Origin of the sequence: Leptolyngbya sp. FACHB-671 (assembly GCF_014695745.1) — a bacterium.
GTDB lineage: Bacteria > Cyanobacteriota > Cyanobacteriia > Elainellales > Elainellaceae > JAAUTN01.
Genome location: NZ_JACJOV010000134.1, coordinates 1 through 57,009 on the forward strand (window position 1 = coordinate 1; position 57,009 = coordinate 57,009).

The 57,009-nt window shown below is 48.5% G+C and carries 58 protein-coding genes, 1 riboswitch and 1 other annotated feature (1 of these 60 only partly in view); of the genes, 31 read left to right on the forward strand and 27 right to left on the reverse strand.

What is annotated here, in order from left to right; all coding sequences use genetic code 11:
- Positions 1–307 precede the first annotated feature (307 nt).
- The 9 genes from rplL to gloB all read right to left on the reverse strand — a co-directional run bounded on the left by rplL (position 308) and on the right by gloB (position 6,868).
- On the reverse strand, positions 308–697 hold the full coding sequence (gene rplL / locus H6F93_RS20455) for a 50S ribosomal protein L7/L12 (RefSeq protein ID WP_190641743.1): 390 nt from the start codon (positions 695–697) through the stop codon (positions 308–310).
- Between the two features lie 97 nt (positions 698–794).
- Positions 795–1,340, reverse strand: a complete 546-nt coding sequence (gene rplJ / locus H6F93_RS20460; RefSeq protein ID WP_190641744.1) for a 50S ribosomal protein L10 — start codon at positions 1,338–1,340, stop codon at positions 795–797.
- Positions 1,341–1,492: 152 nt separating this feature from the next.
- Positions 1,493–1,577 (reverse strand) — a sequence feature (ribosomal protein L10 leader region).
- An 82-nt stretch (positions 1,578–1,659) separates the two neighbouring features.
- Positions 1,660–2,376, reverse strand: a complete 717-nt coding sequence (gene rplA / locus H6F93_RS20465; protein WP_190684617.1) for a 50S ribosomal protein L1 — start codon at positions 2,374–2,376, stop codon at positions 1,660–1,662.
- Between the two features lie 81 nt (positions 2,377–2,457).
- Positions 2,458–2,883 (reverse strand): 50S ribosomal protein L11, encoded by a 426-nt coding sequence (gene rplK, locus H6F93_RS20470; RefSeq protein ID WP_190641746.1) that lies wholly within the window; start codon positions 2,881–2,883, stop codon positions 2,458–2,460.
- Between the two features lie 7 nt (positions 2,884–2,890).
- Entirely contained in the window at positions 2,891–3,526 is a 636-nt protein-coding gene (gene nusG / locus H6F93_RS20475) for a transcription termination/antitermination protein NusG (RefSeq protein WP_190641747.1), read from the reverse strand.
- Positions 3,526–3,747, reverse strand: coding sequence for a preprotein translocase subunit SecE (secE, locus tag H6F93_RS20480; protein WP_190641748.1), 222 nt, complete (start codon positions 3,745–3,747; stop codon positions 3,526–3,528). The genes nusG and secE overlap by 1 nt, the downstream gene beginning before the upstream one ends.
- A 136-nt stretch (positions 3,748–3,883) precedes the next feature.
- Positions 3,884–5,239, reverse strand: coding sequence for a replicative DNA helicase (gene dnaB / locus H6F93_RS20485; protein ID WP_190684620.1), 1,356 nt, complete (start codon positions 5,237–5,239; stop codon positions 3,884–3,886).
- 37 nt (positions 5,240–5,276) lie between these two features.
- Complete coding sequence (gene rplI / locus H6F93_RS20490) at positions 5,277–5,735, reverse strand: 50S ribosomal protein L9 (protein ID WP_190684623.1); 459 nt, start codon at positions 5,733–5,735, stop codon at positions 5,277–5,279.
- Between the two features lie 359 nt (positions 5,736–6,094).
- Entirely contained in the window at positions 6,095–6,868 is a 774-nt protein-coding gene (gene gloB, locus H6F93_RS20495; RefSeq protein WP_190684627.1) for a hydroxyacylglutathione hydrolase, read from the reverse strand.
- Positions 6,869–7,171: 303 nt separating this feature from the next.
- Here gloB and H6F93_RS20500 point away from each other — a divergent pair, with 303 nt between their 5' ends.
- From H6F93_RS20500 to sipA, 5 genes are all read left to right on the forward strand, one after another.
- Positions 7,172–7,378: a hypothetical protein gene (locus H6F93_RS20500; protein ID WP_190641752.1), complete on the forward strand. Its 207-nt coding sequence runs from the start codon at positions 7,172–7,174 to the stop codon at positions 7,376–7,378.
- Between the two features lie 448 nt (positions 7,379–7,826).
- Positions 7,827–9,008 carry a glycosyltransferase gene (locus H6F93_RS20505; RefSeq protein WP_190641753.1) on the forward strand — a complete coding sequence of 394 codons (1,182 nt, stop codon included), beginning with the start codon at positions 7,827–7,829 and terminating at the stop codon, positions 9,006–9,008.
- Between the two features lie 143 nt (positions 9,009–9,151).
- Positions 9,152–11,197, forward strand: coding sequence for an ABC transporter ATP-binding protein (locus H6F93_RS20510; protein WP_190641754.1), 2,046 nt, complete (start codon positions 9,152–9,154; stop codon positions 11,195–11,197).
- Between the two features lie 39 nt (positions 11,198–11,236).
- Positions 11,237–11,399: riboswitch (adenosylcobalamin (AdoCbl) riboswitch) on the forward strand.
- Between the two features lie 3 nt (positions 11,400–11,402).
- Complete coding sequence (locus H6F93_RS20515; RefSeq protein ID WP_190684631.1) at positions 11,403–12,476, forward strand: sirohydrochlorin chelatase; 1,074 nt, start codon at positions 11,403–11,405, stop codon at positions 12,474–12,476.
- A gap of 17 nt (positions 12,477–12,493) precedes the next feature.
- Positions 12,494–12,772, forward strand: a complete 279-nt coding sequence (gene sipA / locus H6F93_RS20520; RefSeq protein ID WP_190684634.1) for a regulatory protein SipA — start codon at positions 12,494–12,496, stop codon at positions 12,770–12,772.
- On the opposite strand, the gene H6F93_RS35870 is transcribed toward sipA, so the two are convergent.
- The 4 genes from H6F93_RS35870 to H6F93_RS20535 all read right to left on the reverse strand — a co-directional run bounded on the left by H6F93_RS35870 (position 12,769) and on the right by H6F93_RS20535 (position 16,809).
- Positions 12,769–12,975 (reverse strand): hypothetical protein, encoded by a 207-nt coding sequence (locus H6F93_RS35870; RefSeq protein ID WP_199313858.1) that lies wholly within the window; start codon positions 12,973–12,975, stop codon positions 12,769–12,771. The two genes, sipA and H6F93_RS35870, sit on opposite strands and share 4 nt — an antisense overlap.
- A 255-nt stretch (positions 12,976–13,230) precedes the next feature.
- On the reverse strand, positions 13,231–13,617 hold the full coding sequence (locus H6F93_RS35875) for a hypothetical protein (protein WP_199313859.1): 387 nt from the start codon (positions 13,615–13,617) through the stop codon (positions 13,231–13,233).
- 489 nt (positions 13,618–14,106) lie between these two features.
- Entirely contained in the window at positions 14,107–15,423 is a 1,317-nt protein-coding gene (locus H6F93_RS20530) for a M16 family metallopeptidase (protein WP_190684637.1), read from the reverse strand.
- A gap of 120 nt (positions 15,424–15,543) precedes the next feature.
- Positions 15,544–16,809, reverse strand: coding sequence for a M16 family metallopeptidase (locus tag H6F93_RS20535; protein WP_190684640.1), 1,266 nt, complete (start codon positions 16,807–16,809; stop codon positions 15,544–15,546).
- Between the two features lie 176 nt (positions 16,810–16,985).
- Here H6F93_RS20535 and H6F93_RS20540 point away from each other — a divergent pair, with 176 nt between their 5' ends.
- The 3 genes from H6F93_RS20540 (at position 16,986) to H6F93_RS20550 (ending at position 21,397) form a co-directional block, all read left to right on the forward strand.
- Positions 16,986–18,323, forward strand: a complete 1,338-nt coding sequence (locus H6F93_RS20540; RefSeq protein ID WP_190684643.1) for a class I SAM-dependent methyltransferase — start codon at positions 16,986–16,988, stop codon at positions 18,321–18,323.
- Between the two features lie 122 nt (positions 18,324–18,445).
- Positions 18,446–19,027, forward strand: a complete 582-nt coding sequence (locus H6F93_RS20545) for a type IV pilin-like G/H family protein (protein ID WP_190684648.1) — start codon at positions 18,446–18,448, stop codon at positions 19,025–19,027.
- A gap of 141 nt (positions 19,028–19,168) precedes the next feature.
- Complete coding sequence (locus H6F93_RS20550) at positions 19,169–21,397, forward strand: O-linked N-acetylglucosamine transferase, SPINDLY family protein (RefSeq protein WP_190684651.1); 2,229 nt, start codon at positions 19,169–19,171, stop codon at positions 21,395–21,397.
- Positions 21,398–21,406: 9 nt separating this feature from the next.
- Here the strand turns inward: H6F93_RS20550 and H6F93_RS20555 are convergent, their stop codons facing one another.
- Positions 21,407–22,993, reverse strand: a complete 1,587-nt coding sequence (locus H6F93_RS20555) for an FkbM family methyltransferase (protein ID WP_190684654.1) — start codon at positions 22,991–22,993, stop codon at positions 21,407–21,409.
- An 81-nt stretch (positions 22,994–23,074) separates the two neighbouring features.
- Here H6F93_RS20555 and H6F93_RS20560 point away from each other — a divergent pair, with 81 nt between their 5' ends.
- On the forward strand, positions 23,075–23,875 hold the full coding sequence (locus H6F93_RS20560; RefSeq protein ID WP_190684657.1) for a hypothetical protein: 801 nt from the start codon (positions 23,075–23,077) through the stop codon (positions 23,873–23,875).
- 15 nt (positions 23,876–23,890) lie between these two features.
- On the opposite strand, the gene H6F93_RS20565 is transcribed toward H6F93_RS20560, so the two are convergent.
- From H6F93_RS20565 to H6F93_RS20575, 3 genes are all read right to left on the reverse strand, one after another.
- The gene (locus H6F93_RS20565) at positions 23,891–24,547 is read right to left on the reverse strand and encodes a nucleotide exchange factor GrpE (RefSeq protein ID WP_190684660.1); all 657 of its coding nucleotides are present in this window, start codon (positions 24,545–24,547) and stop codon (positions 23,891–23,893) included.
- Between the two features lie 326 nt (positions 24,548–24,873).
- Positions 24,874–25,362, reverse strand: coding sequence for a Dps family protein (locus tag H6F93_RS20570; protein WP_190641766.1), 489 nt, complete (start codon positions 25,360–25,362; stop codon positions 24,874–24,876).
- 110 nt (positions 25,363–25,472) lie between these two features.
- Complete coding sequence (locus tag H6F93_RS20575; protein WP_190684663.1) at positions 25,473–25,736, reverse strand: ParB N-terminal domain-containing protein; 264 nt, start codon at positions 25,734–25,736, stop codon at positions 25,473–25,475.
- 479 nt (positions 25,737–26,215) lie between these two features.
- Here H6F93_RS20575 and H6F93_RS20580 point away from each other — a divergent pair, with 479 nt between their 5' ends.
- The 3 genes from H6F93_RS20580 to H6F93_RS20590 all read left to right on the forward strand — a co-directional run bounded on the left by H6F93_RS20580 (position 26,216) and on the right by H6F93_RS20590 (position 29,892).
- Positions 26,216–26,812: a hypothetical protein gene (locus H6F93_RS20580; RefSeq protein WP_190684666.1), complete on the forward strand. Its 597-nt coding sequence runs from the start codon at positions 26,216–26,218 to the stop codon at positions 26,810–26,812.
- Positions 26,813–26,870: 58 nt separating this feature from the next.
- Complete coding sequence (bchD, locus tag H6F93_RS20585; protein WP_190684670.1) at positions 26,871–29,030, forward strand: magnesium chelatase ATPase subunit D; 2,160 nt, start codon at positions 26,871–26,873, stop codon at positions 29,028–29,030.
- Positions 29,031–29,103: 73 nt separating this feature from the next.
- Positions 29,104–29,892: an SDR family oxidoreductase gene (locus tag H6F93_RS20590; RefSeq protein ID WP_190684673.1), complete on the forward strand. Its 789-nt coding sequence runs from the start codon at positions 29,104–29,106 to the stop codon at positions 29,890–29,892.
- A 14-nt stretch (positions 29,893–29,906) separates the two neighbouring features.
- On the opposite strand, the gene H6F93_RS20595 is transcribed toward H6F93_RS20590, so the two are convergent.
- Positions 29,907–30,665 (reverse strand): helix-turn-helix domain-containing protein, encoded by a 759-nt coding sequence (locus tag H6F93_RS20595; RefSeq protein ID WP_190684675.1) that lies wholly within the window; start codon positions 30,663–30,665, stop codon positions 29,907–29,909.
- Positions 30,666–30,976: 311 nt separating this feature from the next.
- Entirely contained in the window at positions 30,977–31,372 is a 396-nt protein-coding gene (locus tag H6F93_RS20600; protein WP_190684678.1) for a CsbD family protein, read from the reverse strand.
- Positions 31,373–31,708: 336 nt separating this feature from the next.
- Here H6F93_RS20600 and acsF point away from each other — a divergent pair, with 336 nt between their 5' ends.
- The 3 genes from acsF (at position 31,709) to trpD (ending at position 36,064) form a co-directional block, all read left to right on the forward strand.
- Positions 31,709–32,785, forward strand: a complete 1,077-nt coding sequence (gene acsF / locus H6F93_RS20605; RefSeq protein WP_190684681.1) for a magnesium-protoporphyrin IX monomethyl ester (oxidative) cyclase — start codon at positions 31,709–31,711, stop codon at positions 32,783–32,785.
- 398 nt (positions 32,786–33,183) lie between these two features.
- The gene (locus H6F93_RS20610) at positions 33,184–34,818 is read left to right on the forward strand and encodes an alpha-amylase family protein (protein ID WP_190684684.1); all 1,635 of its coding nucleotides are present in this window, start codon (positions 33,184–33,186) and stop codon (positions 34,816–34,818) included.
- 136 nt (positions 34,819–34,954) lie between these two features.
- Positions 34,955–36,064, forward strand: a complete 1,110-nt coding sequence (gene trpD, locus H6F93_RS20615; protein ID WP_190684687.1) for an anthranilate phosphoribosyltransferase — start codon at positions 34,955–34,957, stop codon at positions 36,062–36,064.
- Here trpD and H6F93_RS20620 read toward each other — a convergent pair.
- The gene (locus tag H6F93_RS20620) at positions 36,061–36,978 is read right to left on the reverse strand and encodes a retropepsin-like aspartic protease family protein (RefSeq protein ID WP_190641776.1); all 918 of its coding nucleotides are present in this window, start codon (positions 36,976–36,978) and stop codon (positions 36,061–36,063) included. The two genes, trpD and H6F93_RS20620, sit on opposite strands and share 4 nt — an antisense overlap.
- Positions 36,979–37,224: 246 nt before the next feature.
- Between H6F93_RS20620 and carA the strand changes: the two genes are divergently transcribed.
- From carA to H6F93_RS20650, 6 genes are all read left to right on the forward strand, one after another.
- A complete protein-coding gene (gene carA, locus H6F93_RS20625) occupies positions 37,225–38,385 on the forward strand; it encodes a glutamine-hydrolyzing carbamoyl-phosphate synthase small subunit (protein ID WP_190684690.1) in 1,161 nt (386 codons plus the stop codon).
- A gap of 17 nt (positions 38,386–38,402) precedes the next feature.
- Positions 38,403–39,212 carry an inositol monophosphatase family protein gene (locus H6F93_RS20630; protein WP_190684693.1) on the forward strand — a complete coding sequence of 270 codons (810 nt, stop codon included), beginning with the start codon at positions 38,403–38,405 and terminating at the stop codon, positions 39,210–39,212.
- A gap of 10 nt (positions 39,213–39,222) precedes the next feature.
- Positions 39,223–39,360, forward strand: coding sequence for a hypothetical protein (locus tag H6F93_RS20635; protein ID WP_190684696.1), 138 nt, complete (start codon positions 39,223–39,225; stop codon positions 39,358–39,360).
- A gap of 26 nt (positions 39,361–39,386) precedes the next feature.
- Positions 39,387–39,575, forward strand: a complete 189-nt coding sequence (locus H6F93_RS20640; protein WP_190684699.1) for a hypothetical protein — start codon at positions 39,387–39,389, stop codon at positions 39,573–39,575.
- Positions 39,576–40,074: 499 nt separating this feature from the next.
- Positions 40,075–40,299, forward strand: a complete 225-nt coding sequence (locus H6F93_RS20645) for a hypothetical protein (protein ID WP_190684702.1) — start codon at positions 40,075–40,077, stop codon at positions 40,297–40,299.
- A 166-nt stretch (positions 40,300–40,465) separates the two neighbouring features.
- On the forward strand, positions 40,466–41,908 hold the full coding sequence (locus H6F93_RS20650; protein WP_190684705.1) for an FAD-binding domain-containing protein: 1,443 nt from the start codon (positions 40,466–40,468) through the stop codon (positions 41,906–41,908).
- A gap of 62 nt (positions 41,909–41,970) precedes the next feature.
- Here the strand turns inward: H6F93_RS20650 and groL are convergent, their stop codons facing one another.
- Together groL and groES are read right to left on the reverse strand one after the other, a co-directional pair.
- A complete protein-coding gene (groL, locus tag H6F93_RS20655; protein ID WP_190641782.1) occupies positions 41,971–43,605 on the reverse strand; it encodes a chaperonin GroEL in 1,635 nt (544 codons plus the stop codon).
- 131 nt (positions 43,606–43,736) lie between these two features.
- Entirely contained in the window at positions 43,737–44,048 is a 312-nt protein-coding gene (groES, locus tag H6F93_RS20660) for a co-chaperone GroES (RefSeq protein ID WP_190641783.1), read from the reverse strand.
- Between the two features lie 673 nt (positions 44,049–44,721).
- On the opposite strand from groES, the gene H6F93_RS35880 reads away from it, so the two are divergent.
- Complete coding sequence (locus H6F93_RS35880; RefSeq protein WP_190684903.1) at positions 44,722–44,898, forward strand: PEP-CTERM sorting domain-containing protein; 177 nt, start codon at positions 44,722–44,724, stop codon at positions 44,896–44,898.
- 88 nt (positions 44,899–44,986) lie between these two features.
- On the opposite strand, the gene H6F93_RS20670 is transcribed toward H6F93_RS35880, so the two are convergent.
- Positions 44,987–45,883: an alpha/beta fold hydrolase gene (locus H6F93_RS20670; protein ID WP_190684709.1), complete on the reverse strand. Its 897-nt coding sequence runs from the start codon at positions 45,881–45,883 to the stop codon at positions 44,987–44,989.
- A gap of 73 nt (positions 45,884–45,956) precedes the next feature.
- Between H6F93_RS20670 and H6F93_RS20675 the strand changes: the two genes are divergently transcribed.
- A complete protein-coding gene (locus H6F93_RS20675) occupies positions 45,957–46,160 on the forward strand; it encodes an RNA-binding S4 domain-containing protein (protein ID WP_190641786.1) in 204 nt (67 codons plus the stop codon).
- Here H6F93_RS20675 and H6F93_RS20680 read toward each other — a convergent pair.
- Complete coding sequence (locus tag H6F93_RS20680) at positions 46,141–46,449, reverse strand: hypothetical protein (RefSeq protein WP_190684713.1); 309 nt, start codon at positions 46,447–46,449, stop codon at positions 46,141–46,143. The genes H6F93_RS20675 and H6F93_RS20680 overlap by 20 nt on opposite strands.
- A 358-nt stretch (positions 46,450–46,807) precedes the next feature.
- On the opposite strand from H6F93_RS20680, the gene H6F93_RS20685 reads away from it, so the two are divergent.
- From H6F93_RS20685 to crtB, 3 genes are all read left to right on the forward strand, one after another.
- Positions 46,808–47,044, forward strand: a complete 237-nt coding sequence (locus tag H6F93_RS20685; protein WP_190641788.1) for a hypothetical protein — start codon at positions 46,808–46,810, stop codon at positions 47,042–47,044.
- A gap of 146 nt (positions 47,045–47,190) precedes the next feature.
- On the forward strand, positions 47,191–48,621 hold the full coding sequence (pds, locus tag H6F93_RS20690; protein ID WP_190684717.1) for a 15-cis-phytoene desaturase: 1,431 nt from the start codon (positions 47,191–47,193) through the stop codon (positions 48,619–48,621).
- Positions 48,622–48,691: 70 nt separating this feature from the next.
- Positions 48,692–49,663 carry a 15-cis-phytoene synthase CrtB gene (gene crtB / locus H6F93_RS20695; protein WP_524537982.1) on the forward strand — a complete coding sequence of 324 codons (972 nt, stop codon included), beginning with the start codon at positions 48,692–48,694 and terminating at the stop codon, positions 49,661–49,663.
- A 221-nt stretch (positions 49,664–49,884) separates the two neighbouring features.
- On the opposite strand, the gene H6F93_RS20700 is transcribed toward crtB, so the two are convergent.
- The 3 genes from H6F93_RS20700 to H6F93_RS20710 all read right to left on the reverse strand — a co-directional run bounded on the left by H6F93_RS20700 (position 49,885) and on the right by H6F93_RS20710 (position 52,189).
- Positions 49,885–50,361 carry a tellurite resistance TerB family protein gene (locus tag H6F93_RS20700; protein WP_190684721.1) on the reverse strand — a complete coding sequence of 159 codons (477 nt, stop codon included), beginning with the start codon at positions 50,359–50,361 and terminating at the stop codon, positions 49,885–49,887.
- 113 nt (positions 50,362–50,474) lie between these two features.
- Entirely contained in the window at positions 50,475–51,368 is an 894-nt protein-coding gene (locus H6F93_RS20705) for a metal ABC transporter permease (RefSeq protein WP_190641791.1), read from the reverse strand.
- Positions 51,368–52,189: a metal ABC transporter ATP-binding protein gene (locus tag H6F93_RS20710; protein WP_524537983.1), complete on the reverse strand. Its 822-nt coding sequence runs from the start codon at positions 52,187–52,189 to the stop codon at positions 51,368–51,370. Before H6F93_RS20710 ends, H6F93_RS20705 begins: the two co-directional genes overlap by 1 nt.
- 236 nt (positions 52,190–52,425) lie before the next feature.
- Here H6F93_RS20710 and H6F93_RS20715 point away from each other — a divergent pair, with 236 nt between their 5' ends.
- The 5 genes from H6F93_RS20715 to H6F93_RS20735 all read left to right on the forward strand — a co-directional run.
- Positions 52,426–53,415, forward strand: a complete 990-nt coding sequence (locus H6F93_RS20715; protein WP_190684725.1) for a metal ABC transporter solute-binding protein, Zn/Mn family — start codon at positions 52,426–52,428, stop codon at positions 53,413–53,415.
- 68 nt (positions 53,416–53,483) lie between these two features.
- Entirely contained in the window at positions 53,484–53,867 is a 384-nt protein-coding gene (locus H6F93_RS20720; RefSeq protein ID WP_190684729.1) for a hypothetical protein, read from the forward strand.
- A gap of 41 nt (positions 53,868–53,908) precedes the next feature.
- Complete coding sequence (gene deoC / locus H6F93_RS20725; RefSeq protein WP_190684733.1) at positions 53,909–54,607, forward strand: deoxyribose-phosphate aldolase; 699 nt, start codon at positions 53,909–53,911, stop codon at positions 54,605–54,607.
- A 73-nt stretch (positions 54,608–54,680) separates the two neighbouring features.
- Positions 54,681–55,685 carry a DNA repair protein RecO gene (recO, locus tag H6F93_RS20730; protein ID WP_190684736.1) on the forward strand — a complete coding sequence of 335 codons (1,005 nt, stop codon included), beginning with the start codon at positions 54,681–54,683 and terminating at the stop codon, positions 55,683–55,685.
- 3 nt (positions 55,686–55,688) lie between these two features.
- Positions 55,689–57,009: the 5' portion of an MFS transporter gene (locus H6F93_RS20735; RefSeq protein ID WP_190684739.1), read on the forward strand. 293 nt of this gene lie beyond the right edge of the window; only the first 1,321 of its 1,614 coding nucleotides appear in the window; its start codon is at positions 55,689–55,691; the stop codon falls past the right edge of the window.

Here is a 57,009-nt window from a genome sequence, read left to right on the forward strand (position 1 = left end):
ACTCAAGAGCAGACTGTTATCCCACTATTTGATTGGGCAACTCAAATCACCCACTCTTGCTATGAAATTGGGCTAAGCTGACCACCACATTTAGTACATCTGCGTAAGTCCTGTAAGAGATCAACAGTCAAATTCGTCGCCTAATAGCGGTAGGGGCATAGCATTCGGGCAAAAATCTTTGGACTATTCCAGGGTCTACCTGCCGAATGCCACGCCCTTACAGATACTCGCTAAAGAAATTAAGGGCGTTATTCTCTCATCAAGAATAACGCCCTTAATTAGTGGACAGCAGATTGTTCTAACAAGCTTACTTGATAGAAACTTTGCCGCCTGCTTCTTCGATCTGCTTCTTAGCGTCTTCCGCTGCTTCTTTAGCGATCGCTTCCTTCACAGGCTTGGGTGCAGCCTCGACTAGATCCTTGGCTTCTTTCAAGCCTAGACCTGTTAAAGTCCGTACCACCTTAAGAATTGCAATCTTCTTATCCGCAGGGACTTCTTCCAAAATTACATCGAATTCGGTCTTTTCTTCGACCTCTTCAGCCGGAGCTGCAGCAGCCGGAGCTGCCATTGCAAAACCACCCATAGGGGCAGCAGCCGTGACACCAAAGGCTTCTTCAATTTGCTTCACTAGATCAGCCGCTTCTAGCAAGGTTAGCGACTTAAGCTTCTCAAGAATCTCATCAGTCGTAGCAGACATAGAATTACTCCAATGTTTAGTTTCTATCTTGGTCTAAAGGTTTAGCTTGAGCTCTTACAGTCTGAATTTTGAAGAATATTCAGAACCTAAAGGATGACTAAGCCGCTTCTTGGTCTTGGTCTTTGTCCTTGTCTGCAACCGCTTGCAAAACGCGAGCCAAAGACGCAGGAACTTCGTTGATACCTGTAGCAAGCTTGGTTGCAACCGCGTTGATCGCACCAGCCACTTGACCCATCAGTTGTTCCTTCGATGGCAGATCTCCGATCGCCTTCACATCGGCTTCGCTGAGGGCGCGTCCCTCCATCACTCCACCACGGATGGTGGTCTTCTTAGAGGCTTTTTGGAAATCCTGGTAAGCTTTAATCGCTCCACCAATATCATCCTTAACCAGCAGGAACGCAGAGGATTCTTTACAGAACTCCGTAATCGGCTCCCAGCTCGCATCACCATCTACAGCGAATCGCATCAGCGTATTTTTGGTGACCGTACAGGATGTCCCTGTCGGACGCAGTCGGTTCCGCAAATCCGTGATTTCAGCAACAGACAACCCTTTGTAGTCAATGACGAGCGCCAGTTGAGACTGGCTCAACTCATCTTTGAGTTCGGCTACAATTGCCTGCTTATTCTCCAGTGTTCTACCCATACATCTCTCACCTCCTGAATCGGGTACAAACGACCAAACCTGCTGCCCTTTCCAATTTCCTAGATAAAGCCTTACAAGCCAAAAACCCCGGACATTTAGCCGGGGCTCTCTCAGCTTTTCGATTTCTGCAACCCCCTCTCTACAAAAAGGTTTCAGAAACCGAAAAACTGGGAAAAACCTCGGCAGGACAATTAAGCTTCTAGCACCTGCTGTCTCTGGCTTTAACTATTCAATTGAAGAATTGGGCAATAAACCTTTGCTTTTCTAGAATAATCAATTCTAGAAGATACAGCCTAGCTTCCAGAATAGCGTGAATTGCCTAAGCCACATCCCCTAATTTTAGATCGCGCAAAGCGTTCACATCAATCTGAATGGATGGTCCCATTGTGGCAGACACATACACAGATCTCCAGTAGCGACCTTTAGCACCAGATGGACGGTTGCGGTCGATCGTCTCTTGCAGCGCTTTTAGGTTGGTTAGCAGGTCTTCTGGTGTAAAGGTGGCTTTGCCAAACATGACATGGACAATTCCAGTGCGGTCGGCGCGGAACTCTAGTTTTCCGGCTTTGAATTCGGCGATCGCTTGCGTCACATCAAACGTTACCGTACCACCCTTTGGAGAAGGCATTAAACCGCGAGGACCTAACAATCTACCCAACTTGGCGACTTGAGGCATCATGTCTGGCGTTGCCACCAGTACGTCAAAATCCATCATGCCCTTCTGGATCTCATCAATCAGTTCCTCAGAGCCAGACAAATCAGCACCAGAATTTGTTGCCTCTGTTACCTTTTCACCTCTAGCAATCACCGCCACCCGAATCGTTTGTCCGGTTCCTTTGGGCAGCGCTACAGTAGTCCGCAATTGCTGGTCGGTGTACTTTGGGTCAATCCCCAAGCGAATGTGGGCCTCAGCCGACTCAGGAAACTTAGCAGTCGCCGTCTCCTTGAGCAATGTCAAAGCTTCTAGAGGCTCATAAGGACGATCTTCAACCTTCTTTTGAAGTTCCTGCAACCGACGCGATAACTTCTTTGCCATTCTTTCCATCCTTGGGGTGCTAACGAGTTTAACTCTCCCCCACTAAACGTTTACATTCGACAAGTTCACCGAGATGAACTCTTATTCCTTAATCGTTACACCCATATTTCGAGCAGTGCCTTCGACGATCTTCATTGCCGCCTCAATGTCATTTGCATTCAGGTCAGGCATCTTGGCTTGAGCAATTTCTTGCAATTGTGCTCGGGTTAGAGAACCTACTTTCTTCTTATTGGGCTCACCTGAACCTCGCTCGATTCCCGCTGCCTTACGAATCAGTACAGACGCAGGAGGAGTCTTCAGAATGAACGTGAAACTGCGATCTTCGAAGACAGAAATTTCTACGGGAACAACCAAACCCACCTGATCAGCAGTGCGGGCGTTGTATTCCTTACAAAACATCATGATATTGACCCCATGCTGACCCAGCGCGGGACCAATCGGAGGAGCAGGGTTTGCCTTCCCTGCCGTAATCGCTAACTTAATGACCGCAACAACCTTTTTTGCCATTGACCTGCTAACTCTGTTTTTGAACCTGATTGAATTCCAACTCTACGGGCGTATCTCGACCAAAGATTGAGAGCAAAGCTTTGAGCTTACTACGCTCTGGGCTAACTTCAATCACTTCCCCTTCAAAATCTTTGAAAGGACCAGACAGCACCAAGATCTTGTCTCCCGCTGCCATGTCAATTTTGACAATTGGCTTTTGCTCTTGAGCCTGCTTAAAGATTCGCTCTACTTCTGAAGCACCCAAAGGCATCGGTTTGACATGCCCTCTTCCTCTTCCATAGCGGCGCTTCTGTTCAGCCCCAACAAAGTTAATCACATTGGGTGTGTTCTTAACGACCTGCCAGGTATCATCATCCATCACCATACGGATCAAGACATAGCCTGGAAACACTTTTTCCGCCGTTTCCTTTGGCTTGCCGCCTTTCTGCGGTTTCAGAATCGGCGTTTGAGGAATTTCGATCTGGACGATGCGGTTTGCCACATCCAGGGTTTCGATCCGTTGTTCCAGGTTCATCTTTACTCGCTTTTCACAGCCAGAAGCAACCTGAACGGCATACCAACGAGCCGATCGCTCAAGCTCAATGGCACCTTCCTCTTCTTCGGGTGAAAACACGTTGTCTGATTCGTCTGATGCAAAAGTCATTAAAATACCTTTCCAGCAGCCCAACTGAAGAAATTGTCAACAAAGTAAATGAGGCTGGCAGAGAGCGTCACCATAAGGATGACTGCCAAAGATTCACTGATTAGCTGCTGGCGACTAGGCCAAACAACTTTATCTAGCTCCTCCTTAGTCCCTTGTAAAAAACTATTGACACTAAAGCCAGCAGATGTCTCCTGCGCTTCTGTCTCGTCTTTCTTTGCCACAGTCCTGATTCCCTCTTGGTGCGAGTCGGAATAGCTAAGTCAAAACTGCGAAGCAACCCAAACTGGATGCCGCAGTTCGCTACAAACCACCCAAACAATTAGTCTACTCGAAAACTACAACTTTTGCAGGCTTTGTCTAAGAACGGTTCGGCGCTGCCAAATTCCGAAATCGCGTGAATTGAGGTTCAAATAACAGTTTGACAGTGCCAACCGGCCCATTTCGATGTTTGGTAATAATAATTTCAGCAACTCCCCGATCAGGCGTATCAGGATTGTAGTACTCGTCGCGGTAAAGCATGATGATCAGGTCAGCATCCTGCTCGATTGAGCCACTTTCCCGCAGGTCCGACATCATTGGGCGCTTATTTGTACGGGATTCAACCCCACGACTAAGCTGAGACAGCGCGATGACCGGAACACTTAGCTCACGGGCCAATCCTTTTAACGCGCGTGTGACCCTAGACAACTCCTGCACCCGGTTCTCGCTGCCGCTGCCTTCCATAAGCTGCAAGTAGTCAATCAGAATCAAGCCCAATGCTCCACCTTGCTCCGCCTGAAGCCGTCGAGCCTTTGAGCGCATTTCCGTGACCGAAATGTTAGGCGTATCGTCAATGAACACGGGAAGCTGGGACAAGGCACTGATGGCGTGTCCCAAAGGTTCCCATTCGTTTTGACTAATTCGACCTGCCCGCAGTCTGCCGCTTTCGATTTCTACCTCACTTGAAAGCAGACGATAGACTAGCTGCTCTTTTGACATCTCCAAACTGAAGACGGCTACAGGCATTTTGTGAAAAGCAGCAATATTCCGCGCAATATTGAGAACAAAAGAGGTTTTTCCCATTGAGGGACGACCAGCAGCAATGATTAAATCAGAACGCTGGAACCCCTGAGTCATAGCATCTAGATCGTAAAAGCCACATGGAATTCCCGGCAGCACCATGCCAAGGGAGCGACTTTCAATATCTGAGAAGGTCGAGGTCAGGATGTCGGCAGTTGCAACGAGGCTTTGTTGCGGACGCGACTGGGTAATACCAAAGATCTTTTGCTCTGACTGGTCTAGAACTTTCTCTAGTGGCGTATCAGTTTCGTAGCCTAATTGAGCAACTTCGCCACCGACCTGAATCAATTTGCGTCTCAGGTACTTATCAGTAACCAGTTGAGCATATTGGTCGATATTAACTGCACTAATCGTCCGGTCTACAAGCTGTGCCAGCCTGCTTTGTCCACCAATTTTATCTAGTACGCCGTGATCGTACAGCCAACTCGTAACACTCATTAGATCAGTAGGCCTGCCCTGCCCATGAAGAGCTAGAGCAGACCGATAAATTTCTTGATGAGCGCTGATGTAGAAGGCTTCAGGGCGGAGAAGCTCTGCGACTCGTCCGATCGCCTCTGGATCTAGCAGCACCCCTCCCAGGATTGCCTCCTCTGCATCAATATTTTGAGGCGGTAGGCGATCGCTATAAGCCTGAAAATTAAGCTCTTGAACCATAACGATAACGAACCTGGGAAGGAGAGCAAGTTACAAGTCACTGAGGCGAAACCTGAATTTCAACGACTGCTGTAACTTCAGGATGCAGCTTGATATCTACTTTATAAGAACCAGTTTTGTGAATGTCTGGAACAGTAATTCCACGCCGATCGATCTCTTGACCCGTCGTTTCCTGGATGACTTCCGCTAATTCCCGATCAGTCACGGTGCCAAAAATAGCATCCTTTTCACCGACCTGCTTGAGAATCGTGAAGCGCCCGACCTTTTCCAACGCTGTCTTTTGAGTTTCGGCTTCACTCTTCAATTCTAAAAGCCTTTGCCGCTCTGCCTCGCGTCGCCGCTCTACTTGCTTAAGGATGCCCGGAGTTGTGCGAACTGCAGCTCCAGTGGGGATCAAGTAATTCCGAGCATATCCAGGTGCCACCTCTACGAGGTCGCCAGCCCTACCGAGTTTACTGACATCCTGATTTAGGACTAGTTGAATGCGTTTCGCCATGATCTTTTTTATTTTTAACTTGTGCGTGCCAGGCTGAGAGTTTCAGTTGATTAGCGACCAAAAGCCAGAATGCCACTATTACAGACTGTCTAAGAAATTGCTCTGTGCAAATCACTTAGACGCATTCGACAGCAGCCTATCACCTATCGCCCAGAATTTCCTTCAAGCTCATTCCTGAAGAAGTACATTCTGAAAGGAAGCAGCCTTGCGAATTATATCGATTCTAGCCAGACACATTATCCTAACGAAACGAGTGGAGCGATCGCAAGCTACTAGCTCCACTAAAATTCCGCGAAAGTTTGCGACAAATCCCTCAAGCTAGGCTTCAGCAAGGATAATTAGCCCTCAAGGTTGAGTCTTTAGAACTGATCTTTCATGCCTCTCAATCGAGCAAAGGTTTTTACAGCATCTTGACTCTTCACGGCGGACTGTAAAGCAGGCTGATCCCAGCGTAGGAAGGGATTTGTTAGCTTTTCTACCCCTAACGTAGAGGGAACTGTTGCCTCTGAACGACTACGCATCTTTTCAACCTGCTCAATTCGCTGTCGCAGACCTAGATTTTGTCCATCTACAGTCAAAGCAAACTGTAGATTCTTCAGAGTGTACTCGTGAGCACACCAAACACGAGTGTTGTCAGGCAGCGATCGCAACTTCTCAAGGGAATTCAGCATTTGACTCGGTGTTCCCTCAAATAGCCTGCCACAGCCTCCAGCAAACAGCGTATCTCCACAAAATAGCTCCCCAGGGGCTTCTGGTGTCTCTGGTGGGAAATAGTAGGCGATATGCGCTCTCGTGTGTCCAGGAACGAAGAAAATCTCAGCCTGTTGCTCTGCGAAGGAAATGCGATCGCCCTCCTGCAAAAACACCTGCTGTCCAGGAATTCTGCCTCGATCATGCGCTCCTCCATAAACGACAGCATCAGGGAATTGGTTGAGAAGCTGCACATTTCCACCGACGTGATCCTTGTGATGGTGGGTGTTTAGAATAGCCACCAACTCTGACTTCAAATTGTTTAAACAATCCAGTACTGGCTGAGCTTCTGCTGGATCTACCACAGCAGCTATCCGACTATTAGGGTCATGTAGCAAAAACGTGTAGTTGTCCTGCAACATAGCCAGTTGATGAATGTGCATATCTACTCTCCTAGAATCAAAAGCTTTTAAGCCCTACCTCTGAGCTTAGAGATTTTGTGCAAAATCAAGACTCTGAACGGCAGAAAACGCAAAACTCAACTGAACGCTTCTAGTAGCTACTACTTTTACTAGTTGATTGAAAAAGTGGCTGCGAAGCTGGCTTGGCTTTCATCAACTCTTCATTAATTTCTCATCGGAGCTTTGCCCAACTGCTAACTGTTTGAAAAGAGAATGATTCTAGACCCACTTAAAAGTCTAGTCAGGGAAAAACTGACTCATCTACTAAATTAGGGCACAAACTCCATGATGTGGACCGTTCAGATCAGATCAAACTTAACCATTAGGCAACTTGTTGACAGCATTACTACATCGGGCAAGATGAGTCGCCAAGATCATCTTCGTCTTACCTCCGCCATCTTGTCAGACAATGAAATCACAGAAGAGGAACGCCGTCAGATTAACCGGACGTTTGATTACATTCAGACGGGGCGTCTGAAATTGGTTGACTAACAATACTTACAGGATTATGATCCGGTGGGTGCCTAAAATAGGCTTCTGAGTTGAATAAATTCTGAGAAGGAGTGTGATAGCTTCAATCGAGTTTGTCGCCACTCAATCTACAGTCCATCACTTCTATAAGGTCAGTTTTTTTTAGTTTTTTTTAGAGTCCAAGATTAGCCCTCTAAAAACGGCAAGTGAATGGTCGAACCTCAGAAGCAAGCTTGAATTTTACTTTACTCGCAATCTGCTAGTAGTCAACAGTTCTAAGAGAGGAAGGGTTCTTGCGCTAGCGACAATAGACTTACGCAAGCATCAGCTTTACGTATTGAACTTGGACTTGGAGAAACTAGCTATTTTACGACCGATTCTTCAGCTTCAAGGAATTTATACAGGCTGTTCTTTACTTAAATAGCTATCTCATTCAATCCGAATCTAAGAGTAGTGAATTCTCAACGTAATGAAGCAGTCGAAAGTTTCACTGGTTGTTAGTGACTTATCTCAAAGTGGAGCCGGTAGATGGGGTGGAGCTGTTCGCACTTTTCTACTGGCTCAAGCCCTCCAAAAACTTGGATATGAGGTCGAGATTGTAGGCTTCGTTTTTGGAGATGTCTCCGACACTGTTGTTTCCACTGAGTTTTCAATTACTACGGTCTGTGGCAAAAACTATCCTGGATTTGTCACTTCAATGGAACAAGTTTTATCAAAAATCAGTGGAGATATTGTTTACGCTATCAAACCAAAGCCAACTAGTTTTGGTACAGCCTTGCTAAAAAAGTTACGCTCTCGCTGCCCAGTTATTCTTGATATCGATGACTGGGAGTTGAGCTGGTACGGGGGTGAACAGTGGAGATATCGACCACAACCAAAACAATTTTTTAGGGACATCCTCAAATCTGATGGGGCACTCAGACAACCCGATCATCCCCTCTACTTGAAGTGGATAGAAAACTTTGTCAACTATGCAGATGCTGTGACAATCCACACTCAGTTCCTTCAAAAGCGCTTTGGCGGTACATACGTTCCTAACGGGAAAGATACTTCACTATTTGACCCTCAACAGCACAACCCCGAAAACAGCCGAATTCGCTTAAATCTTGCAGACTATCGTGTCTTGATGTTTCCTGGGGCACCTCGTCCGTACAAAGGACTTGAAGATGTCTTAATGGCACTTGATTACTTGAATGAGCCAGACTTAAGGCTAGTTATTGTAGGCGGTAGTCCCTATGATGACTACGATGATAAGCTGATCCAAAAATGGGGACGTTGGATTATTAAGTTACCTAAGATTCCTCACCAAGCAATGCCTGAAGTAATTGCTGCAGCTCATGTTGTGGTTGTTCCACAACGTGACACACCTGCGGCTCAGGCTCAATTTCCACTGAAGTTAACGGATGGAATGGCAATGGCAAAACCCGTACTAGCTACTCGAGTTGGGGACATTGCTGAAATTCTAGGAGGCACGGGCTATCTAGTTGAACCTGACTCTCCCAAGCAGATTGCTGAGCAGATTCAGTACATTTTCCAAAATATGGAGGAGGCAAACAATCGAGGACACCAAGCAAGAGCAAGATGCGTAGAACATTACAGTATTGATTCAATGTCCACCATACTCTCAGATGTCATTAAATCTATAGCTTAATAAAGGTATCGGCCCATATTTTACTCTGGCAAATTAATACTTAGTTAGCATGAAAAGTTTAGAAGCTGATGAATTAGAAAGTGTTAATTTTAGGAATTGTAGTAATCAGGTTACGAAGTGTTTGTTCGACAGGAAGTGTGTAAATGTCCTCCCATAAATTACTTCTGAAATTTGCAAAGCGGCACCCTGGCTGGATCATCATAAGTATAGCGTTAGGTTTCTCCGGCGCGCTTTTTAATGGAATTAGTACCATTTTAATCGTGCCGATTCTGCTGAATTTCTTGGGCTTAAACCTCCCTGAAGAGGAATTAACTGGAGGAGGCTCTCCTGGGCTTGTTGAGGGGCTTCTAGCGCCATTTAATAACCTTCCAGAAGAATCTCGTATATACGCTATGACCGGGGCTATTCTGCTAACTCTTCTCTTAAAAAACTTAGCAAGCTATTTGAGTACGTTATCAAACGGTCACCTATCAAGACTATTAACGAATAGCTTAAGAAGAGAAGGATTACGAATACTTTTAGAGGTCAACTTAGATTTTTATGCTCAGATGAGAATTGGGGATTTGATTAATCGTATAGGACAAGAGATTAATCGAACGGCTCAATCCATTAAGATTTCAATTAATATTTTAACTATCGTATTAACAATTCTAGTTTTTATCGGATTGCTAATACGGATATCCTGGCAACTTACTTTAGCCTCGACTGGTCTATTGCTTCTAGTCGGTCTGGCAAATCAATTTTCTATTGTTCGCGCTAAGTTTTTTGGAAAAGCACTGGCACAGAATTCAAGAGATTACTCCAACGCACTGCTAGATGTCTTAACTGGCATCAGGTTAATTAAAGCCACTTCCAATGAAGAGCAAGAATATCAAAGAGTAGAGCATCTAATTCTTGAAAGAGAGAGAGCTGAGTTTAAATCTCAAGCAAACAATGCTGCTGTTCCACCCATCAATGAAATGAGCGGAATTGTAGCTGTACTCTCCATCGTCTTATTAAGTCGTGTTTTTTTTGCAGAGCAAGTTGGCTCTTTCTCGGTTTACACGATGTCAACTTATCTTTTTGTTTTATTTCGGTTAATGCCGATTATTGGACAATTAAATGGTGCTCGCAATTCTTACGCAAACGCAATTGCTAGTGTCGATCTAGTTGATGATTTTTTAAGGCGTGACAATAAAAACTTTATTATTAATGGAGTCATCCCTTATTCACATTTAGTGAAGGGAATAAGTTTTGAGAATGTTTCGTTCAAATATCCTGAACATGAAAATTTAGTTCTTAATGGTATTAACCTTTGGATTCCTAAGGGAACAACTCTCGCCTTAGTTGGTGCGTCAGGTGCCGGTAAATCAACTGTCGCAGATCTACTGCCGAGGTTTTACGATACAGTTGAAGGCTCTATTAAAATAGATGGTACAGACATAAGAGATTATGATGTCCGCACACTAAGAAGGGCGATGGGCATTGTCAGCCAAGATACTTTTCTCTTTAATGATTCTGTTCGTAACAATATCGCTTACGCGCGATCAAACGTGACAGAAGATGAAATTATTGAGGCTGCCAAGCGGGCAAATGCTTATGAATTTATTTTGCGCCTACCTCAAGGCTTAGATACTCAGCTTGGCGATCGTGGCGTACTACTCTCAGGTGGGCAACGCCAGCGACTTGCGATCGCTAGGGCTCTACTTCAAAACCCAGAGATCTTGATTTTAGATGAAGCAACAAGCGCGTTGGATTCAGTTTCAGAGCGTTTAGTTCAAGAAGCAATCGATGATTTAAGTCGCGATCGCACAACCCTAGTCATCGCTCACCGCCTCTCTACAGTTCGTAAGGCAGATCAAATTGCGGTGATGGAGAAGGGGCAAGTTGTGGAATTGGGCAATCACGAAGAATTGATGCAGACAAGCGGTTATTACGCGAGGCTCTGTGCCATGCAGTTTGCTGAGAAATCTCAAATGTCAGGGCTCTCTGATCGAAAAGCGATCGCCAAAACATCCTACGAAATTCGGACCCGCCTGAACACAATGATTGGTTCTCTAAGGCTACTGGTTGACGGCATGTTAGATACTCCGGAAGAAGAAACCGAATTGACCGAAGAAGCGTATTACTCAGCTCTCAACCTTCTGAAGAGCTTAGAATCCTTCGAGACAGGGATTCAAAGCCCAGAAGAGCTTGAAGTCGCCCGATAAATATAAACAAATGTCGGCACTTGGGATAAGATGACGAGGCACACGTGAAACAGCAACCTGATTGGGAAAGTCCGGTGCGAGTCCGGCGCTGTGCCGCAACTGTAAACTAAAGGATAAAAAGCACTTTTATTCTTTAGAAGCCAGAACGCCAATCCGCTGCTTATTCACTCTATTTCCTGCGCTGCACAGGAAAGGGAGTTTAACGATGACTATTTCGACAGACAACACTCTGTCTCCAACAAGCGCTGCAAATTCTAAAATAGGCACACCCTTCGATGCCGATGTGGACCTCGATCAGTCAATCGTGCTGCCTCCGTTACCCCTCAACCGCCCACTATTACTAGTTGGACATGGCAGTCGCGATGCAGATGGAAGGAAAAGCCTATTGGATTTTGCCACTGCTTATCAAGCGCTTGATGTTTCTCGACCAGTCTTTCCTTGTTTCCTGGAACTCACTGAACCCTCGATTCAACAAAGCTTAGACCAATGCGTGGAGCAGGGCTATACCGATCTTTCGGTGCTGCCTGTGCTGCTGTTTGCAGCTCGACACAACAAATTTGACGTTACCAACGAACTGGATCGCGCTCGACAGCGACATCCTCAACTTAACTTCCATTACGGTCGCCATTTTGGGATTACCCCTGGAATTTTAGAGCTATGGCGATCGCGTCTAGAGCAGCTTGATCAAGCCGACCAAAACCCCCAAGAAATCTCTCGCGCTGATACAGTACTGCTGTTTGTAGGACGTGGCTCCAGCGATCCTGATGCAAATGGCGATGTTGCGAAACTAGCGCGAATAGTGTGGGAGGGGAGCGGATATCAAACGGTTGAGACCTGTTTTATTGGAATTACTCACCCCCGCTTAGAAGAAGGTTTTCGCCGTGCGCTACTGTATCAACCTAAGCGAATTATTGTGCTGCCTTACTTTCTGTTTACTGGTTTATTAGTCAAAAAGATCTTTGACACCACCATACAGCAGCAAGAGCAGCATCCTGAAGTTTCGATGGTTTGTCTACCAGAAATGGGGTTGCATCCTCAGTTATTTTCGGTATTGAGAGAACGAGAAATCGAAACTCAGTTAGGGCAAGTACAGATGAACTGCGAAATGTGCAAGTTTCGCCTAGCCGCGACCGCGCAAATGGGAGAACATGAGCTACCTCATCAGCATGAGCATGATCACCATCACCATCACGGTCATGAGCATGGACATAGTCACCCCGATGTAGATCCTTACGCCGACCCAGAGCAGTATCATCAAAGGATTTGGCAAGCCCCTTAGAATTGCGTCTGAATATTATGTCTGAATCCCAAGAATTTACAGTGGGCGATCGCGTTCGAGTGGTTGCCCTTCCGCCTTACGTTAAAACTGCTGAACCCATGCCGATGCTGCGTCCTCCCAACGTCATCAGCCTAGGTGAAGAAGGAATTGTTATTAACCGGCGTCCTGGAGGGTTTTGGAGCGTTCGCTTTTCTCAAGGAATGTTTCTAATGGATACCCAGTATCTTGAATTAGCGTCTGCTTCGTCTAATTCCTCCACTCCAGACGAACACATTCTTGAGCATCCTTCAGATTAAAGCCAGGATTTAAGAATCAAATCATAATGTCCACCCTGCTCTGAGGGATACCAGCCCGACTCAATCTTCTGGATGATATCAGGTAGGGCTTTGATGAATTTGGGCTGGCGGTCGATGGGATGAAGTGTCCATGCCTTAGGAGAGCCGAGTACAGCACGAATGTAACTGTCTCTTCTAAACGGCGTGACACCATGACTTCCCAAGAACCTAGTGCTCCTTTGTTAAAGATATAATTTACAAACGTTTGAATATCTGTTGGCAAGCTATCCATAAATTTGCACTTGTAAGTCTTCCATAGAACTTTTAGCGGAAGAAGCTGGTCAAAGCGATTGCGGCTAATTAAGTAGGCTCGACTACTAAAGAATTTGACTTGATAAAAGCCATTAGGATCTGAGCTGAAGGGCACTCTTTAGTAAAGGGAGCCATCTTTTGCAGGCGGACCAGTCAAAGGTCTAATTCTACAACTTGCGGATTTTTTGCAGCAGTTTAATACCTTCTTCAATCCAGTTGTAATAAGGTTCTTGATGAAACAGCATATCATTGTCTATACGAAGCAAATAATCACTTTCAACTACTTCAATAGCAAAAAGAGAACCTAAGATTGGATAGCCTTTGTAGTTATGAGTCTGCCTAATTTGCCGACCAAAATGCTTTTGATAAACTTTTCTATGAAGGTTTTCTGAATAATCAATGTCAACAACTTTATCAACAACATCTGAATCTAACAGTTGATTACAATAGTTGCATAATTGCTCCATTGTGCCGAGGTCTGAACGATTTACTTTGTCACCCGATAAGGGCGCAGTATCAACCGCTAGCAACCGTTGGTAAACGGGAAATTGCATACTCTTACTTGATGTGGAATAGTATGCATCATAAACGGAACATCAGTCCGAGCGACCATGATTGATAGTGAACAGTTGGAAGATGTCATTACACCTTTCTCAACTTTCGAGGTATTAGGTCTAGATTTTGCAAACCAATAAGCTGTAGAAGTCCCTAAGGTAATGTTCCGAACTTTAGGCTTTTCAATTGCTGTAGCTTTTGACTGTCATACGGATGGCTCTAAGTTAGCACTCACAACCAGTTCAGAATGTGAGTTGTAAAGGGAGATTAAAATTAAGTTGCGAATTCAAAGGAATCCCTTAAAGTTAGCTGTTTGGTATTTTGCATCAGATACCCGCAAAAGCCTGGATATCTAACTTATTCCCATGTTTGGGTCGTTAATAAAACGGCTACAAGTATAAAACCCGCTTTCGCGGGTTTCTAAACCTTGATAAATTGCAGAGTTCATTAGGCAGACCTGGCTATTAGGCGCGATGTCAAATCTATGCTCAAGAAGCAGCGGGAGTTGCAACTTGATCAATGGCGATCACCGGACCCACCAGCGAGACATAAGGTTCTGCAAAATGTTGACGAGCTACCGCTTGCAACGTTTCAGCCGTAACGTTAGCTGCTTCAATCTGAAACTGCTGATCAAACTCAACGCCCAAGCCCAAGATTTCGTACCAGCCAAATATTTGAGCAATTTGGGCATTGGTCTGTTTGCCTAAGGCATATTGACCGAGCAGTTTGTTCTTAGCTGACTGCAACTCTTCTGGAGTTAGCTGGGTAATGCAAAGTCGCTCAACTTCTTGGCGCAAACCATCCAAGGCGATCGCCGCATTGTCAGGAGCCGTACCCATATATACAACAAACTGAGATGCATCCAGTCGAGTAGGGTAAAAGGCAGATACCTCGTAGGCTAGACCTCGCTTTTCACGCAATTCCACAAATAGTCGGCTGGACAACCCATTACCTAAGTAAGTGTTCAGCAACTTTAAAGCGACATATTCAGGACTATGCACTGCAGCAGCAAGATAGCCCAGCATGACAATCGCTTGCTGCGTATCTTGAGTAGAGATAACTTGTTTAGGATGGGAAGTAATGGCAGGTAACGTTAGAGCCGGAAGCAGAATTTTTCCTTCGGGCGTTGTAGGTACCTGCCAATCGCCAAATATCTGATCTACTAGAGCGATCGCATCTTCGGGCGCAATTCGCCCAGCAATGCTGACTACAAAATTATCAGGACGGAAATAGGTTTGGTGATACCGCTGCAAATCTTCTCGGCTGATCTGGGCAACAGTTTCTTCAGTTCCCAGGCTAGGCAGCGCATAAGGATGCTGCTGATACATCGCCTGCCGCAGTTGCTTTTGGGCGATTGAGAAAGGCTGCTCTTGCATCGAACGGATGCCCTGTAGGGTGAGACGGCGCTCAAGTTCGACTTCAGCTTCAGGCAGGCTGGGCGATCGCAGCAGTTGAGCCGCCAGTTCTAGCATTTCAGCAAAGTCAGCTGAGACGGTTTTGAGGCTAAGCAGGCAATAATCTGCAGTAGCATCTGCCCCCAACCCTGCACCAACTGACTCAACCCGTTCAGCGATTTCTAGTGAGGAAAGGTTGCCTGTCCCTTTCGTTAAAACTGATGTTAGCAGATGGGATAGTCCTGCTTGCTCCAGTGGTTCATATCGACCGCCAGCCTGGACAAAAATGCGGGCAGAGACAATATCGGCAGCCGAGTTTTCTACTGCTAGCACAACCAGCCCATTGTCCAGGACAGCACGGTGAACCTGGCGATTTTCTAGCAGTTGGGCAGCACTCAAATTTACAGACATGCATATCCTCAAATAAGGTTAAATAAATCCAACGTTGGTGCAAGTGACAGAGAAATGGGCAAATAAACCTGACTGACGTACGAGCAACAGCTTACTCTACGTCGGGATTTACTGAGATAGCTACAGCGGCTTGAGTATCGTTGCGGCGTAGTGATAAGGCGAAAGGTATTGACTAGCAAGCTGCTGCAACTCTTCAGCCTGAAGGGTTTGAATCTGGTTAGGGTAGTTCACTGCTATTTCCGCTTGGGCGATGGTGTTGTAGTACCCGTATAGACCTGCCAACTGAATTGCTGTCTCGGTCGAGAAGGCGTAATCGTTGCACAGCAACCGTTTGTATCGGGTCAATTCAGCCTCAGAAATGGGAGTGGTAGTCAGCTCAGAGAGGCGATCGCCAATCAGCGCTTCTACGCGATCGACATCTCCCGGCGCTAACCAGGCGCTAATCGTAAATAGGCTCGAATCCCGCTGGAGCGAAAATTCGCTACCGATCGCTTGCACCAACTGCCGCTCTTCACGCAATTCTCTAACTAACCGAGAAGACCTGCTACCAGCCAGCAACACTGAAAGCAAATCTAGCCCATAGGCATCTCTCAACTGATCCACACCGGGGCCAATCCATGCCATCATCAGCCTCGCTTGCTCTAGTCGAGGCAGATAAAGCTCTTGTCGGCGAATTTCAGTAATCGGTGGCTCTGCATCGGCGATCGCCACAGGACAATTTGGACGAGACGGAAACTGGCTAAATGCTTGATTCACCAAGTCCAAAGCTTGCGCTTCAGCAACGTTGCCCACCACTACTACCGTCATATTTTCAGGTTGGTAGTGGGCGCGATGAAAACAGCGCATTTCCTCGGGCGATCGCTGCATTAACCCCGCCTCATCTCCCAGCACTGGACGACCGTAAGGATGCGACTGATAGACACTCTCAATCAAGGCTTGAAACGCTAACCAGTCAGGATCATCATTCGCCTGACGAATTTCTTCTAAAACAACGTCACGCTCCCGCACAAACTCGTCTTCAGGAATCGCCGCATTCAGCAGCAGTTCCGCTAAACAGGGCAGCGTTTCTTCCAGATGGGGCGCAGTCGTGTTAATGAAATAATGGGCATAATCGTGACTGGTCGCAGCATTTGTCATCCCACCACGATCTTCAATCACTTGATCAAACTGCCCTGGCAGCAGGCGATCGGTGCCCTTAAAGACCATGTGTTCGAGGAAATGTGCCATCCCAGTCCAGGGTTCTGGCTCAGCGATCGCCCCCGCCCTCACCCACACATCAACCGCAACCACCGATGTCGTGGGAATATTTTGATGAATCACCGTCAAGCCATTGTCCAACCTGGAGAGATGCGCTGGAAAATGCGGCGGAACGCTGTTAGTTGTCAATAGTGCAGACCAGTCCTCTCAACTCAAATCCTGACCAAAAGTTTAGTATTTGACCTATCCTAGCGTTTTCTCCCATCCCTTTTAGAGTAAAAGGTGTTATGCATTACTTCCAGATGTGGGCACCTTAGAGAAGACTTTGCAGTTTAGCCGCTTTCTCCTTGACTTAAGCCAAGATTATGAATACCCAAAGCTCAGAGACACTTGAAAAAATCCGCCAGCAGTTTGAGAACTCTCCCTATCCCAGAACCCCCCTAGATCACTCTCCCAAGAATGACAAAAACTTTAACCAGCTTTTTCTGCACAACCTAGCAACACCCTACTATCTTCGCAATCAGCAGGTCATTCAAACAGAGGGTAAAGTCATTCTGGATGCAGGCTGCGGCAGTGGTTACAAGAGTCTAGTTTTGGCCGAAGCAAACCCAGGAGCAAAAATTGTCGGTATTGATCTGTCTGAACAGTCTGTCAAACTTGCCCAGGAGCGCTTGCATCATCACGGCTTTGGTGACAACACTGAATTTCATACCCTCTTGATCGAAGACCTGCCAAAGCTGGGACTAGAGTTTGACTATATTAGTTGCGATGAAGTGCTTTATCTTTTACCTGACCCGGCAGCGGGTTTGGCAAGTCTAAAATCTGTGCTGAAACCCACAGGAATCATTCGCTCTAACCTTCACAACTACTTGCAGCGGCAAGGATATTTTCGGGCGCAGGAAGTATTCAGGCTAATGGGTCTCACCGAAGATAACCCCGGTGAACTGGAAGTCGGGCTGGTCGTAGAAACGATGAAAGCACTCAAGGATCAGGTGCAGTTGAGGACAATCGCTTGGCGACCTGATTATGAAGAACGCGAACAGACCATTCTGATGAATTTCCTCTTGCAGAGTGACAAAGGCTATGGCATTCCTGAGCTATTTGAAGCGTTGAGAACAGCAGATTTAGAGTTCATTTCAATGCTCAACTGGCGGCAATGGGAGTTAAACGACCTATTTAAGAATCCTGATGACTTACCCGCATTTTTAGCGATGAGCTTACCCGAAGCCTCAGTCGAAGAGCGACTGCATCTGTTTAACCTGATTCACCCCGTCCATCGGCTGATCGACTTCTGGTGTGGTCATCCTGAGCAAGCTACCTCTGCCCAACCTGTCGCCACTTGGAGCCAGAAGGATTGGCTTAACGCTCGTGTACATCTACATCCTCAACTGAAACAGCCAAAAGTAAAGGAAACCCTAATTCGCTGTGCCAATGAGCAGAAACCGTTTGAAATTAGTCAATACATTCCAATCCCAACGGTAAGTCCCGTATTTGCAGAGAGTGACATTGCTGCCTGCTGTTTGCTGCCACTCTGGGAGGACTCACAGCCCATCGGGGCTCTGGTAGAACGCTGGCTCAAATTGCGTCCCTATGACCTAATTACGTTAGAGCTGACCAGTAAAGCAACTGCCTTTGAGCAGGTCAGGCAACTGCTGAGTAAGCTGGAGGTTTTCCTTTATATCCTGGTTGAGCAGATAAGTTAAACGGTTAGGAATGTAACGAAAAAAATTTCTTGGTAGGGGTGATATGAAACTGCTCTAGGGTGGGCAAGTTATAGCCAGGAGTTAGAAATCCAAATATCCCGCAACTCAAGGAGAAACGTTTCATGAAGACTGAACTTAAAGCAAAGTTTTTGCAGCACCTACTCAACAAGAAAAAAGATGATCAAGGTTTCACCCTGATTGAACTGCTGGTTGTAATCATCATCATCGGTATTCTGGCTGCAATCGCTCTGCCTTCCTTCCTCAACCAGGCAAACAAAGCCCGCGAATCTGAAGCTAAGTCTTATGTCGGCTCTATGAACCGGGGTCAACAGGCTTACTACCTGGAGCGCGAAGAATTTGTTGGAGAAGAGGCAGAAGCATTTGCAAATCTTGGTTTAGGAATCGCGACTGCAACTAACAACTATTCCTATTTCGTCTCGGGTGGCGGTGAAGGTAAAGAGTTCGCCACTAACCAAGCTCAGCCTGCTAAAGGGGCCGCTGCTACTGTCCGTGCATATGTTGGTGGCGTTTCAATAGCTGAGGTTAAAGATACCGGAGAAGCGACAACACTAGCTGTTCTATGTCAAGCACTTAAGGCACCTGTAAACGAAGGTGCAACAGGTGATGACGCATTAAACGGTAGACTGACGGGTGATACTAAAGAGGACTGCGCAAACATAGGTGAGTACGAAGACATCAAGTAGTCGCGCTCAACTTTAGGATACTTCGATTCCTTCAGCTTTGAATATTCTTATGGAGCAAGTAGATTCAACCCTGCCTGCTCCATTTTCGTTTAAACCTGAGTCAAGGGCTTACCCTTGCGATACCCCTATAAATTCCTCTCTATGAATGTTGAATCCTCTGCTTTGAGTTCCTCTGCTCAACAACAGCAAGCCTATCAAGCTCTAGTACAAGGCAATTACACCAAGGCTGCTAGTTTGTTTGAGCAGTTGATTGATATTGAACCAGAGGTTCGCTTGAACTACTGGTATCTGGGTCTATCGATGCTACTTCAGGGGCAGGAAGTAGAGGCGCAAACAACCTGGATGCTGGCACTGTCTGAGGGTGAACCAGAGCAGATTGAGCAGTGGTCTGCCGAGCTTGCTACAGTTTTGCAGGTGGAGGCGGAGCGGCAAGAGCAGTTAGAGGAGAATGCGCTTGCCTGGACAATTCGGCAACATTTGCGCGAGGTGAATCCAGGGAATGCAGAAAATCTGCTCAAGATTCTTCAGCTTTCGGTGAAGCTCAAAACGTTTAACAACGAAACACTGGTGGGTTCAGGAATCATTGATTTGTTGCGATCACACCCCGTTGAGCTTGACCTCAGTTTGCTCTACCAGACTATTACAGATATCTTGAACTATGCCCCATTAGAACCCGCTGTCCTTGAATTTCTGGAAGTTTGCTCACCGCCTGCTCCTTATGCCCAAGGTTTTATTGATACGCTGATTCCTCCTGCTGTGAAGCTAGCTTATAGCGAAGGGCAACCGCTTCTAGCGGCCCGTTTGATGGAGTTGTGCCTGCGTCTAGATCCTCAGCATCTAGAAGTGCTGAAGCAACTTTCAGCGTTTTATCAAAGTGCCCATCAGTTTGAAAAAGGCATTGAAACTGCCCGAATTTGCTACAGGTTTTCCAAAACTTTACCTGACCAAATTTATGCTTCTTACCTAATTCTTCGGGGCTTGATGCTGGCAGGAGGACGATGGGAAGAGGCGGAATCAATTATTCAGCAACAGGAAGAGTTGGTGCGATCGCTGCTTCAAGAAAACCCTACCTCATTCAAGCAAATTGAAGCACGACGGTTGGTTGGCACCCTTTTCTCTCAGCCCTATTTTCGGGACGATTTAGCGCAAAATCGGCTGATGCAAAATCAGGTGATGCGCCTACTTCAAGACAATGTGGAGCAATATGCATTTAGTTACGTTGAGCAATTTCGTCAACGCACTGTTGCAAAGTCCGTTTCTTCTCCAAAGAAACGCCTAAAGATCGGCTATCTTTCCCACTGTTTCAAAACTCACTCAGTGGGTTGGCTTGCCCGTTGGTTGCTGAAGCACCACGACCGTGAGCAGTTTGAGATACACGCTTACTTTATTGGATATAAATCTCAAGGCTTTGATCCGTTGCAGGAATGGTATGTCAAACAGGTCGAACACGCTCATAAGCTACCTGCTGAGAGTTTTGCGATCGCCCAACAAATTCATCAAGACGAAATTGACATTCTGATCGACTTGGATAGCATCACGCTAGACACGACCTGCGAAATCATGGCGCTGAAGCCTGCTCCTGTGCAAGCAACTTGGTTGGGCTGGGATGCAAGTGGAATACCTGCGATCGACTACTTCATTGCTGATCCTTATGTGTTGCCCGATTCTGCTCAAGCGCACTATTCCGAAAAAATTTGGCGATTGCCTCAAACCTATATTGCTGTAGACGGATTTGAGATTGGAATTCCCTCACTGCAACGTGATGACCTGGGTATTGCGGATGATGCTGTCGTTTACCTGAGTGCTCAAAGGGGACACAAGCGCCATCCCGATACCGTTCGACTGCAAATGCAGATTGTTAAAGCTGTGCCCAATAGCTACTTTCTGATCAAAGGCTTGTCTGATGCAGACGCTATTCAAAAGCTGTTTGTGCAGATTGCAGCAGAGGAAGGAGTTGAGCGAAGTCGCTTGCGATTTTTGCCAGAAGCCCCTTCTGAATCAGTTCACCGGGCTAATTTGGCGATCGCTGATGTGGTACTCGACACCTACCCCTACAATGGCGCAACTACGACGCTGGAAACTCTTTGGATGGGAATTCCTCTTGTTACGCGAGTCGGTGAACAGTTTGCCGCCCGCAATAGCTACACGATGATGGTAAACGCTGGAATCACCGAAGGAATCGCCTGGACAGATGAGGAGTATGTAGAGTGGGGCATTCGATTAGGTACCGATACCACTTTGAGACAAACAGTGAAATGGAACCTGTGGCGATCGCGGCAAATTGCTCCCTTATGGAATGCAAAACAGTTTACTCGTGATATGGAAAACGCCTATCAACAAATGTGGAGTAATTTTATTAGTTCCAATTGATATTCTTGACTAGCTAGAAGCATTTGAAGTGTGAGGAAGAGCAACAATATTTAACTTGTTGGTGAGAGTTTGATCGATGTTAACTGGAATTAGTTCTTGAATATAGGGGCGATAGTAGAAGAGATTGTACCCTTGAGTAATTAGAAATTCAGCGACAGGTTGGTTATTGGCTTTACTACCGGCAATGTTCTCGTAGAGGATACTGGGTTTGAAGTCGCGGAGGATACGATCGCACCCCTTCAATACCTGCATCTCATGCCCTTCTGCGTCAATTTTGAGCCAATCTAATTCAGTGATGTTCTCTTGCTCAATCAGGCTATCTAGCGTGAAGCAGGGCACTTCTTCATAGGTTCTTGGTGTGAGGGTTTGGGAATCGTCTGTGATGACTTCGTTGAGTTCGCTGGCGGATTGTAGAGCAAGGCGAATCGTACCGTTGCGATCGCTTGCTGCCCCCGCACAAACTTTAACCCAGTCAAGCTGATTTGCCCGACAGGTTTCTTCCATACAGTGCACACAGCCCGAAAAGGGCTCTACTGCCAGCACTCGCCCGGTTGCGCCAACTTTTTGGGCAGCGCTGAAGGTGTAAACGCCAACATTTGCGCCAACATCAATAACCGTCATTCCCGGTTGAAGCTGATTGCGCCAAAGTTCCATTTCTGCTTCAAACCAATCGCCTTCTGCTAGTAGGACGCTTGTGACGATGCTGCGAAAGCTTGGCTCTACGGCTAGTTTCAAATTGTTCTCAAAGGGGACGTAAGTAAAAGGGGTGTTGTCATCTAGTTCTACCCAACTCCATTCGGGCGATCGCAAATTTTCCTGATAATAGTGATGGGCACGTTGTAGCCAAGAACTAGCCACTTGAGGTTGACTTAATTCTTTATAAGCCAAAAACAGAGAATGAAGTACAGTCGCGCTGTCAGGCGCTAACTTTCCAGCTCGTTGCAAATACAGCAAGCCTTCCCACTGCTGATTGAGCCAGCTAGAAATTCCCAGTTTGAGGTTAATTGAAGCTGAATCGGGTTGAAGCTGAGCCGCAAGCTGTAAGAATCGAAGTCCGGCAGGGCTGTAGAATGCGAGTTGCGATCGCCACATCACCTCAGCTAGCAGCAACAATGCTTGAACATAGCTATTTTTAGCTTGAAAAAGGTGAGTAAGTAAGTGGGGGCGATCGCTAATTGAATTCTTCAGGATAGGTGGCAAATAGACTAAACCTAGATCCGTCTGTTCATGAGCACTATAGGCAAACTGAAGCGTATTGATGAATGTTGAAAAAGCGGATTGTAAAGCTTCGCCTGTTTCTCCAAGCGTGCAGTGGAGCAGTGCCAAATGTGCAGCACAGAGAGGATGTTCATTAGCACCGTTGCTCAGTGCTTCTAAAGCCATATCCAGGTAAACTCCACGCAGCGTCGGATCATCCGCTGTTTCTGCTTCTACTAGTGCTGCTACTGCAAGATTGTTCAGATCCAGGGCAGATTGAGGTTCATCCCAGGTTGTATTTGCTAGGATTTGCTCCACCTGTGTCAGGGTTTCTGACGCAAAGGGGTACACTTCCCGAACATAGTGCAGATAACCATCAATGTAGGAAGAATCTGTCATAAACTGCCCCTGTGAACGGTGTAGCTAAACCTCGCTACATTGTCTCAGAAATTAAAGAAGGTCGTAAGGAAGGTTGAATTTATGGTTAGTGGCGATCGCCAAAACTGGCTCCCTGTACTTGGCAAGATTGCTGTTGCTTTAGGTTGCGTCTTAGGTATTGGTCTGTTGCAGCAACCGCAACTCGATCGTCTCAAACGTTCAGCAAGCGACGCGTCACCAGAAGAATTGAGCCAACAAGACGCAGCAGAAAACGTGTATCTCGACTTAGTACAGCGCTCCCCAGCCTTTGGATTTGACAATCTAGTTGCCGACTGGATTTTTCTGGATTTCCTGCAATATTTTGGTGACAATTCAGCTCGCAATCAGATTGGGTATGGACTCAGCCCTGAATACTTTGAAGCGATTTTGAATCACGACCCGTATTTTCGAGATGCTTATCTCTTCCTATCGGGTAGCACGACTCTGTATGCAGGTAGACCCGATCGCACCGTTGAAATTATGAATCAACACATCGGGCAACTTTCACCTAGAGTGCCGGATAAGGCATATTTTGTTTGGCGATATAAAGGCACAGATGAACTGCTGTTTCTAGGAGACAGTCAAGCTGCCCGACAGTCTTTTGAAACAGCGGTAGAGTGGGCAAGTATTTATTCTGATCCCGAAAGCCAGGCTGCGGCACAGGTCTCGCAGCAAACGGCTGAGTATCTGGCTGAAAATCCTGAAAGTAAGTCAGCTCAAATTGCAGCCTGGGTTATGGTTTTAGGCAATGCATTTGACGAAGAGACTCAGCGTTATGCCATTAGTCAAATTGAAGCATTAGGTGGCAATGTTTCTGTGGATGAGCAGGGAAGGCTACAGATTCAGCAGCCAGAAGGGAATTAGCGGGGGAATTGGAAACTAGGAATCAGAAACTGGGCTGACTTTGGCGCGGTGGAGGAGCTTGTTGCCTTGGGTATAGCCTGTGTAGCGGATTTTGACGCGATCGCCACTCTCCGCCCGACCTTCCATCAACTGATGAAACTGAGGATCATAGGCAACTTCGCTTCCAACAGGGGCGATCGCTTCCACTCCCCAGCTTTTGAGTAGCTGTTCGATCGGACGCAGCAAAGGCAAGAGACGAGCAGCTGGAATTTGAGGATTATTTTCGGCAGCGTAGGCAGCTGTGGGCAGTTGCAGCAAGAGGGATTCTAGCGTTTGTAGGCTGGAGCGCTGAAATTCCTGCTGGAGGGTTTGCTGCTGTTCGGCAAGCTGTGCCTCCAGGCGGCGATATTCCTGCTGGAGATGACCTAAGTTCTGAGTTGAGTTGGGTTCGGGCGACGGAAGCGGCAAGTTAGAAAATTTTGCCAGCAATTCATTAAGCGAAATTTGAAGAGTTTGACTCAGTTTGAAGAGTGGCTCTGCCTGCATTTGAGCGGCGCGACCCTGGCGTAGTTGTTTGACCTGCCATTCAGAAACGTCAGCAGTGCGGCTAAGGGCTTTGAAGCTAGGAATGTTGAGCGGTTGCATGAGCGATCGCAGCAAATCACTGTGATTTGAATTAGAAGTTTGATTCATAGCCTGATGGTTCTTCAAACAGAGGTGCAAGAGGTAGAGCCTCTACATGGCATTACAAAGCGAAGCCTCGTAAAAAGAGAGAGAATCGTCCTGCTCAAATTGTTTTCAGGAACATGATTATTAAAACTCAAACAGAAGAGCGGGGATCATAACCATCATTACGATCCCCGCTCTATCTCTTTCTAGTTCTCAAGCTACAGTTGTGAACTTTTCCCCAAGAGGACTAGCTTTCTTCAATCTCACGAGAAGCTAGAACTTCTAATTTGGTGCTACCAAGCTAGAGCCTGGTAACGAGTCAAACAAGCCAATAAGCTGTCCAACGATTCTTACTGCAACAAGCTTCTGAGCATCCAGGCGGTTTTCTCGTGCAGACGCATCCGCTCCGTTAGCAAGTCAGCAGTGGATTCGTCGCCAGCCCGTTCTGCTGCGGGAAAGGTGCTACGAGCGGTTTTAACGACGGCTTCATTGCCTTCTACCAACAGCGCGATCATGTCGGTTGCCTGAGGAACACCAGTGGTTTCAGGAATGGAGGTAAGTTGAGCAAATTCGCTATAGGTTGCAGGAGCAGGAAATCCGAGGGAGCGGATGCGCTCAGCAATATCGTCTACGGCGACTGCTAGCTCGGTGTACTGTGTCTCAAACATGATATGCAAGGTCTGAAACATAGGACCTGTGACGTTCCAGTGGAAGTTGTGGGTTTTCAGGTACAGCGTGTAGGTGTCTGCCAGTAAGCGAGACAGCCCATCGGCGATCGCATGTCTATCTGTTTCGTTAATGCCGATATCAACGGGAACGGTACGTTCTTGAGCTTGCATAGGTTTCTCCTGATTCAGCAAAAAATGGGGTTAATGACTGTTTTACCTGCAAAATGCAATTCGCACAGCCTCTTGAAGAGTGATTCTGAGATTAAATAGTTCAAGCTGACCTAAGCCAGGTGCATCCGCAAAACAGATTTGGGCGCACGGCGGACGTTACACAAAATGGTCTCGTGCCCTAAACGGCTGCAAGCCTCATAGCGATGGCAACCAGAGAAGCCGTAGTATTGACCTTCGACCTCCAACACATCAATCGGCTCTTGCAGACCAATTGCTTGAATTGACTCCATCAGAGCGGCAACTTTAGCCTGGTCGTTTTGGCGAAATAGAGGTCGGCGGATTTGGTTGATGGGAATTTCTTGAACTTTTGCCATCTTGCTTTAACTTTTGCTCTCTTCTTTCTAAATCATACTCATTATGAGTACGAGTTGCAAGTTAAAGATGAAAGGCAAGGGGAAACCTTCTTGCCCTAGCTCCCAGCCCCTCAGCAGATGAAAGCGGTTTGAAGTTCTTGTTACCCAAAGGGTTACCGTTTGATCCGGTAGTGATTCTAGGTTTTGAGCAAGGAGCGATCGCTCCTTGCTCAAAGTCTTCCGGGAGATCACGCCCTGCGGCTCTCTTCCTCGCACATTCTAAAAATCCTCAGCAACTTCAGACAATCAGTGCCCTACCTGACTGGTCACTGCTATCAGGAGCTTAGGAACTGTAGACGGTTCCGCTTCATGTTGCGTTCTCGGTATTGGTCCCGAATGTGTTTCATTGAGGTGGGTTAGTCTGGTTAGGGCTGCCCATTTTGGCGCATACGCTAGTCAATTTTGTGTCAATCGGTACGCCTTTGATCAGAAGAGGCTTTATGAAGCATTTGAGACAACTTGCGGTAGCTGCTAGTAGAATGGCGATCGCTACTCTATTAACCTTTGCGGCAATTATTCCGGCAGTTCAGGCAGAGAAGGGAAGGGGCGATCGAATTTCCCAAACCATCTCCCTGCCCGAACTCGATCGCCATCTTCAGCCTGACATTGTCACTGAAGTTATTCCAGACGAAAAATTGCTGCCGCCGTTAGACGACGGAGTACTGTTTCGTATGATTGAGCGTCGCCCTCCTCTACGAGAGCATCTTCCAGAACAGCAAGTAGAAGTGCATCTGATGGAAGACGGACGTATGTTTGTGTTTCAACCCAATCGCGGTAGGCAACCAATGGGACAGGTTGAACCTGCCGTGCTTGAGCAGTTCAAACGACTACTGAGAAATCCAGAATTTCTCAACTACAACGCCACAAGCTGGTCTAACCCAAACCAGGAGGAAACGGGCTACACGGTTATGCTTAGCAGTGCGTCAGTCACCATTGAGCTTAAAGGGCAGTTTTCCCTCTCAGAAGCGCTGTTGCCAGATTCAGTCGTTGCCGTGATGAATACGTTTGGCTATATGTTGGCTTATCTTGCCGCTTGAACTAAGGCACAAGCTTTCTTGGTAAGCTGAAAAGCTGAACCCTCTCTAATTTCGCATCATGCCTGCGCTCAGTACTTCTGCCTCACCTAGCCTGACTGCCTTTCCACTGACTGCCGTTGTGGGTCAAGAAGCAATCAAACTGGCACTGTTGCTTTCTGCCATCGACCCAGGTTTAGGTGGAGTCGTGATTGCAGGTCGCCGAGGCACTGCCAAATCGGTAATGGCACGGGCACTCCATGCCCTGCTGCCGCCCATTGAAGTGGTCAAAGGTTCCTGCTGCAACTGTGACCCTACCCGTCCTGACGAGTGGGATGACGAGACGGCAAAGCGGGAGCTAGGGATCGGCGATTGGGAATTAGGAATTGGGGAATCGGAAAGTGAAAATCAGCAATCGGAAATGCAGGAGCTACCTCCGACTGAGGTAGTTCCGGCTCCATTTGTGCAGATTCCGCTCGGTGTGACGGAAGATCGGCTGCTAGGTTCAGTGGATGTAGCGCAGTCAATTAAGCAAGGGGAAACGGTGTTTCAGCCTGGACTGCTAGCAGAATCGCACCGGGGCATTCTATACATAGACGAAATTAACCTGCTGGATGATCAGATTGCCAATCTGCTCTTGTCGGCGCTGACAGAAGGGCGCAACCAGATTGAGCGAGAAGGAATTAGCTTCCAGCATCCCTGTAAGCCGCTACTGATTGCGACCTACAACCCAGAAGAAGGAGAACTGCGAGAGCATTTGCTTGACCGAATTGCGATCGCCCTCTCTGCCGATGCCGTTCTGGGTCTAGATGATCGCGTCGCGGCGGTTGAGCAAGCCACTCGCTATTCAGAGTCACCCCAGGAATTTTTGCGTCAGTACGCTGAAGACATTGACGGGCTGAAAACCCAGATTATTTTGGCGCGAGAATGGCTCAAAGATGTACAAATTCAGTCTGAGCAAATTGCTTACTTAGTGAATGAAGCCTTGCGTGGTGGTGTTCAGGGACATCGGGCAGAATTGTTTGCCCTGCGAGTCGCTAAAGCCCATGCTGCCCTCGACGGACGCACCGAGGTGAACGCTGAAGATTTACGAAAGGCAGTTGAGCTGGTGATTGTGCCTCGCTCCACCGTCGTGCAAACACCCCCTGAAGAACCACCGTCACCGCCACCACCGCCACCGCCTCAAAACCAGGACGATCCCCAAGACGAATCTGAACAGGAGCAAGACGAACAAGATGAGAGGGATGAACCCGAACAAGAACAGGAACCATCCAGTGTCCCAGAAGAATTTGTCTTTGACCCGGAAGGCGTAATCCTTGACCCGTCCGTACTCTACTTTGCTCAAATGGCAAACCGCCAAGGCAAATCAGGCTCCCGCAGCATCGTTTTCTCAGAAGACCGGGGGCGCTATGTTAAGCCGATCTTGCCCAGAGGTCAGGTCCGCCGCATTGCTGTCGATGCCACCCTCAGAGCCGCTGCCCCCTACCAAAAAGCCCGCCGTCAACGCAGCGAACAGGCATCTAGCCAACGCGCATCCGTCACTCGTCAACCCCTAATCCCCAACCCCCAACCCCCAGCCCCTACCAAACGAGTCTTTGTCGAACAATCTGACATTCGCGCTAAACGTCTAGCCCGCAAAGCTGGCGCGCTAGTTATTTTTGTGGTGGATGCCTCTGGCTCAATGGCGCTAAACCGGATGCAGTCTGCCAAGGGAGCCGTTTTGCGGTTGCTCACTGAGGCTTATCAAAATCGAGATCAGGTGGCGCTGATTCCGTTTCGGGGCGAGCAGGCAGAAGTGCTGCTACCGCCAACTCGCTCCATTGCAGCGGCACGCAGGCGACTAGAGCGAATGCCTTGTGGTGGTGGTTCGCCCTTGGCGCATGGGTTAACCCAGGCAGTTCGGGTGGGGCTAAATGCCCAGCAGTCGGGCGACATTGGTCAGGTGGTCGTCGTAGCGATCACAGACGGACGGGGAAATGTACCGCTGGCGCGATCGCTAGGGGACACCATTCCCGAAGGTGAAAAGCCTGATATCAAAGCTGAATTGCTGGAAATCGCCGCTAAAGTTCGTGTTACCGGAATTCAGCTTCTGGTGATCGACACAGAAAACAAGTTTGTCTCAACTGGATTTGCCAAGGAATTGGCGAAGCAGGCAGGCGGAAAGTATTATCACTTGCCCAAAGCAACCGATCAGGCGATCGCTGCGATGACGAGGGGAGCGATCGCAGATATGAAAGGATGAAGGACAGGAATTAACCGACCCGAGAAAACTAGCAGACAGAGTAAGGTTAAAGATAAGAATTTGAGGCGCAAGCGTGGACGAGTTGCAGAAACCGCTAAGCGATCGCTGGTTACTCAGCGGCAAGAAAGCCCTGATTACGGGTGGCACAAAAGGAATTGGGTTAGCCGTTGCTGAAGAATTTTTATCGCTTGGAGCAAAGGTGACGATTGTTGCCCGTAGCGCTAAGGAGATCGAGCAACAGTTGACAAGCTGGCAGCAGCGCGGTTGGCTCGCCTATGGACTGGCGGCAGATGTAGCGATCGCAGACCATCGGCAAACCATTTTTGCTCAGATTGCAGAGTCAATGGGCGGACTCGACATCTTGATCAATAACGTAGGCACTAACATTCGCAAGAAAGTCCTGGAATACAGTTCCGAGGAATATGAACGAATTCTCGAAACAAACCTAACTTCAACTTTTGAAGTCTGCCGTCTGGCTCACCCGCTGCTCAAAGTGGGAGAAAACAGCAGCATCGTTAACATTAGCTCGGTAGCAGGGCTAACCGCCATCAGAACTGGTGCTCCCTACGGGATGTCGAAAGCGGCTTTGGTGCAGTTGACGCGTAATCTAGCGGTGGAGTGGGCAAGCGATCGCATTCGAGTCAACACCGTCGCCCCGTGGTTTATTCGCACCCCGCTCACGGAACCCGTGCTGAACAACGAGGAATTTTTCACCTCTGTTCTCTCTCGTACCCCTATGGGGCGAGTTGGAGAACCTGCCGAGGTTGCTGGGCTGGTCGCCTTTCTATGTATGTCGCCTGCCTCGTTCATTACGGGACAGTGCATTGCTGTAGATGGAGGCTTTTTAGCCTTTGGGTTTTAACTAGAAGTTGGACTTCACATCATCGGTACATAAGCCCCGCCAGAATAAGCCCAAGCGATTCCTTCTGGATCAAGGCTCTGAGTCCAGGCGCTAAAGTCGTCCCGAGTTTTACGACGGCGCACTGTGCTAGCACTAACTCCCAAGCGCTGAGCTAGCTGATAGCTGGAGAGATAGCCCTCTGGAGCAACCTCTTCGATCAGTGCCAAATAGAGCTGCCAAAGCAAGACAACGCCGACAAAAATGACCAGAACGACTGCTTCAGGTCGTCTAAGCAGATTTTGAGTTTCCTGAATCGCGGTGTCTGTAGATACGGGGGCAATTTCACCGCTAGTAGGTTCCTGAATGACAGGAGGAGCGGGGGCGATCGCCTCTACCGTATCTGGGGAGGGAGAAGTTGAAAAAGGCTGAGTCGATTGAGTCACCGTGCTGGCTTCTGAGTAGGTGGAACTGGAATTTTTCTCTAACTGGATTTCTTGATTCCATGCTACAGAGTTATCGCCCATCTGGCGGCCAAAAACCTTAATTGTCTTGATAGGTTCAACCTTTAGTTTTTCAATGCCATCCCGGACAAAATCCACCATTGCTTGCTGATCGGGCACCCAGTCTGCCTCTAGCAACACATACAGACAGTCCTCTTTTCTTGCCACCTGTGTCTTGATATTGCGCTGCTTAGTAGAATGATTCATGATTGCAGCAATCACTTTGGGATGACCCTGTTTAGCTAGTGCCAAGATGTCTTGAGGCGACACTTGCGAAGACTCTTGTAAAGACATGAGCGCAGCCTTGAACTTGGAAACGAATATCTGAAATATGACACAGGGAGCCTACTGTGCTTCAGTTTATATTCTCCACTAGTCCATACCCAACTAAGTTAGACCTTTTGCATGAATAGTAGCGCAGTGAGCCGAACTGTCATCTACGTCTCAACCAGCAATTCAGGCAGAAGATCTATTCTCAAAGACAAAGGAAGCGAAAGCGTGGCTTTTCCACTGCTTCCGCTTCCTCAAAGGAGTTCAGATTGATCTTCAATCTTGATTAGATGGAGAAATCTGAAGGAGAAAATTTTGGTCAAAGAAGGAAAAATTTAATCAAAGAAGTCCTTGACTCGATCCACTAAGTTTCCAGTTTCATTTCGCGCACCACGACCTGCGTCTTTGACTCGATCACCCAAGTCTTCTGCCCGATTCTGGGCTCCACCCGAAAACTGCTTGGTGCGACCCTCAATCTGATTAGCAGGACTATCAGTGACGTCTCCAATGCCCCGCTGGACTCGGCCCTCAAGCGCCCTTCCCGTTGCTTTGACTCGCCGCTCAAGGCCAGTGCTAGTAGCAGCGTCGTCTCTAGCAGCGATCTGGCTGGGGGTAGCTGCCATCAAAGGAGATGCGATCGCTTGAGGAATCACCCAAACAGTGGCGAGCGCTAAGACTAAGGCCAGCATAAGACTGGCAAAAACTTTACGGCTGCGCTGGAGTAAATTCATAGTTGCCTCAACTTAAGTTAACGATGAAAGTCGATAGTGAGAGCGAACAGCAAGCTGAAATTGTAGAGGCATCCCTAATTATTAACTTTACTGCTCCTTCGCAGCTATGGACATCTGCTGAAAGGCTCATGGATTCTATACCTTGAGGGCGATCGCGAGCTTGAAGCGCAACTCAGTATGTCTTTACCTGGCGTAGCAACTCTTAACATCGATAGCCTTGTTGCTCTCAAAGAGCTTGGTAGACTAAGGACACAAGAAAATTGCTGCACCTGGCTTTGCGGCTGTACTAAAACCGTGCGTTAACTCGTGCAGAATCATAGGTGAATAGAAATACCAATGGTTGATTCTCTAAAAAAACCTAGTGTTGAAGAAATCCGACCTGGAGTGAAAGCTCCAGCAAAAGAAACCATCCTGACTCCTCGCTTCTACACGACAGACTTTGACGAGATGGCAAAAATGGACATCTCCGTCAATGAAGCGGAACTTCAGGCGATTTTAGAAGAGTTTCGCGTTGACTACAATCGTCACCATTTCGTGCGAGATGCCGAATTCGAGCAATCTTGGGAGCACTTAGATGGCGAAACTCGACAGCTATTCATCGAGTTTTTAGAGCGCTCCTGCACTGCCGAGTTTTCTGGCTTCTTGCTTTATAAAGAACTGGCTCGCAAGCTCAAAGACAAAAATCCGGTATTGGCGGAAGGATTCCTGCTAATGTCGCGCGATGAGGCTCGTCACGCTGGTTTCCTCAACAAGGCGCTGTCAGACTTTAACCTGTCGCTCGATTTAGGCTTCCTGACTAAGAGCCGTAGCTACACCTTCTTCAAGCCAAAATTTATCTTCTACGCCACCTACCTGTCTGAGAAGATTGGCTACTGGCGCTACATCACGATTTATCGCCATTTGGAAGCTCACCCCGAAGATCGGATCTATCCGATCTTCCGATTCTTTGAAAACTGGTGCCAGGACGAAAACCGTCACGGCGACTTCTTTGACGCGTTGATGAAGTCTCAGCCTCAGTTTCTCAACGATTGGAGAGCAAGACTGTGGTGTCGCTTCTTCTTGCTGTCGGTATTTGCGACCATGTACCTGAATGACATTCAGCGCTCTGGCTTCTATCGGTCACTCGGTTTAGACGCTCGTGAGTATGACATTCATGTAATTCAGAAGACCAACGAAACCTCAGCGCGAGTTTTCCCAGTGGTTCTGAATGTTGATCATCCAGATTTCTTTGGGCTACTGGACATTTGTGCGGAGAATAATGTGAAGTTGAGCGCGATCGCCACTTCCAACACTCCCAAATTCCTCCAGTTTTTCCAAAAGCTGCCTCTCTACGCCTCAACTGCGGTGCAGTTGGTTCGGCTTTACTTCATGAAGCCCATCAACGCAGCCAAGCTAGAAGGCTCTGTCCGCTAATAGCTTTTACCCCTCACACAAGGCGGCTCTGTCAAAATCAGAGCCGCTTTTTTGTAGTCTTTTTGACTCATCAATGCCCTTCGACAACAACAAACAGGGAACCATCAACAGAAATTTATCTTCCTCAAGCGGGATAAAGATCTATCAAGATTCAATCTTTTCTGTCGGAAGTGGGAAGAAATAAGGCTTTAAAGACGAGAGTATAAGCTGGGTTTGTAAGACTGCCAGGGTTGGTCAGGGTGATTGTTGATGCCCTAGCTTCGCGTCTAGATTAAGCGTGAAATCAATTGCAAATAGTTGCGCTTTAGGGTGAGCGATCGCCAGTTTTGCGATCGCACAAAGCTTCGCATAGCTGCAAATATCGCTGATTTAAACATTGCCGAGTCATAGGTGTCCTTATGTTAGACCTCTGGTACAAGAGCGCTATTATTTACTGCCTTGATGTCGAAACTTACATGGATGCAAATGGCGATGGCATTGGTGACTTTGAAGGGCTAACTGAGCGACTAAATTACCTTGCAGGCTTAGGAATTACCTGTATCTGGCTGATGCCGTTCTATCCAACCCCAAATCGCGATAACGGGTATGACATAAAAGACTTTTATAATGTCGATCCGCGATTAGGAACTTTGGGTGATTTTGTTGAGTTTGCCCGCCAAGCAAACGAACGCGGAATGCGGGTAATCATTGATCTAGTAGTCAATCACACCTCAATTGAGCATCCCTGGTTTCAGGAAGCCTGCAAAAACAAGAATTCAAAATATCGTGACTTCTATATCTGGGCGGACGAAAAACCTGAAGATGCTGACAAGGGCGTAATTTTCCCAGGCGTGCAAGACAGCACCTGGACTTACAGTGAAGAAGCCGGAGCTTATTACTTTCACCAGTTTTATGAGCATCAAGCAGACTTAAACGTCGAAAACCCCAAAGTATGGCAGGAAATTCAGAAGATTATGGGGTTCTGGCTGCAATTAGGGGTATCCGGCTTTCGCCTGGATGCAGCCCCTTTCCTGGTTGAGTTGAAGCGTGTTCACGGTAGTTCTAAAGACGAATACGCCTATCTAGAAGAGATGCGGCAATTCCTCTCCTGGCGGCGAGGTGATGCGATCATTCTGGCAGAGGCAAATGTACCGATGGAGGATGTGCAGCACTACTTTGGCGATGGCGACAAAATGCAAATGCTATTTCACTTCATGGCAAATCAGTATTTGATTTTGGCGCTTGCCCGAGAAGAAGCTGCACCACTGATCGAGGGTCTGAAAGCGCCGCCCGAAATTCCTCAAGTAGGTCAGTGGGCATACTTCGTCCGCAACCATGATGAATTGTCACTAGACAAACTTTCGGACGAGCAGCAAGAAGAAATTTTGACTAAGTTCAAGCTTGATAAGGAGGAAGTTTGGATTTACGACCGGGGAGTTCGTCGCCGCTTTCCGCCTATGGTGGAGGGCGATCCACGGCGGTTGCGACTGGCTTACAGCTTGATTTTTACGATGCCAGGAACGCCTGTGCTGTTTTATGGGGAAGAAATCGGCTTGGGTGATGACCTGTCACAACAGGAACGAAATTCGATTCGTCCTCCGATGCAGTGGTCAGGTGAAGCCAATGCGGGCTTCTCAACAGCACCACCAGAACAACTGTTTCGTCCTGTGATTTCGGACGATCAGTTTGGTTACCAGCATTTGAACGTGATTGCTCAGCGGCGGGATGCGGATTCACTCCTCAACTGGATGGAGCGGGCAATTCGAATGCGGAAGGAATGCCCAGAATTTGGTTGGGGCGACTGGCAAATTATTGGAACGAATCATCCTTCTGTTTTTGCCCATCGCTGTGATTGGCAGGATGGAGCGGTGGTGGCAGTTCACAATCTAGCTGGAGAAGCCTGCAGCGTGACGCTGAATTTAAAGGAGAACGAAGATCGGCTGATTGATTTGCTAGGCGATCGCCCTTACCAACAATCTGAGGGCAATTCCCATGAAGTCGAGCTAGATGGCTATGGCTATCGCTGGTTTCGGATTGGGAGATATCACCTTTGACAAGCCCGAAAGATGAGGGATGAGGAATAAAGGAAGGACAGCCAATTAGCAACAGGAGGCGGTACTATAGATAACGCTTCTGTCTGATGGAGTAAATTCCCATCTTTAGCCAGTACGACTTACCTTTAGGCTGCTTATGAGTACCCCCCTTCAGTCCTCGGCATCAAATGTTGCTACAGCAGATATTGCTCAAGATTGGTCTGCTTTGCTGCAACAAATTTTGGATGGTCAGTCGCTTTCTACGGTTCAGGCAGCAGCATTGATGCAGGGTTGGCTGACGGAGGCGATCGCCCCAGTCTTATCGGGAGCAATTCTAGCGGCAATTCAGGCAAAGGGCGTTTCTGCATCAGAGTTGAGCGGCATGGCGCAGGTGTTACAGGCGCAGTCCCTAGGCGGTGGCACGGCTCCCTCCCTCTCTGCACCCTTGATTGATACTTGCGGCACCGGAGGCGATGGGGCTTCTACCTTTAACATTTCCACAGCGGTTGCCTTTGTTGCTGCCGCCGCCGGTATCCCTGTTGCTAAGCACGGCAATCGGTCTGCTTCTAGTAAAGTCGGCTCAGCCGATGTACTGGAAGCACTGGGGATCAACTTGAATATTGATCCTGAGACAGCGCGAGCGGCTTTGCAAGAGGTGGGGATCACGTTTTTGTTTGCCCCAGGTTGGCATCCAGCCATGAAATATGTCGCACCCCTGCGAAAAACTTTGAAGGTGCGAACGATCTTTAATTTGTTGGGTCCATTAGTCAATCCACTGGGGCCTAGCAGACAGGTCATTGGTGTGTTTAGTCCTGCTTTGGTTGAGGTAATGGCAGAAGCGTTGCAGCAGCTTGGCAAGGAACAGGCGATCGTGCTGCATGGGCGAGAAAAGCTAGATGAAGCAGGATTAGCAGATGTGAGTCATTTAGCGGTTCTAGAAGATGGCAAAATTTGCTCTATCACACTTGATCCACAGCAGTTAGGACTGATCCCCGCGCCGACTAGCGCCCTTAGAGGAGGAGAAGTTGAAGAAAATGCTGAAATTCTGCGCTCTGTACTTCAGGGCAAAGGAACTCCAGCCCAGCAAGACGTAGTAGCGCTGAATGCAGCTCTAGCGCTAAAAGTTGGAGGGGCAATTCCAGGTGACTCCGGAATTTCTTCCGCACCTGCCGAGATTTATGCACAGGGAGTTGTGCAGGCTAGAGAAATTCTGCAAAGCGGTGCCGCCTGGGCAAAATTAGAGCAGCTTGTTAAATTTTTGCGTTAGCGCTCTCGAAATTCCACCACATCTTGACGGACTACGACATCGTAGTGGCTAAAAAAGTCCTGTCCAAGCAGCCCTACCCCCAAGTTGGGTCCTGCGACTGCAACCAGCACGTCCTGGGCGATCGCCCCACCCACTTCAATAGAGTTAACATAGCCTAGGGGAAACGTCACATTTCTGTCGCTGGCCGTATCAACACTCGCTTCTCCCACCGGGACTACATTCAGCGCTGTCGCCATCTGAGATGTAATCACCGTGCCACTCGCTCCGGTGTCTAAAATCATTTCAAACTGCCGACTGCCATTGAACGTCACGTTGATGACAGGCGTACCCCCCGCTCGTCGCACAATTGGAACTTGATAAACGCCAGCACCGCCTGAAGAAGCTGGCGCTGGTGCCGCTGCGAAAGGACGGGGAGCAACAGGTTGACTGGCAGGCTGTTGACTGACAGGCTGGTTGCGAGGGGCAAGCACCACTACGCCATCAGGATTCGCAAGGGCAGTAGAACGACTGGCTTGCTGTTGAGCGTAGTCCAAATTGCGGCGATATTCGGACAGTTTAGTCTGCGCCAGCGAACGGTTGGGGCTGGCAGCAGGTACCGATGCTAATAGGTCAATTGCTTGCTGCCAACGACTTGCGACCAGTCGCCAATCATCTTGCGATCGCGCCGATTGGCTGATGGTGAATGCACTAGAAGCCCGACTAATCGCCTGTTGGTAAGGGTCAGGCGGCTGCGGAGTGGATACGGCAGGGCTAGCGATTGGAGCGACTGGAGCAGGTGACGCAATAGGACTGGTTGCAGGTTGCACTGATACGGAGGTAGAGCGATCGCCAGAGATAGAGCTACACGCCACGCTGACAATGCCACAACCTGACAGCAAAAGCAGAGTTGCAGTGGGTCGAAGAAACTGACGCATATCGGTTTGGAGTAGAATTTGGCACGAAGGCAGTCACAATAAAGCTAAAAATGCCCCAACAGAAGAGCCTTATTTCTAATTTCACCTGCTTAAGTTTGCATTTCTGATTTTGCATTCTTAATTGACTAAGCAACTTCTGCCACTAACGTATAGTCTAGATGAGGTCTCGTTGCTCCATACGCGGCAACTTGGACATTCGGTTATTTGGTTTATTTGGTCGATGTATCAAGATTATTGAGAGGGTCTATGTCACTTTCTGCCAATCAACCAGCCCTGCTAGTTTTGGCTGATGGAACAGTTTACCGGGGATATTCATTTGGTGCTTCAGGCACGACAATCGGTGAAGTTGTATTTAACACGGGGATGACGGGCTACCAGGAAGTCCTCACCGACCCTAGCTATTGTGGTCAAATCGTAACATTTACCTATCCAGAATTGGGAAATACCGGAGTCAATCCTGAAGACGATGAATCTCAGGGTCCTCAGGTCAAAGGCGCGATCGCTCGCAATATTTGTCATCAGCCTAGCAACTGGCGCTCCACCCAATCGCTCAGCGACTACCTGAACCAGCATAAAATTCCTGGCATTTACGGCATCGACACCCGCGCCCTAACCCGTAAAATTCGCTCCTCTGGGGCAATGAACGGAGCCATTTCTACCGAAATTTTGGAACCGACTGAACTGCTATTGCGCGTTCAAGAAGCTCCCAGCATGGCGGGACTAAACTTGGTGAGCCAAGTCACCACCCAGACCGTTTATGAATGGTCTGACCCCACCAGCCCCATTTGGGAATTTCGACCCACCCAGGAGACTGAGACGTCCCCACAGCTTACGGTTGTGGCGATCGATTTTGGTATCAAACGCAACATCTTGCGTCGTCTAGCCAGCTACGGCTGTCGTGTTGTCATCGTTCCTGCAGACACACCACCCGAAGACATTCTCAAATACAACCCAGACGGCATTTTCCTCTCGAACGGACCTGGCGACCCGGCGGCTGTTGCTGAAGGCATTGCAACAACGAAGGCTCTGTTAGCCAGTCAAAAGCCTGTCTTTGGCATCTGTATGGGACATCAGATTTTGGGCTTATCCTTGGGTGCAGAAACCTTCAAGCTAAAGTTTGGGCATCGTGGCTTAAACCAGCCCGCAGGTTTGCGCCAGCGCATTGAAATCACCAGCCAAAATCACGGCTTTGCGATCGACCCTGATTCTATTCCTGAGGCAGATATTGAAATCACCCATCTAAATTTGAATGATCGTACCGTTGCTGGATTGCGTCATAAAACCCTGCCGCTATTCTCGGTACAGTATCACCCAGAAGCCAGCCCTGGTCCGCACGACGCAGACTATCTGTTTGAGCAGTTTGTTCAGTCAATGCGAGGGCAAAAAGCGGAGGCAGGGAAAGGATAAAAGATGAGGGATGAAGGATGGATTTTTGGGCAGACGTTCTTGGTTTTGCAGAAGACCTGACGGACAGAGTGGGTCAACAGCTTCTGAGCAGCTTTGGGCAGTCTCAGGCGACAGAAAAAGCAGATGGCAGCTTGGTGACTCGGGCTGACCAGTGGGCAGATGCCGAACTGAGGGAAGCGATCGCCACCCGCTTTCCCGAGCATGGCGTTCTCAGTGAAGAAGTCGAACACATCTTCCCGAATAACGACTGGTGTTGGATCATCGACCCCATCGACGGCACCACCAACTACGCACGTGGCATTCCACTGTGGGGCATTTCCCTGGGACTGCTTTACCAGGGAACTCCCGTATTTGGCTATGTCCACCTGCCCCCACTTGCATCCTCTTTCCACGGCTTCTGGTACGGCTCGTCTGGATTAACTGGCCCAACCGGCGCATTCCTAAACCACAAACCGATTCAGGCGAGTTCCGAAGATCCTTCTCCCACCCACCTGTTTAACCTTTGTGCCCGCAGCACCGACGTATTCAAACAACCCCTGCCCTGCAAAGCCCGGATGTTAGGAGTTGCCACCTACAACCTGCTCACCGTCTCAGCCGGAGCCGCACTAGGCGGAGTCGAAGCCACTCCAAAGATTTGGGACATTTCCGCAGTCTGGGCGATCGCCCAAGCTGCAGGGGCAACCTGGGTAGCCCTGGACGACCAACAAATCTTCCCGCTCAAACCAGGCGAAGACTATAGCGATCGCTCCTACCCCACTCTGGTCGTCAGTCGCGCCGACCTGGTTCCCATCTTCAAACCCCTTGTGCAGTTTTTAGGGCATCCATAACCCTCCAACCTTGAACCTCAAACAAATTTTGCGCCTGGAAACGGAATTTCCAGGCGCAAAATTCATTAGGACTTATTTGACTGCCGTCGCTACTCTGGCTGCTAGTGTACTGGGAATCAAGCAGCAGGAGAACTACAGTCTTCCGTAGATGAACTCAGCGAAGATAATTCCAATTTGCCCAAATTTCTTCAAGCCTTGGAAGCAGCGCTAGACGGCTTAGGAAACGAGGCAGAAATGCGATCGCTGCTGGGTGAAGAGTTTTGTTACCTTTTCACAACAAAGCAATTTGAATTAGTTGAATTAGCGCGGTTCCATGATCCCATTACGGAGTGGGAAAAGCAGGAATATTTGGACGTTTACTAGTTCTACCTCAAAACGCATTCCTCACCTGATTGAGGGAGGCGTCCTCTAAAATCATCCTTTAGGCTGACTGGATAAGTTTTTGACTGGGCTACGGTAGCGTTGACACAAGACTGCTTGACTCAAGCTTAATAATTTTGGTCAAAGTTCTCTAGATCTTTAAGGATTTTCTGGAGTTGTGATCTCTCTCATTGAAATCACTGTTGAAAAAAGATATTACTGAGGACACAAGAAGCTGAGCGGCTAGACTCGACGCTAGGTTTAGGTAGATTTGCAGTTGAATACGTACTTTGAAGAGATTGCTCTTCCCCTTCACTTCTAGACCTATGAACTTTAGTACGCGGTAGTTTCACTAGAAATAAAGGCTTAAGGAAAATTTTAGAAACAGTGTAGTTCCACGGATTTCTTTTAGTTGATGTGATTCAGTGGATCTGCTGTTGATTTTTGTTTTCTTGTAGCCGGTTAAACTTACAGTGCAATAGGCTGTTCTGTTATGGGGTGTATGAAAACTTTGCTCAAATTAGTAGGGGTGATCGCTTTAGTCGCTGGAGCGCAGGCTGTAATTCTGCCAAACGCTGTAGCAGACACTTCTCTTCGGGCTACCACCGTGTTGGCTAGTCAAACTTTTGCAACAGACCTGCTGCCCAAACCAGTTTTCGGTTCCGAAACTTATCAGCCACCAGACAATGGTGGTCCAACAACTAGCCAGGGTTCTGGTACTCGGTAAAAAGCATGGGTGTGAGCTCATTAGGACAGAAGAAGGGAGGGTTTAGCCCTCCCTTCTGTTTAATTGAAGCAACTAGCGCTGAGGTGCTGCGCCAATAAGGTGGCAACAAGATCCGTGTTTTCAATTGCTATATTCTGGCAAAGAGAGTTAATTATTTGCGTGCTTAATGTCTGACCTAATTTTGTTCTGGCACCGTCGAGATCTGCGGATTTCTGACAATGTCGGTTTAGCTGCGGCGCGTCAGCAAAGTCAAAAAGTGGTAGGTGTGTTTTGCCTAGATCCACTGATTTTGGAGCGAGACGATGTTGCCCCAGCCAGAGTAACTTACATGATGGGTAGCCTACGGGAACTGGGCGATCGTTACACTCAGGCAGGCAGCCAGCTAATTATTTTGCGCGATCAGCCTGTGCGAGCCATTCCCACCTTAGCGAAAGCGCTGAATGCCAAAGCAGTTTTTTGCAATCGGGGGGTGGAGCCCTATGGACGAGAGCGCGATCGCACCGTTAGTGAGGCACTCAAGCAAGTTGGCATTCCGCTCCAAACCTTTTGGGATCAGCTTTTGCATTCTCCCAAGGAGATTGTCACGGGCGCGGGGCAACCTTATACGGTCTATACTCCCTTTTGGCGCAACTGGAGAGCCAAAGCAAAAATGGACCCTGTGGAAACGCTGCAAGCAGCCGAAGGACTTTCACCCAGCGAACAAAAAGCTGCCCAGCAGGCTGGCAGCATTGACTTACCTACTGCTAAAGATCTGGGATTTGAGTGGGAGAATGAGCTTTTGCTCGCCCCTGGAGAGCAGGCAGCCCAAGAGCGGCTAGAAGACTTTTGCGAACGAGAACAGGCGATCGATGACTACAAAGAACAGCGAAACTTTCCTGCTGTCTCCGGTACATCTCACCTCAGTGCTGCATTGAAATTTGGCACGATTGGTGTGCGTACCGTTTGGGCTGCAGCCGATACCGCCTTAAAGCGCAGTCGCAGTGACGAAACCGCCAGTAACATTCAAACCTGGCAGCAAGAATTGGCGTGGCGAGAATTTTATCAGCACGCCATGTATGCCTTTCCGTCATTGGCAGAAGGAGCCTTTCGGGAACCGTTCAAAACCTTTCCTTGGGGTGATAACGAGGCACACTTTCAAGCTTGGTGTGAAGGCATGACAGGCTACCCGATTGTCGATGCAGCGATGCGCCAGATGAATCAGTTGGGCTGGATGCATAATCGTTGCCGCATGATTGTCGCCAGTTTTCTGACCAAAGATTTGCTGGTTGATTTGCGTCGTGGCGAGAAATACTTCATGCAAAGGCTCTATGATGCCGACCTGTCTGCCAACAACGGCGGCTGGCAGTGGAGTGCCTCCAGCGGCATGGACCCCAAACCACTGCGAATTTTTAACCCCGCCAGTCAAGCTAAGAAGTTTGACCCAGAAGCCGAGTACATTCGCGAATGGCTACCGGAGTTAAGAAGCGTTGACACTGAGTTTTTAGTGACAGGTGAAATCCCAGCCGAGGAGCGCGATCGCTGCAACTACCCGCACCCAATTGTGGATCACAGAAAACAGCAGAGCCTGTTCAAGCAAATCTATCAACAGCAAAAGCAGCAATCATCCTAAAAGATCCAAAAAAAGGAGGAAGGGCTTAGCCCTTCCTCCTTTTTTAGCTAACTTAGTGAAACTTAGTAGTCGAAGTCTCCACCCATGCCGCCGCCACCTGCGGGAGCAGCATCCTTGGGCTCGGGCTTGTCAACCACAATGCACTCGGTGGTTAGAACCATGCCTGCGATCGAAGCCGCGTTTTGCAGCGCAGAACGGGTCACTTTCGCGGGGTCAACGATGCCAGCTTCAAACAGGTCAACGAATTCATTGGTAGCAGCGTTGTAGCCAACGTTGAAGTCTTTCTCTTTAACGCGCTCAGCAATCACCGCACCGTTCTGACCTGCGTTTTCAGCAATCCGCTTCAGCGGAGCAGCCAGCGCACGCGCCACAATGTTTGCGCCGATTAGCTCTTCATCTTTGAGGCTGCTGTTGGCCCAGGTTTCGAGTTCAGGAGAGAGGTGAGCCAGCGTGGTGCCACCGCCAGGAACGATGCCTTCCTCAACCGCAGCTTTGGTCGCGTTGATTGCGTCTTCCAGGCGCAGCTTGCGATCCTTCATTTCGGTTTCGGTTGCAGCACCGACTTTGACGACTGCTACACCACCAGACAGCTTAGCCAAACGCTCTTGCAGCTTTTCTTTGTCATAGGAAGACTCGGTTTCTTCCATTTGACGGCGGATTTGTTCAACGCGAGCTTTGACTGGTGCTTCGTTGCCTTCCGCCACAATGGTGGTGGTGTCTTTGGTGATGGTGATGCGACGGGCTTTACCCAGCATCTCTAGCTTGGTGTTATCGAGCTTCAGACCCGCATCTTCGGTGATCAGTTGACCGCCGGTGAGAACGGCGATGTCTTCCAGCATCGCTTTACGGCGATCGCCAAATCCAGGAGCTTTCACCGCAGCCACATTCAGCACACCGCGCAGACGGTTTACAACCAGGGTAGCCAGCGCTTCCTTTTCAATGTCCTCAGCCAGAATCAGCAGAGGACGACCCGAACGAGCAACCTGCTCTAGCACAGGCACCAAGTCTTGTACCAGGGTAATTTTCTTGTCAGTGATCAGGATGAAAGGCTCATCCAGAACTGCTTCCATCCGCTCGGTGTCAGTTGCGAAGTAGGGAGAGATGTAGCCCTTATCGAAGCGCATCCCTTCTGTAACCTCCAGTTCGGTGGTCATGGACTTGCCTTCTTCCAGGGAAATTACGCCCTCTTTTCCGACTTTGTCCATTGCGTCAGCGATCATCTGACCCACTTCATCGTCGTTACCAGCAGAGATAGAACCAACTTGAGCGATCGCCTTGGAATCTTCAACCGGACGAGCATGTTCTGCAATCTTCTCAACCAAGAAAGCAGTCGCTTTATCGATACCGCGCTTCAAAGAAATTGCGTTAGCGCCAGCCGCCACGTTCCGCAGACCTTCTTTAACGATTGCATGAGCCAACACGGTTGCAGTAGTGGTACCGTCTCCAGCTGCGTCATTGGTCTTGGAGGCTGCCTGACGAATCAGGGAAACGCCCGTGTTCTCAACGTGGTCTTCTAGCTCGATTTCCTTGGCGATGGTGACACCATCATTAACGATTTGAGGAGCGCCAAACTTCTTCTCTAGGACAACGTTGCGTCCCTTTGGACCGAGGGTAACAGCAACTGCTTCAGCCAGAATATCGATTCCTTTTTCTAGGGCACGACGAGCGTTTTCGTTGTAAATGATGCGCTTAGCCATAGTTTCTTCAGCTTTGAACTCTTAGTTGTGGAGGTGGATTTGGAAAGTTTTGAGTTTTGAGTTTTGAGCTACTCTCAGTCGAAATAAATCTGAAATGGTTCAAAACTCATAGCTCATCATTCAAGAACTCATTAATCAACAATCGCCAAGATGTCTTTCTCAGCTAGCAGTACGAATTCTTCGGTGCCTAGCTTGATGTCAGTTCCGGCATACTTGGAATAGAGAACTTTGTCTCCAACTTTGACTTCTAGTTCCTGACGAGAACCGTCGTCGTTCCGCTTGCCGGGGCCAACTGCAACGATTTCTCCAACCTGGGGCTTTTCCTTCGCGGTATCAGGCAGAAGGATACCGCCAGCGGTTTTCTCCTCAGACGCACTTACTTTGACGAAAACGCGCTCACCTAGTGGTTTAACGGTAGAAACGCTCAGGGATACTGCTGCCATACAAAGCTCTCCAGACAATAAATAACTTCATGAAGGGGATTAAGGTTCAGCGGCTAGCGCTCCGACTCAACTGTCCAGGACAGCTCAACAGCCCTATAAACAAGGCATTGAACAGATTTTGCCTGAAGACTGAGCGATGGCTGACAGCCAACTGCAACCAGAGTTAGCACTCTCAACTCCTGAGTGCTAATGTACCGAACGACAGAGGCGATCGCAACTCAATTTAACGATTTCTTCGGTACGGGTTCCCGAACTGAGCATAGATCGAGTGTTTTAGAAGGGGCGAAGTAAAGATTTGCCTACGTAGCTTTAAAGACATCTTTAACTTCATAATTTTCGCTACTTCTGCTGGAAACCCTTCGATAGCTCATCTTGAGTTACTTGTAAACATTGAAAGCTAAATTTTCTACCTGGATAAATGTGTTTTTTCAATCAACATCAACAAATTTACTGGACTTAGCTCAAGCTGCCTTTGACACCCTAAGTGTGGAAATACGGAACAGCGATTGCAAACAGACAATCATTTTTCAGTAATTACCCTTATACCGAAATTTACGTAGGCGATCGCATAGGCAGTATTTCTACTGAAAATATCCACTTCTTATCCTTCAATCTATTAAAGTCACTTCCATGAACAACAGCATTTGGTTGCAGCCAAGGTTCTTTTTGTGGGATTGACAGTACAGACGACTCTAGAACAAATGCTTGGGAGTTACACTTTCTCAACGTTGCTCAAGCCAACGAGGTTGAACCAGCCGCTTCCGTACCGGAGCCCGCTTCGCTGCTAGGTTCGCTGGCAATGAGTGTTTTGGGTGCAGGCTCTACGTTAAGACGCAAGGAGGAAGTGTAGAGAGCTACTGCTCCTTTAAGGGCGTAGCATTCAGCAGATGTCCCCGAAATAGACCCAGAGTCATGACTGAATGTTGCGCCTCTAAACTCTACAAAAAAGCTAAGATTTCCCTGACTGTAGCCTTTGGTTGCTCCAGGTGTGGAACGTGACCGCTGTTTTGAATCCAAACTAGATTGCTGTGGGCGATCGCCCTTCTAAACCTCTCCCCATCTCCCGTACCCAGCACATCATCTGACTCTCCCCACAGAATTAGCGTCGGGTGATGAATTTGAGCAATTTTAGGTGTGAGATCGCTGTAACCGCCGCTTTGAGTGAAACTGGCGATCGCCTCATTCCAACCTGGCATTTGCTGATGTAGCAGCGAACAGCGAATCGTGTCGATCAGCACTGGATCTGCATTAGGCAAGGCTGAAACTGCATTTAGAGCAGCAAGCTTGCGATAGCGTAGCCATTCCACAGCGAACCAATCTAGCGGCGCAACCAGCAACCGACCTAGCGGGAAACTGCCCGAAAATCCAATGCTGTCGATTAGTACGAGTTTGCTAACACATTGGGGATGGGTGAGCATAAAATCAATTGCCACTGCACCTCCCATTGATGCACCGATTAAAATGATGGGCTGGGCGATCGCAGTTTGCCAAAAGCTGTACAAGTGACGTTTGATTGAAGACGGATTGATTGGCACACCTTTGACTCGTTCAGTGAAGCCAAATCCTAGTAGGTCGATCGCCCAAACTTGATGGTGTTCGGCTAAAAGGGGCAAAACTCGGCGAAATTCCAGTAGAGAACTGTCAAATCCATGCAGCAAAACGATTGGCGTTCCGGTTCCTCGACAAACACAAGCCGTTGCAATCTGCCAGGACGGTGTTGTTTTTGGCGGATGTTGGATCACACCAATGATCCGACGCTCAATTTGCTGCGCTAGAGCAACAGATGCAGGATCAGTCAGCAAACCAACTTCAGTCGGTAGAAAATTGGCAACCATGAAGTTTTACCGTTTTGAATTTTGGGTTGCGAAGCTTTTGTAAGTGTAATTTGATGAAATTCTTAGTAGCGATATGACGACAGAATCAACTGTAATCAAACTGGATCAATTTTTGAAACTCGTCGGTGTTGCACAAACAGGAGGCGAAGCAAAGCTGTTGATTCAAGGAGGTGAAGTGCGCGTTAATGGAGCGGTTGAAACGCGGCGAGGACGCAAATTGGTAGAAGGCGATCGCATCTCCACCTTAGGGGAAACCTTTACAGTTCAACTGGACTAACAAAATTTTTAGGTTCTGCCTTTTCTTCTAATTCAGAAGTTTCTGTTTCGGAAGCCTCTACCTCAAATTCTGCTGCATTCCGCTGTACTTTTGCCAAAAGCTCCAGGTACGCAAAAGGGACGACGACTGGCCAGGATGCACTTGCTAAAGTCAATACCGCGATGGAAATGTACGTCCAGTTTAAAGACAAGTCCGTGTCTCGCTTAAAGAAAACCCACCAGACCTTAAAGAAACGGATTGCCATTAACAAATAGAAAGCTGTAAATAGGGCAACTAAAACAAGTTTCACAGCAGTTGAATCCTAAGTTCAAAAGAAGTTTCAGTGGAATATCTCCATTCCAACGCTTCTTGGACGGTTGAGCTTGACCTAAATACACCTCTGGTTTAAGTAATACCCGAACATTCCCCAAAACTTAACAAAATAACCAACGTTGCCATAGACCTGGCTCTATTGTTCACAATTTCTTTAGGTTGAGTTGGGTTTTGCTCTGTGCTTCGAGCTACCTTAATCTTTTGAGGCGTGTTAATCTCCCAAAACTACAGCTGGAATGCTCCAGCGCTTGGTTACCTCAGGAGCAGACAAAAAATTACAGCAGACAACAACTCCATTATTCTTAAAAATGGTATTGCAGTGAAATTACAAAGTTATGGCGAAGCACACTCAGGCGCACCTGTCTCGCACCGTAGAAAAGAATCAGTCTGAGGGTAGCAAAGAGATGACCCGAAAGCAGATGGAATATTACATGGGCGCAAAGCTGATTGAAATTGGCGTAGATCCCAAATCAGCCGTCTACCGCTGGTCAACAGAGACGAAGGGCAGCCGAGAAGTCATCACTTATAGCGCCTACTGGGCTGATTCCAAGGAAAAATTAGAAGGCAATTAGAGATAATCTGCCGGAGGCTAGGTGCTAACCGTACAAATTTACGCGATCTGAGGGAGTTGAATTGCTCTAAAGATCGAAAATGTAACGGTTTGCAACATATAATGAGAGCTATTGTACATAAGCACACCCAAGGGTAAGAGCATTACATGCGAGTTGCGATCGCCGGAGCAGGCTTAGCAGGACTTTCTTGTGCAAAATATCTCACCGATACCGGACACACGCCCATCGTGCTGGAGAGCCGGGACGTATTAGGTGGTAAAGTCGCTGCCTGGAAAGACGAAGATGGTGACTGGTATGAAACCGGGCTGCACATCTTCTTTGGGGCGTACCCCAACATGCTTCAGTTGTTCAAGGAACTGAACATTGAAGATCGGTTGCAGTGGAAAGAGCACACCATGATCTTCAACCAACCTGAAGTTCCGGGTACCTACTCTCGCTTTGACTTTCCCAGCATTCCCGCTCCAGCAAACGGGATCATCGCGATTTTGCGAAACAATGACATGCTGACTTGGGGTGAAAAAATTCGCTTCGGATTGGGGCTAATTCCTGCCATCCTCAACGGACAGAAATATGTCGAGGAGATGGATCAGTATTCCTTCTCTGAGTGGCTGAAAAAGCAGAATGTGCCACCTCGGGTTGAGAAAGAAGTCTTCATTGCCATGTCGAAGGCGCTGAATTTTATCGACCCTGATGAAATTTCTGCGACGGTAGTTTTAACTGCCCTTAACCGATTTTTGCAAGAAACGCATGGCTCAAAGATGGCGTTTCTCGATGGCGCACCTCCAGAGCGGCTCTGTCAGCCAATGGTTGACCACGTCACTGAGCGAGGCGGCGAAGTGCGGCTAAACGCGCCTCTGAAAGAAATTTTGCTGAATGACGACAGCACCGTGCGCGGCTTTGTGATTCGAGGGTTGAATGGTGCCGCCGATGAGATTCTCACGGCTGACCTATACGTGTCTGCAATGCCTGTCGATCCATTGAAGGTGATGTTGCCTGCTGCCTGGAAGCAGATGGACTATTTCAAGCAGCTAGACGGGTTGGAAGGGGTGCCGGTCATTAATCTGCACCTATGGTTTGACCGGAAGCTGACAGATGTAGATCATTTGTTGTTTTCGCGATCGCCCCTCCTGAGCGTCTATGCCGACATGAGCAACACCTGCCGCGAATACGCCAACCCTGAGCGCTCAATGCTCGAGCTCGTCCTGGCTCCTGCCAAAGATTGGATTACTCGCTCAGACGAAGACATTATCGCCGCCACGATGGTAGAGCTAGAAAAGCTATTTCCCCATCACTTTGGTAGTGATAGCCCCGCTCAGCTGCTGAAATACAAGGTTGTTAAGACTCCCCGCTCGGTCTACAAGGCGACTCCTGGACGGCAACAGCATCGTCCTAGCCAGACTACCCCGATTGCCAATTTTTATCTGACGGGCGATTATACGATGCAACGTTACCTGGCAAGCATGGAAGGGGCTGTACTTTCTGGTAAGCTTACAGCGCAGGCAATTAGCAGTCAGCGAACCGCGGTCAGCAGTCAGCCTGTTCCAAAGGCTGAAGATTTGCAGGTGTCAGCCTCCTAAATTGCCAGTTTTGGCAGTTCCCCGGATAGCGAGTATTAGCTCGTGTAAAGCTTCCGTAGGATAATTTCTGATGACTGAAAGCCTCGAAATCAATCTCCCAGCTTGCGATGTAATGCTGCAATTGCCTGAAACCCCACGCATGACCAAACTGGCACCTTTGGAGGACGCATACGAACTCTGCCGTCAAGTTACAGCTCAGTATTCCAAAACTTTCTATTTGGGTACGCTGCTGATGCCAGAGGCAAAGCGTCGAGCAATCTGGGCAATTTATGTCTGGTGTCGCCGCACTGATGAGCTAGTGGATGGGCCAAACTCAGCCCTGACCACAGATGCAACGCTGGATGGCTGGGAGCAGAACCTAGAGTCAATTTTTGCTGGGAATCCACTAGAAGATGCTGATGTGGCACTGGTGGATACGCTGTCTCGCTTCCCTATTGGCATTCAGCCATTTCGGGATATGATCGCCGGTCAGCGGATGGATTTGTATCGCAGCCGCTATGAGACGTTTGAGGAGTTAAACCTCTACTGCTACCGCGTGGCAGGCACCGTAGGCTTGATGTCCACCGCGGTCATGGGAATTGATGAGTCACAAGCTAGTGCCCCCTGGTATCGCCCCCTGACAGGAGATAGTCCAACGCAGGAAGCGATCGCCCTCGGCATTGCCAACCAGTTGACAAACATTCTGCGCGATGTCGGTGAAGATGCTAGGCGTGGACGCATCTACATTCCTCTAGAAGATTTAGCGCTGTTTAACTACACGGAGCAAGATTTGTTCGATGGCGTAGTAGACGATCGCTGGCGAGAACTGATGCGCTTTCAAATTCAGCGGGCTCGTAAAGTCTATGCTCAAGCCGAACAGGGAATTAGCCTGCTTAGCCCTGATGCTCGTTTCCCAGTTTGGGCAGCCTTGATGCTGTACCGCCAGATTCTAGATGTGATCGAGCAAAATCAATATGATGTGTTTCGCAAGCGGGCCTATGTGCCAGGTTTGCGAAAGTTCCTGTGTTTGCCGATCGCTCGCTTAAGAGCAGAAGTGCTTTAGGCTACGGTGGCGATCGTCCCATAAATGTGGGAAAACTAAGGTATTCCTGCTCCAACAGAGGTACTTACCGCCGCGACCTGGTCGAGAAGACGTAGCTCAAAGCATGGAACAGGAATACCCAGATTCGGGGACGAAGGATTCGGGCAATGAGAGTCGAGATCGATGCAAGTCTTCACTCTAAAGCCCCACTCCTTCCCCTCAAACCCTCCAATAGAGGTGTTTTATCCCTGCATAAATTTTTCTAGCTTGCGAGTTAAAGAATCCACAACGCCCTCGTTGCTAGTTTGAGTTGAAGCTTCCGCCTCAATCCGTTGAACGGCTTCAGCAGGCAATCCTAGTAGTTGAACTAGTTTGTTGTAAGCAGCGGCTTCCTCTTCATTAATCTTTTCTTCGTTTGGTGTGCGAGCGCTAGAGCGAATCACTTCATAGCCCAGCCGCAGCACAAGCTCCCGTTCTTCCACGCTTTGCAGCTTCGGAGTCAGTTCCTCTAAGGGAATATTTTGGATCATGTATTCCTGAAGTTCTTGGCGGAGGTGCTGCTGTTGAGGTGCATCGGCAGCAAACATGCCACTAAAGCGATCGAGCATCAAGTCAATTTCTTCAGAAGCCAGGTGCCCATCTGACCAGGCCATTGAAGTGACAACCCGCAACAAATTCATTTGGCGGGGGGTGATGGAGGGAGGTGGGGGTGCTTGCATACTATCATTGCCTCCTAAAACAATTTGAAGTAAAGGTAGTTAGATAATACGCCTCTCCTACCCGACTCTCCTGGAATGTTGGAATTACTTAAATGTCGTTAGATTAATTTAGATCAATGCCGTCGAATTAGCCCTTTTAGCTCCCGCCAAACCATCGATTCGTTCGATTTTGTTTGAGGCTGAGTAAAAACGCCGTGAGTGGGGCTAAACAGTAGCGCCAGGACAAATATTCCAGAGACAACCAGAACGATCGCCGGTCCAGAGGGCAGGTTAAAGAAATAGCTGAGGTACATGCCGCTGATGCTGGAAACAATACCTATGCCTGCACCGAGAATCATCACCTGATGCAGACGGTTGACCAGCAGATAGGCCGTTGCGCCAGGAGTAATCAGCAGCGATAGCACCAGGATGACCCCAACCGATTTCATGCTGGCAACAATGGTCAGGGCGATCAGCAGCATCAACCCAAAATTGAGCAAATTGGTAGGTAAGCCTGCTGCCTGTGCGCCCAGTGGGTCAAAGGTGTAAAACAGCAGTTCTTTATAAAGCAAGACGACAACAACTAGCACCAGGGCAGAAATCAATGCGGTCTGCCAAACTTCGGGACGGCTAACTGCGAGAATGTTGCCAAACAAGAAGTGGTTGAGGTCAATTTTGTTATCGCGTTGAATTAGGGTAATCAGAGTAATTCCCAGGGCAAAGCAGGCAGAGAAGACGATTCCCATTGCTGCGTCTTCTTTGATAGGCGATCGCGATCGAATCCAGGCGATCGCCATCGTACTCAGAACCCCAGCTATGAATGCCCCAATAAAAATATTTGCACCAATCATATAGGCGACTGCCAGTCCTGGCAGGACTGAGTGGCTAATTGCATCGCCCAATAGCGCTAACCGCTGCACCATCAGGTAGCTACCCACCACCGCGCAGATTAGCCCAACTAGAACAGCAACGATCAGCGATCGCTGCATAAACTCGTAGCTCAATGGCTCTAGCAACGCTTCCCACATTACGCCGCTTCACCTGCTGCAAACATAACTCTGCCGCCATAAGCGCGATAGAGATTTTCCTGGGTTAACACTTGCCTACGGGGGCCATAAGCAACAAGGGATTGGTTGAGTAAAATCAAGTCGTCAAAGTGAGCGATCGTTTCACCCAAGTCGTGGTTAACCACGAGGACAAGCTTGCCAGCAGCAACAAGTTCATGAAAAATCTCGAAAATGATTTCCTGAGTTTTTTGGTCGATGCCAGCCAGCGGTTCATCAAAGCAGAAAATTTCCGGTTCCTGCGCCAGTGCCCGTGCTAAAAACACTCGCTGTTGCTGTCCGCCAGAGAGTTGACCGATGGGGCGATCGCGATATTTTTCCATGCCGACTCGCTCTAAGGCAGCAGCAGCAACCCGCCGGCTGGTGGTAGAAAAGCGGCGAAACCAGTCTGTTTTTTGAACCCGACCCATCATCACCACATCCCACACCGTTGCCGGATAGCTCCAGTCAATCTGCGATCGCTGGGGCACATAGGCAACCTTATCAAGCTGCTGCATCAGCGGCTTATTGTGGTAAAGCACCGAGCCACTGGTATTAGGAATCAGTCCCAGCATTGCTTTAAGCAGCGTACTCTTACCTGCACCGTTTGGTCCGAAAATTCCAACTAGCCGCCCCGGACGGATCACCAAACTAATATCACGCAAAGCCTCAACCGCTCGATAACTGACACTCAAACGGTTAACCGCGATAGACGCATTGGAAGACATACAGGTTTGCTCAACTTGACCTGACGAGTTTGGCTGCTGCACCAAGTGGTTTTGGAAGGGTAGGGCAATTGGGTTCACGGTCTCTTTCCTATCAACGTGCTTGGGTTTGCTGTCAACGCTTCTAAGGTAAAATTCCTGTTGCCTGTGCGCCCCCTGTCACAAGGCTTAAGCGATGTTGCTAGAGGTTGACGCAAAGACAGAGATTTAATCAATAGAAGTGAGTCTTTGTGAAGACGGCTAAGCCAGATTCCACAATTCTTTGTAAAAATGAAAGGATTATGAAATTAGTATAGTGCAAGAAAAATGAAAGGATTATGAAAATGCGTAAAGCCCGCACGAGAGCGCTCGCTCACCCTCTACTTCGACCATCTTCACTACGGGTGTGGGCGATCGCAGCTCTCTTCCTGGGGCTAACGACAAGCGGCTGTAATCTGACCAATTCAAATTCAGACAGTTCTAGTGCGGCTGATGCACCTGAAGTCGTGGCGACCAGCACCATTTTGGCTGACCTGACTGAGCAAATTGGCGAATCAGAAATTCAACTCACGAGCATTTTGGAACCAGGAGCCGATCCTCACGTTTATGAACCCGTTCCGGCAGACACAGTAGCGCTGGAACGGGCAGACTTAATTCTCTATAACGGCTACAACCTGGAGCCAGGGCTAATTCGGCTGACGAATTCGGCTGGGGTAGAAGCTAAAAAAGTTGCCGTGGGTGAAGTAGCACCATCTCTTGAGGTCGAAGGTCAATCTACCCCTGACCCTCACGTTTGGGGAGATGTGCAGAACGTAATCTTGATGGTGAATGCGATTCGGGATGCGCTGATTGAGGTGTCAGAAAGCGATCGCCCCACCTTTGAGCAAAATGCCGCTGACCTGGTTGCCGAACTAGAGCGTCTGGACACCTGGATTGCTGAGCAAATTGCCACCATTCCTCCTGATAATCGCAGGCTCGTTACGACCCACGATGCCTTTCAGTATTACGCTCGTGCCTATTCTCTAAATGTGATTGGGACGCTAATTGGCATCAGCACTGAAGAACAGCCCAGTGCCCAGACCGTACAGCGCCTGGTGGAATCAGTCAGAGAAACTGGAGTTCCAACCATTTTTGCTGAAACAACCATCAACCCAGCCCTGATTCAAACTGTTGCAGAAGAAGCGGAAGTAGACCTGTCCCCACAGCAGCTTTATTCTGACTCGATCGGCGCACCAGGTGGAGACGGTGACTCTTACGTCAAGATGATGGTGTCCAATACAAGGGCGATCGTTGAAGCGCTAGGTGGAACGTACACCCCATTTGAGTAATACGTTGTTTGAAGATGTTTGCGCCAGAATGAGGATGGTGAGTATGTTGCCGAGTTTGTACGTTACCGATGTTGAAACTGCTTTCAAGATCGCTGAAGAGTTTGCTGAAGCCAGCGGGAATAGTGGCGATCGCCCTTACTCTACTGCTGACCTTCCTTAGCGCCCCCCTCTTTGCTCAAACTTCCTCTCAGCTTGGCTCTCGCGTCTCTAGATTAGAGTCAGAAAATACAACTTTGCGCTCTAGGGTGAGTCGGCTAGAGAATACCATCTCCAGATTGAGTCAAAGTGGAGGTGGTAGTCAGATTCAAATTGATCCGGCTCCTGAGGTCACTCCTTCCACCTTGCAATCTGGCGACCCGATGTTCGATCGCCTCGCGACGCTGGTGATTGAAACCAAACAGCAAGTCCTTGCTTTAGAAGAACGAGTAGCGGCTTTAGAAGCCCAGAACTAATTCGCCCAGCAATTATAAAGGAGAACCACTCAGAGAAATTTATGGCAGAAAACTATGCTGACTATGCCAAACGGATTAACCTAGCCGAATTTATTGATCATGCGCTGCTCAACCCGGCAGCTACTCCAACGCAGGTCATTCAGTGTTGCGAAGAGGCAGATTTGTTTGGCTTTGCAACGGTTTGTGTCTATCCGGCACATGTGCGTCAAGCAGTCGAATTGCTGCATAACAAGCGTACTCAAGTCTGTACGGTGATCGGTTTTCCCTCTGGGGCGACGACCTCGGCTGTGAAGTTCTTTGAGGCTCAAGAAGCGGTTGAGAATGGAGCAACTGAGCTAGATGTTGTAATCAATCTAGGCTGGCTAAAATCAGGCAGGACTAACGAAGTACATCAAGAACTAGCTGAAATTTGCGAGGCAACAGGTCAAACCGTCAAAGCGATTCTAGAAATGGCATTGCTGACCGAAAGTGAAAAGAAACTAGCCGCAGAAATCTGTCTAGATGCAGGCGTACAGTTCTTAAAGACCAGTACGGGCTGGTACGGTGGAGCCACGGTTGAAGATGTCAGATTACTCAAAGCTGTCTCCAACGATCGCATTGGTATCAAGGCATCAGGCGGGATTCGCACCCTTGAGCAAGCGATCGCCCTCATTTTGGCAGGCGCAACCCGTCTAGGAACTTCCCGTGGTCCGGATCTACTCCGCCAACACGATACCCTGGAAGAAGAAGCAAAACTTTAAGTACATAGATTCGGTGGAGATGCGATGCACTGCATCCCTACCAACCCCAAACCCTTAGCCCCCAATCCTCAACATGGGTGGAACCTACAAAGCCACTGGTATCAACCTTAAAAGTATGCCGCTAGGCGAGAGCGATCGCCTACTGACAGTCTTGACGCAAGAGTTTGGCTTAATCCGAGTGGTAGCACCCAGCGCGCGGAAGCACAAGTCCTCTTTGGGGGGACGTAGTGGACTATTCGTAGTCAACCAATTACTGATTGCAAAGGGGCGGAGCCTCGATAAGATTATTCAAGCGGAAAGCATACAGTCTTATGCTGGTTTGAGTCAAGACTTGAAGAAGTTAACAGCGAGCCAATACTTGGCAGAACTGGCACTTTTTCAAGCGTTGAGTGACCAGCCACAAGAAGAACTGTTTTGTTTGTTGGTTGAGCATCTAAACCGTCTAGAAAAGCTACCGGGTGCGGTGACGCTAGCTAGTCTGGCTCATGCCACCTTTCATCTGCTGGCTCTAGCGGGAGTTGCACCCCAAGTGCAGCTCTGTTGCGTAACTCAGCAACTTTTAGCGCCTGATTTTGCTGACCCTGACTGGCGCGTTGGCTTTAGCGCTGTAGCAGGCGGAATTGTGAGCCTGGCAGAGCTAGAGCAGTTAGCCCCCAGGCTGTCTACCGCAAAATTCAGGACAGGTGGCTCAACCATTCGCCCTAGTCAGGCTGATCGAGCTCAGCCTGGGATGGGACAGGTAGTTGGCCGCCCGCAATCTGTCCGTGAATCTGCACCCAGCTACCCGCCTGCTCGCCCTTCTAAGAATAAGAAGAGTGCTGAACTCCATCTCCAAATTAATGCGACGGAGCTTGCCTTGCTCCAGCAGCTATCTCAACCCGATTTCATCCAACCCGATGGGACTCTTGCCCAGTCCCAAGAACACCCAATCGAGCAACCCTTACCTGAACAAATCTGGCTTTCGATCGAGCGGATCTTAAGGCATTATGCTCAATATCACCTGGATCAGCCGATCCGATCCGCCACTTTGATTGATACTTGCTTCTACCCCCTGCCGCAGCCCATTCCATCTCCTTAAATCATGATGCGATTGTTTGACTCAGACCTGGACGTGCAGATGCCCATGCTCAGCCAGCTTGACCCCAACCTTGAGGGAGGTCGGTATGGCACTGATACGCAGGTCGATAAAAAGCCGACTGATTGGAAGCCGAACGACACCACCAGTAACGGTCATAAAAACGGAAATGGCAGCACCCACGGCAACGGCAAGACGAATAGTCACAGTGGCGGTGACAACGGCAGCAACGGCAATACAGTTGCTCTAGATCCGAAGAAGCCAGATGGTTCGGACTCCTCAAACTCTAGAAAACAGTCTGAGCGTGAGATAGAGGAGCCAGTTCATGGTTTTTTGCCCGTTCTCAAGAACCGTAACTTCTTAGCGCTCTGGAGCGGTCAGGTTTTCTCGCAACTGGCAGACAAAGTTTATCTAGTGCTGATGATTGCGCTGATTGAGAGTCGGTTTCAGTCGGAGGGGCAAACCATTAGCGGCTGGGTGTCCTCGATCATGATTGCGTTTACCATTCCAGCCGTCCTGTTTGGGTCAGTGGCGGGTGTATATGTCGATCGGTGGTCAAAAAAGACTGTCCTCGTCGCAACCAACCTGCTGCGAGGGGGACTCGTTTTGGTTTTGCCGCCGCTGCTATGGATTTCGCAGGGTTGGTCGCCGTTTGCTGGGCTGCCAATCGGATTTTACATGCTGCTGGGAATCACGTTTTTGGTGTCTACTCTAACCCAGTTTTTTGCTCCCGCAGAGCAAGCTGTTATCCCGCTGGTTGTAGAGCGTAAGCATTTGCTATCGGCTAACTCGCTCTACACAACGACGATGATGGCTTCGGTAATTGTTGGCTTTGCAGTGGGAGAGCCGCTGTTACACTTTGCCGATCGCCTGGTCGTATGGATCAGTGGCAACCTGGACGTGGGCAAGTCGGTCGTGGTTGGAGTCAGTTATGCGATCGCCGGTCTCCTCCTCCTATTGCTGAAAACGGGCGAGAAAGGCGATCACCTTGAGCAACAAGAGCCACCTCACGTTTGGCAAGATATTAAAGACGGATTGCGATACTTAAAGCAGCAGAGACGGGTACGGGCAGCACTGATTCAACTGGTGGTTTTATTCTCAATTTTTGCAGCATTAGCAGTCCTGGCAGTGCGACTGGCAGAGATTATGCCTGCAATCAAGTCTTCTCAGTTTGGCTTTTTGCTGGCAGCAGGTGGCATCGGCATGGGCATTGGGGCAACGGTGCTGGGCTATTTTGGGCAACGGTTTTCTCGCGCCCAGCTTGCGCTGTATGGCTCAATCGGCATGAGTGCATCACTGGCAGCCATTCCGCTATTTTCCTGGGAAC

Bases quoted from the DNA above. Each gene is read 5' to 3' on its own strand.
- H6F93_RS20550 (WP_190684651.1), top strand. From the start codon at position 19,169: ATGAATGTTGAATCCTCTGCTTTGAGTTCCTCTGCTCAACAACAGCAA.
- trpD (WP_190684687.1), top strand. From the start codon at position 34,955: ATGAGTACCCCCCTTCAGTCCTCGGCATCAAATGTTGCTACAGCAGAT.
- acsF (WP_190684681.1), top strand. From the start codon at position 31,709: ATGGTTGATTCTCTAAAAAAACCTAGTGTTGAAGAAATCCGACCTGGA.
- H6F93_RS20700 (WP_190684721.1), bottom strand. From the start codon at position 50,361: ATGCAAGCACCCCCACCTCCCTCCATCACCCCCCGCCAAATGAATTTG.
- H6F93_RS20545 (WP_190684648.1), top strand. From the start codon at position 18,446: ATGAAGACTGAACTTAAAGCAAAGTTTTTGCAGCACCTACTCAACAAG.
- H6F93_RS20705 (WP_190641791.1), bottom strand. From the start codon at position 51,368: ATGTGGGAAGCGTTGCTAGAGCCATTGAGCTACGAGTTTATGCAGCGA.
- H6F93_RS20715 (WP_190684725.1), top strand. From the start codon at position 52,426: ATGAAAATGCGTAAAGCCCGCACGAGAGCGCTCGCTCACCCTCTACTT.
- nusG (WP_190641747.1), bottom strand. From the start codon at position 3,526: ATGACTTTTGCATCAGACGAATCAGACAACGTGTTTTCACCCGAAGAA.
- H6F93_RS20570 (WP_190641766.1), bottom strand. From the start codon at position 25,362: ATGCAAGCTCAAGAACGTACCGTTCCCGTTGATATCGGCATTAACGAA.
- crtB (WP_524537982.1), top strand. From the start codon at position 48,692: ATGACTGAAAGCCTCGAAATCAATCTCCCAGCTTGCGATGTAATGCTG.
- rplK (WP_190641746.1), bottom strand. From the start codon at position 2,883: ATGGCAAAAAAGGTTGTTGCGGTCATTAAGTTAGCGATTACGGCAGGG.
- rplA (WP_190684617.1), bottom strand. From the start codon at position 2,376: ATGGCAAAGAAGTTATCGCGTCGGTTGCAGGAACTTCAAAAGAAGGTT.
- H6F93_RS20560 (WP_190684657.1), top strand. From the start codon at position 23,075: ATGGTTAGTGGCGATCGCCAAAACTGGCTCCCTGTACTTGGCAAGATT.
- recO (WP_190684736.1), top strand. From the start codon at position 54,681: ATGGGTGGAACCTACAAAGCCACTGGTATCAACCTTAAAAGTATGCCG.
- sipA (WP_190684634.1), top strand. From the start codon at position 12,494: ATGTCTGAATCCCAAGAATTTACAGTGGGCGATCGCGTTCGAGTGGTT.
- carA (WP_190684690.1), top strand. From the start codon at position 37,225: ATGTCACTTTCTGCCAATCAACCAGCCCTGCTAGTTTTGGCTGATGGA.
- gloB (WP_190684627.1), bottom strand. From the start codon at position 6,868: ATGCACATTCATCAACTGGCTATGTTGCAGGACAACTACACGTTTTTG.
- H6F93_RS20620 (WP_190641776.1), bottom strand. From the start codon at position 36,978: ATGCGTCAGTTTCTTCGACCCACTGCAACTCTGCTTTTGCTGTCAGGT.
- rplI (WP_190684623.1), bottom strand. From the start codon at position 5,735: ATGGCGAAACGCATTCAACTAGTCCTAAATCAGGATGTCAGTAAACTC.
- H6F93_RS20600 (WP_190684678.1), bottom strand. From the start codon at position 31,372: ATGAATTTACTCCAGCGCAGCCGTAAAGTTTTTGCCAGTCTTATGCTG.
- groES (WP_190641783.1), bottom strand. From the start codon at position 44,048: ATGGCAGCAGTATCCCTGAGCGTTTCTACCGTTAAACCACTAGGTGAG.
- H6F93_RS20650 (WP_190684705.1), top strand. From the start codon at position 40,466: ATGTCTGACCTAATTTTGTTCTGGCACCGTCGAGATCTGCGGATTTCT.
- H6F93_RS20575 (WP_190684663.1), bottom strand. From the start codon at position 25,736: ATGGCAAAAGTTCAAGAAATTCCCATCAACCAAATCCGCCGACCTCTA.
- H6F93_RS20720 (WP_190684729.1), top strand. From the start codon at position 53,484: ATGTTGAAACTGCTTTCAAGATCGCTGAAGAGTTTGCTGAAGCCAGCG.
- H6F93_RS20505 (WP_190641753.1), top strand. From the start codon at position 7,827: ATGAAGCAGTCGAAAGTTTCACTGGTTGTTAGTGACTTATCTCAAAGT.
- H6F93_RS20670 (WP_190684709.1), bottom strand. From the start codon at position 45,883: ATGGTTGCCAATTTTCTACCGACTGAAGTTGGTTTGCTGACTGATCCT.
- deoC (WP_190684733.1), top strand. From the start codon at position 53,909: ATGGCAGAAAACTATGCTGACTATGCCAAACGGATTAACCTAGCCGAA.
- H6F93_RS20530 (WP_190684637.1), bottom strand. From the start codon at position 15,423: ATGTCTGTAAATTTGAGTGCTGCCCAACTGCTAGAAAATCGCCAGGTT.
- groL (WP_190641782.1), bottom strand. From the start codon at position 43,605: ATGGCTAAGCGCATCATTTACAACGAAAACGCTCGTCGTGCCCTAGAA.
- dnaB (WP_190684620.1), bottom strand. From the start codon at position 5,239: ATGGTTCAAGAGCTTAATTTTCAGGCTTATAGCGATCGCCTACCGCCT.
- H6F93_RS20580 (WP_190684666.1), top strand. From the start codon at position 26,216: ATGAAGCATTTGAGACAACTTGCGGTAGCTGCTAGTAGAATGGCGATC.
- H6F93_RS20675 (WP_190641786.1), top strand. From the start codon at position 45,957: ATGACGACAGAATCAACTGTAATCAAACTGGATCAATTTTTGAAACTC.
- H6F93_RS20540 (WP_190684643.1), top strand. From the start codon at position 16,986: ATGAATACCCAAAGCTCAGAGACACTTGAAAAAATCCGCCAGCAGTTT.
- H6F93_RS20500 (WP_190641752.1), top strand. From the start codon at position 7,172: ATGATGTGGACCGTTCAGATCAGATCAAACTTAACCATTAGGCAACTT.
- rplL (WP_190641743.1), bottom strand. From the start codon at position 697: ATGTCTGCTACGACTGATGAGATTCTTGAGAAGCTTAAGTCGCTAACC.
- H6F93_RS20630 (WP_190684693.1), top strand. From the start codon at position 38,403: ATGGATTTTTGGGCAGACGTTCTTGGTTTTGCAGAAGACCTGACGGAC.
- H6F93_RS20685 (WP_190641788.1), top strand. From the start codon at position 46,808: ATGGCGAAGCACACTCAGGCGCACCTGTCTCGCACCGTAGAAAAGAAT.
- H6F93_RS20510 (WP_190641754.1), top strand. From the start codon at position 9,152: ATGTCCTCCCATAAATTACTTCTGAAATTTGCAAAGCGGCACCCTGGC.
- pds (WP_190684717.1), top strand. From the start codon at position 47,191: ATGCGAGTTGCGATCGCCGGAGCAGGCTTAGCAGGACTTTCTTGTGCA.
- H6F93_RS20555 (WP_190684654.1), bottom strand. From the start codon at position 22,993: ATGACAGATTCTTCCTACATTGATGGTTATCTGCACTATGTTCGGGAA.
- H6F93_RS20515 (WP_190684631.1), top strand. From the start codon at position 11,403: ATGACTATTTCGACAGACAACACTCTGTCTCCAACAAGCGCTGCAAAT.
- H6F93_RS20610 (WP_190684684.1), top strand. From the start codon at position 33,184: ATGTTAGACCTCTGGTACAAGAGCGCTATTATTTACTGCCTTGATGTC.
- H6F93_RS35875 (WP_199313859.1), bottom strand. From the start codon at position 13,617: ATGCAATTTCCCGTTTACCAACGGTTGCTAGCGGTTGATACTGCGCCC.
- rplJ (WP_190641744.1), bottom strand. From the start codon at position 1,340: ATGGGTAGAACACTGGAGAATAAGCAGGCAATTGTAGCCGAACTCAAA.
- bchD (WP_190684670.1), top strand. From the start codon at position 26,871: ATGCCTGCGCTCAGTACTTCTGCCTCACCTAGCCTGACTGCCTTTCCA.
- H6F93_RS20565 (WP_190684660.1), bottom strand. From the start codon at position 24,547: ATGAATCAAACTTCTAATTCAAATCACAGTGATTTGCTGCGATCGCTC.
- H6F93_RS20645 (WP_190684702.1), top strand. From the start codon at position 40,075: ATGAAAACTTTGCTCAAATTAGTAGGGGTGATCGCTTTAGTCGCTGGA.
- H6F93_RS20595 (WP_190684675.1), bottom strand. From the start codon at position 30,665: ATGTCTTTACAAGAGTCTTCGCAAGTGTCGCCTCAAGACATCTTGGCA.